The organism is Xenorhabdus griffiniae (assembly GCF_037265215.1).
In the GTDB taxonomy this organism is placed as follows: domain Bacteria; phylum Pseudomonadota; class Gammaproteobacteria; order Enterobacterales; family Enterobacteriaceae; genus Xenorhabdus; species Xenorhabdus griffiniae.
On record NZ_CP147737.1, the window covers coordinates 749,726 to 805,765 of the forward strand.

63 protein-coding genes, 1 tRNA gene and 2 pseudogenes (1 of these 66 running past the window's edge) are annotated in these 56,040 nt (G+C 47.5%); 26 read left to right on the top strand and 40 right to left on the bottom strand.

Annotated elements, in window-relative coordinates:
• Positions 1-46 precede the first annotated feature (46 nt).
• The 3 genes and pseudogenes from WDV75_RS03240 to WDV75_RS03250 form a co-directional block, all read right to left on the bottom strand.
• Positions 47-268 (bottom strand): annotated as a pseudogene (locus WDV75_RS03240) (type II toxin-antitoxin system RelE/ParE family toxin); the annotation flags it as partial.
• A gap of 79 nt (positions 269-347) precedes the next feature.
• A complete protein-coding gene (locus WDV75_RS03245; RefSeq protein ID WP_273571308.1) occupies positions 348-692 on the bottom strand; it encodes a SymE family type I addiction module toxin in 345 nt (114 codons plus the stop codon).
• A gap of 139 nt (positions 693-831) precedes the next feature.
• Positions 832-1,161, bottom strand: a complete 330-nt coding sequence (locus WDV75_RS03250; RefSeq protein ID WP_273571310.1) for a SymE family type I addiction module toxin — start codon at positions 1,159-1,161, stop codon at positions 832-834.
• 271 nt (positions 1,162-1,432) lie between these two features.
• On the opposite strand from WDV75_RS03250, the gene WDV75_RS03255 reads away from it, so the two are divergent.
• Positions 1,433-1,687, top strand: coding sequence for a type II toxin-antitoxin system Phd/YefM family antitoxin (locus WDV75_RS03255; protein ID WP_273571311.1), 255 nt, complete (start codon positions 1,433-1,435; stop codon positions 1,685-1,687).
• Complete coding sequence (locus tag WDV75_RS03260; RefSeq protein WP_273571324.1) at positions 1,687-2,112, top strand: type II toxin-antitoxin system VapC family toxin; 426 nt, start codon at positions 1,687-1,689, stop codon at positions 2,110-2,112. Before WDV75_RS03255 ends, WDV75_RS03260 begins: the two co-directional genes overlap by 1 nt.
• Before the next feature lie 28 nt (positions 2,113-2,140).
• Here the strand turns inward: WDV75_RS03260 and WDV75_RS03265 are convergent, their stop codons facing one another.
• Genes WDV75_RS03265 through WDV75_RS03290 form a run of 6 tightly spaced genes read right to left on the bottom strand, consistent with a single transcriptional unit; the run spans position 2,141 to position 8,610 of the window.
• Positions 2,141-4,774 (bottom strand): host specificity protein J, encoded by a 2,634-nt coding sequence (locus tag WDV75_RS03265; RefSeq protein ID WP_273571313.1) that lies wholly within the window; start codon positions 4,772-4,774, stop codon positions 2,141-2,143.
• A gap of 16 nt (positions 4,775-4,790) precedes the next feature.
• The gene (locus tag WDV75_RS03270) at positions 4,791-5,366 is read right to left on the bottom strand and encodes a tail assembly protein (protein ID WP_273571315.1); all 576 of its coding nucleotides are present in this window, start codon (positions 5,364-5,366) and stop codon (positions 4,791-4,793) included.
• Positions 5,367-5,370: 4 nt separating this feature from the next.
• Positions 5,371-6,105: a C40 family peptidase gene (locus WDV75_RS03275; protein WP_273571317.1), complete on the bottom strand. Its 735-nt coding sequence runs from the start codon at positions 6,103-6,105 to the stop codon at positions 5,371-5,373.
• Positions 6,106-6,113: 8 nt separating this feature from the next.
• Positions 6,114-6,851: a phage minor tail protein L gene (locus tag WDV75_RS03280; RefSeq protein WP_273571318.1), complete on the bottom strand. Its 738-nt coding sequence runs from the start codon at positions 6,849-6,851 to the stop codon at positions 6,114-6,116.
• The gene (locus tag WDV75_RS03285; RefSeq protein ID WP_273571319.1) at positions 6,848-7,219 is read right to left on the bottom strand and encodes a phage tail protein; all 372 of its coding nucleotides are present in this window, start codon (positions 7,217-7,219) and stop codon (positions 6,848-6,850) included. Before WDV75_RS03285 ends, WDV75_RS03280 begins: the two co-directional genes overlap by 4 nt.
• Positions 7,219-8,610, bottom strand: coding sequence for a hypothetical protein (locus tag WDV75_RS03290; protein WP_338860676.1), 1,392 nt, complete (start codon positions 8,608-8,610; stop codon positions 7,219-7,221). The genes WDV75_RS03285 and WDV75_RS03290 overlap by 1 nt, the downstream gene beginning before the upstream one ends.
• Positions 8,611-9,218: 608 nt before the next feature.
• On the opposite strand from WDV75_RS03290, the gene ltrA reads away from it, so the two are divergent.
• Positions 9,219-10,556: a group II intron reverse transcriptase/maturase gene (gene ltrA, locus WDV75_RS03295; protein WP_338803455.1), complete on the top strand. Its 1,338-nt coding sequence runs from the start codon at positions 9,219-9,221 to the stop codon at positions 10,554-10,556.
• 96 nt (positions 10,557-10,652) lie between these two features.
• On the opposite strand, the gene WDV75_RS03300 is transcribed toward ltrA, so the two are convergent.
• The 25 genes and pseudogenes from WDV75_RS03300 to WDV75_RS03420 all read right to left on the bottom strand — a co-directional run bounded on the left by WDV75_RS03300 (position 10,653) and on the right by WDV75_RS03420 (position 29,748).
• Positions 10,653-12,542 (bottom strand): phage tail tape measure protein, encoded by a 1,890-nt coding sequence (locus tag WDV75_RS03300; RefSeq protein ID WP_338860677.1) that lies wholly within the window; start codon positions 12,540-12,542, stop codon positions 10,653-10,655.
• Positions 12,543-12,769: 227 nt separating this feature from the next.
• Positions 12,770-13,117, bottom strand: coding sequence for a phage tail protein (locus WDV75_RS03305; RefSeq protein WP_273558842.1), 348 nt, complete (start codon positions 13,115-13,117; stop codon positions 12,770-12,772).
• Positions 13,114-13,575, bottom strand: a complete 462-nt coding sequence (locus WDV75_RS03310) for a phage tail protein (protein ID WP_273558840.1) — start codon at positions 13,573-13,575, stop codon at positions 13,114-13,116. The genes WDV75_RS03305 and WDV75_RS03310 overlap by 4 nt, the downstream gene beginning before the upstream one ends.
• Positions 13,576-13,591: 16 nt before the next feature.
• A complete protein-coding gene (locus WDV75_RS03315; protein ID WP_273558838.1) occupies positions 13,592-13,996 on the bottom strand; it encodes an HK97-gp10 family putative phage morphogenesis protein in 405 nt (134 codons plus the stop codon).
• Positions 13,993-14,382, bottom strand: a complete 390-nt coding sequence (locus WDV75_RS03320; RefSeq protein ID WP_273558836.1) for a hypothetical protein — start codon at positions 14,380-14,382, stop codon at positions 13,993-13,995. The genes WDV75_RS03315 and WDV75_RS03320 overlap by 4 nt, the downstream gene beginning before the upstream one ends.
• Complete coding sequence (locus WDV75_RS03325) at positions 14,369-14,695, bottom strand: phage head closure protein (protein WP_273558834.1); 327 nt, start codon at positions 14,693-14,695, stop codon at positions 14,369-14,371. Before WDV75_RS03325 ends, WDV75_RS03320 begins: the two co-directional genes overlap by 14 nt.
• 10 nt (positions 14,696-14,705) lie before the next feature.
• Entirely contained in the window at positions 14,706-15,008 is a 303-nt protein-coding gene (locus WDV75_RS03330) for a head-tail connector protein (protein WP_273558832.1), read from the bottom strand.
• A gap of 400 nt (positions 15,009-15,408) precedes the next feature.
• A pseudogene (locus tag WDV75_RS03335) lies at positions 15,409-16,086 on the bottom strand (IS110 family transposase); the annotation flags it as partial.
• Between the two features lie 108 nt (positions 16,087-16,194).
• A complete protein-coding gene (locus tag WDV75_RS03340) occupies positions 16,195-17,418 on the bottom strand; it encodes a phage major capsid protein (protein ID WP_273558827.1) in 1,224 nt (407 codons plus the stop codon).
• A 9-nt stretch (positions 17,419-17,427) separates the two neighbouring features.
• Positions 17,428-18,027 carry an HK97 family phage prohead protease gene (locus WDV75_RS03345; protein WP_273558825.1) on the bottom strand — a complete coding sequence of 200 codons (600 nt, stop codon included), beginning with the start codon at positions 18,025-18,027 and terminating at the stop codon, positions 17,428-17,430.
• Entirely contained in the window at positions 18,020-19,252 is a 1,233-nt protein-coding gene (locus WDV75_RS03350) for a phage portal protein (RefSeq protein WP_273558823.1), read from the bottom strand. The genes WDV75_RS03345 and WDV75_RS03350 overlap by 8 nt, the downstream gene beginning before the upstream one ends.
• On the bottom strand, positions 19,242-19,403 hold the full coding sequence (locus WDV75_RS03355; RefSeq protein WP_273558821.1) for a hypothetical protein: 162 nt from the start codon (positions 19,401-19,403) through the stop codon (positions 19,242-19,244). The genes WDV75_RS03350 and WDV75_RS03355 overlap by 11 nt, the downstream gene beginning before the upstream one ends.
• Positions 19,400-21,148 carry a terminase large subunit gene (locus tag WDV75_RS03360; protein ID WP_273558819.1) on the bottom strand — a complete coding sequence of 583 codons (1,749 nt, stop codon included), beginning with the start codon at positions 21,146-21,148 and terminating at the stop codon, positions 19,400-19,402. Before WDV75_RS03360 ends, WDV75_RS03355 begins: the two co-directional genes overlap by 4 nt.
• 3 nt (positions 21,149-21,151) lie before the next feature.
• Positions 21,152-21,649, bottom strand: coding sequence for a phage terminase small subunit P27 family (locus WDV75_RS03365; protein WP_273558817.1), 498 nt, complete (start codon positions 21,647-21,649; stop codon positions 21,152-21,154).
• A gap of 186 nt (positions 21,650-21,835) precedes the next feature.
• The gene (locus WDV75_RS03370; RefSeq protein ID WP_273558815.1) at positions 21,836-22,186 is read right to left on the bottom strand and encodes an HNH endonuclease; all 351 of its coding nucleotides are present in this window, start codon (positions 22,184-22,186) and stop codon (positions 21,836-21,838) included.
• A 287-nt stretch (positions 22,187-22,473) separates the two neighbouring features.
• Complete coding sequence (lysC, locus tag WDV75_RS03375) at positions 22,474-22,650, bottom strand: Rz1-like lysis system protein LysC (protein WP_273558812.1); 177 nt, start codon at positions 22,648-22,650, stop codon at positions 22,474-22,476.
• A complete protein-coding gene (locus tag WDV75_RS03380) occupies positions 22,622-23,002 on the bottom strand; it encodes a hypothetical protein (RefSeq protein ID WP_273558810.1) in 381 nt (126 codons plus the stop codon). Before WDV75_RS03380 ends, lysC begins: the two co-directional genes overlap by 29 nt.
• Entirely contained in the window at positions 22,999-24,261 is a 1,263-nt protein-coding gene (locus WDV75_RS03385) for a DNA cytosine methyltransferase (protein WP_273558808.1), read from the bottom strand. Before WDV75_RS03385 ends, WDV75_RS03380 begins: the two co-directional genes overlap by 4 nt.
• Positions 24,258-24,593 (bottom strand): phage holin, lambda family, encoded by a 336-nt coding sequence (locus WDV75_RS03390; RefSeq protein WP_273558806.1) that lies wholly within the window; start codon positions 24,591-24,593, stop codon positions 24,258-24,260. The genes WDV75_RS03385 and WDV75_RS03390 overlap by 4 nt, the downstream gene beginning before the upstream one ends.
• A 240-nt stretch (positions 24,594-24,833) precedes the next feature.
• Positions 24,834-25,871, bottom strand: a complete 1,038-nt coding sequence (locus WDV75_RS03395) for a DNA-methyltransferase (protein ID WP_273558804.1) — start codon at positions 25,869-25,871, stop codon at positions 24,834-24,836.
• Between the two features lie 88 nt (positions 25,872-25,959).
• Positions 25,960-26,160: a hypothetical protein gene (locus WDV75_RS03400; protein WP_273558802.1), complete on the bottom strand. Its 201-nt coding sequence runs from the start codon at positions 26,158-26,160 to the stop codon at positions 25,960-25,962.
• Positions 26,161-26,376: 216 nt separating this feature from the next.
• On the bottom strand, positions 26,377-26,739 hold the full coding sequence (locus WDV75_RS03405; RefSeq protein ID WP_273558800.1) for an antiterminator Q family protein: 363 nt from the start codon (positions 26,737-26,739) through the stop codon (positions 26,377-26,379).
• A 21-nt stretch (positions 26,740-26,760) separates the two neighbouring features.
• Positions 26,761-28,647: a toprim domain-containing protein gene (locus WDV75_RS03410; protein WP_273558798.1), complete on the bottom strand. Its 1,887-nt coding sequence runs from the start codon at positions 28,645-28,647 to the stop codon at positions 26,761-26,763.
• Positions 28,648-28,707: 60 nt separating this feature from the next.
• Complete coding sequence (locus WDV75_RS03415) at positions 28,708-29,415, bottom strand: helix-turn-helix domain-containing protein (RefSeq protein ID WP_273558796.1); 708 nt, start codon at positions 29,413-29,415, stop codon at positions 28,708-28,710.
• Between the two features lie 96 nt (positions 29,416-29,511).
• Positions 29,512-29,748 carry a YdaS family helix-turn-helix protein gene (locus tag WDV75_RS03420; RefSeq protein WP_273558794.1) on the bottom strand — a complete coding sequence of 79 codons (237 nt, stop codon included), beginning with the start codon at positions 29,746-29,748 and terminating at the stop codon, positions 29,512-29,514.
• Between the two features lie 193 nt (positions 29,749-29,941).
• Between WDV75_RS03420 and WDV75_RS03425 the strand changes: the two genes are divergently transcribed.
• From WDV75_RS03425 to WDV75_RS03435, 3 genes are all read left to right on the top strand, one after another.
• Positions 29,942-30,553: a helix-turn-helix domain-containing protein gene (locus WDV75_RS03425; RefSeq protein WP_273558792.1), complete on the top strand. Its 612-nt coding sequence runs from the start codon at positions 29,942-29,944 to the stop codon at positions 30,551-30,553.
• Between the two features lie 277 nt (positions 30,554-30,830).
• Complete coding sequence (locus tag WDV75_RS03430) at positions 30,831-31,235, top strand: hypothetical protein (protein WP_273558789.1); 405 nt, start codon at positions 30,831-30,833, stop codon at positions 31,233-31,235.
• Between the two features lie 578 nt (positions 31,236-31,813).
• A complete protein-coding gene (locus WDV75_RS03435) occupies positions 31,814-31,996 on the top strand; it encodes a helix-turn-helix transcriptional regulator (RefSeq protein ID WP_273558787.1) in 183 nt (60 codons plus the stop codon).
• A 68-nt stretch (positions 31,997-32,064) separates the two neighbouring features.
• Here the strand turns inward: WDV75_RS03435 and WDV75_RS03440 are convergent.
• Positions 32,065-32,141 (bottom strand) — tRNA-Arg (locus WDV75_RS03440).
• 190 nt (positions 32,142-32,331) lie between these two features.
• Here WDV75_RS03440 and folD point away from each other — a divergent pair.
• From folD to sra, 3 genes are all read left to right on the top strand, one after another.
• Positions 32,332-33,207 carry a bifunctional methylenetetrahydrofolate dehydrogenase/methenyltetrahydrofolate cyclohydrolase FolD gene (folD, locus tag WDV75_RS03445; protein WP_189759615.1) on the top strand — a complete coding sequence of 292 codons (876 nt, stop codon included), beginning with the start codon at positions 32,332-32,334 and terminating at the stop codon, positions 33,205-33,207.
• Complete coding sequence (ybcJ, locus tag WDV75_RS03450; protein WP_273558785.1) at positions 33,207-33,419, top strand: ribosome-associated protein YbcJ; 213 nt, start codon at positions 33,207-33,209, stop codon at positions 33,417-33,419. Before folD ends, ybcJ begins: the two co-directional genes overlap by 1 nt.
• A 454-nt stretch (positions 33,420-33,873) precedes the next feature.
• On the top strand, positions 33,874-34,110 hold the full coding sequence (gene sra / locus WDV75_RS03455) for a stationary-phase-induced ribosome-associated protein (protein WP_273558783.1): 237 nt from the start codon (positions 33,874-33,876) through the stop codon (positions 34,108-34,110).
• Between the two features lie 135 nt (positions 34,111-34,245).
• On the opposite strand, the gene cysS is transcribed toward sra, so the two are convergent.
• Positions 34,246-35,628 (bottom strand): cysteine--tRNA ligase, encoded by a 1,383-nt coding sequence (gene cysS, locus WDV75_RS03460; RefSeq protein ID WP_273558780.1) that lies wholly within the window; start codon positions 35,626-35,628, stop codon positions 34,246-34,248.
• A gap of 271 nt (positions 35,629-35,899) precedes the next feature.
• Here cysS and ppiB point away from each other — a divergent pair, with 271 nt between their 5' ends.
• The 4 genes from ppiB to purK all read left to right on the top strand — a co-directional run bounded on the left by ppiB (position 35,900) and on the right by purK (position 38,906).
• On the top strand, positions 35,900-36,394 hold the full coding sequence (gene ppiB / locus WDV75_RS03465) for a peptidylprolyl isomerase B (RefSeq protein ID WP_074019340.1): 495 nt from the start codon (positions 35,900-35,902) through the stop codon (positions 36,392-36,394).
• A 17-nt stretch (positions 36,395-36,411) separates the two neighbouring features.
• Complete coding sequence (gene lpxH, locus WDV75_RS03470; protein ID WP_273558778.1) at positions 36,412-37,134, top strand: UDP-2,3-diacylglucosamine diphosphatase; 723 nt, start codon at positions 36,412-36,414, stop codon at positions 37,132-37,134.
• A gap of 177 nt (positions 37,135-37,311) precedes the next feature.
• Positions 37,312-37,836, top strand: a complete 525-nt coding sequence (purE, locus tag WDV75_RS03475) for a 5-(carboxyamino)imidazole ribonucleotide mutase (RefSeq protein ID WP_223281696.1) — start codon at positions 37,312-37,314, stop codon at positions 37,834-37,836.
• Positions 37,833-38,906, top strand: a complete 1,074-nt coding sequence (gene purK, locus WDV75_RS03480; RefSeq protein ID WP_273558776.1) for a 5-(carboxyamino)imidazole ribonucleotide synthase — start codon at positions 37,833-37,835, stop codon at positions 38,904-38,906. The genes purE and purK overlap by 4 nt, the downstream gene beginning before the upstream one ends.
• A gap of 62 nt (positions 38,907-38,968) precedes the next feature.
• Here the strand turns inward: purK and WDV75_RS03485 are convergent, their stop codons facing one another.
• Positions 38,969-39,079: a hypothetical protein gene (locus WDV75_RS03485; protein ID WP_338860691.1), complete on the bottom strand. Its 111-nt coding sequence runs from the start codon at positions 39,077-39,079 to the stop codon at positions 38,969-38,971.
• A gap of 682 nt (positions 39,080-39,761) precedes the next feature.
• Between WDV75_RS03485 and WDV75_RS03490 the strand changes: the two genes are divergently transcribed.
• The 4 genes from WDV75_RS03490 (at position 39,762) to WDV75_RS03505 (ending at position 43,880) form a co-directional block, all read left to right on the top strand.
• Positions 39,762-40,250, top strand: a complete 489-nt coding sequence (locus WDV75_RS03490) for a hypothetical protein (RefSeq protein ID WP_273558774.1) — start codon at positions 39,762-39,764, stop codon at positions 40,248-40,250.
• Positions 40,251-40,669: 419 nt separating this feature from the next.
• Positions 40,670-41,458, top strand: coding sequence for an outer membrane protein OmpK (locus WDV75_RS03495; RefSeq protein ID WP_273558772.1), 789 nt, complete (start codon positions 40,670-40,672; stop codon positions 41,456-41,458).
• A 54-nt stretch (positions 41,459-41,512) separates the two neighbouring features.
• A complete protein-coding gene (locus tag WDV75_RS03500) occupies positions 41,513-42,781 on the top strand; it encodes a CynX/NimT family MFS transporter (protein WP_273558770.1) in 1,269 nt (422 codons plus the stop codon).
• A gap of 37 nt (positions 42,782-42,818) precedes the next feature.
• Entirely contained in the window at positions 42,819-43,880 is a 1,062-nt protein-coding gene (locus WDV75_RS03505; protein ID WP_273558768.1) for an LLM class flavin-dependent oxidoreductase, read from the top strand.
• A 173-nt stretch (positions 43,881-44,053) separates the two neighbouring features.
• Here the strand turns inward: WDV75_RS03505 and ybbP are convergent, their stop codons facing one another.
• On the bottom strand, positions 44,054-46,486 hold the full coding sequence (ybbP, locus tag WDV75_RS03510; protein ID WP_273558766.1) for a putative ABC transporter permease subunit YbbP: 2,433 nt from the start codon (positions 46,484-46,486) through the stop codon (positions 44,054-44,056).
• A complete protein-coding gene (ybbA, locus tag WDV75_RS03515) occupies positions 46,483-47,169 on the bottom strand; it encodes a putative ABC transporter ATP-binding protein YbbA (RefSeq protein WP_189759625.1) in 687 nt (228 codons plus the stop codon). The genes ybbP and ybbA overlap by 4 nt, the downstream gene beginning before the upstream one ends.
• Here ybbA and tesA point away from each other — a divergent pair.
• The 5 genes from tesA (at position 47,140) to WDV75_RS03540 (ending at position 51,031) form a co-directional block, all read left to right on the top strand.
• Entirely contained in the window at positions 47,140-47,772 is a 633-nt protein-coding gene (gene tesA, locus WDV75_RS03520; RefSeq protein ID WP_273558852.1) for a multifunctional acyl-CoA thioesterase I/protease I/lysophospholipase L1, read from the top strand. The genes ybbA and tesA overlap by 30 nt on opposite strands.
• Before the next feature lie 67 nt (positions 47,773-47,839).
• Entirely contained in the window at positions 47,840-48,619 is a 780-nt protein-coding gene (locus WDV75_RS03525; RefSeq protein WP_189759626.1) for an SDR family oxidoreductase, read from the top strand.
• 71 nt (positions 48,620-48,690) lie between these two features.
• Entirely contained in the window at positions 48,691-49,569 is an 879-nt protein-coding gene (locus WDV75_RS03530; protein ID WP_273558763.1) for a thioredoxin family protein, read from the top strand.
• 48 nt (positions 49,570-49,617) lie between these two features.
• Positions 49,618-50,550, top strand: coding sequence for an SPFH domain-containing protein (locus WDV75_RS03535; RefSeq protein WP_189759628.1), 933 nt, complete (start codon positions 49,618-49,620; stop codon positions 50,548-50,550).
• 19 nt (positions 50,551-50,569) lie between these two features.
• Positions 50,570-51,031: an NfeD family protein gene (locus tag WDV75_RS03540; RefSeq protein ID WP_273558760.1), complete on the top strand. Its 462-nt coding sequence runs from the start codon at positions 50,570-50,572 to the stop codon at positions 51,029-51,031.
• Here the strand turns inward: WDV75_RS03540 and cueR are convergent.
• Positions 51,022-51,426 carry a Cu(I)-responsive transcriptional regulator gene (cueR, locus tag WDV75_RS03545; protein WP_273558758.1) on the bottom strand — a complete coding sequence of 135 codons (405 nt, stop codon included), beginning with the start codon at positions 51,424-51,426 and terminating at the stop codon, positions 51,022-51,024. The genes WDV75_RS03540 and cueR overlap by 10 nt on opposite strands.
• 79 nt (positions 51,427-51,505) lie before the next feature.
• On the opposite strand from cueR, the gene copA reads away from it, so the two are divergent.
• The 4 genes from copA to WDV75_RS03565 form a co-directional block, all read left to right on the top strand.
• The gene (gene copA, locus WDV75_RS03550; protein WP_273558756.1) at positions 51,506-54,253 is read left to right on the top strand and encodes a copper-exporting P-type ATPase CopA; all 2,748 of its coding nucleotides are present in this window, start codon (positions 51,506-51,508) and stop codon (positions 54,251-54,253) included.
• A 130-nt stretch (positions 54,254-54,383) separates the two neighbouring features.
• Positions 54,384-55,196: a TraB/GumN family protein gene (locus tag WDV75_RS03555; protein WP_273558754.1), complete on the top strand. Its 813-nt coding sequence runs from the start codon at positions 54,384-54,386 to the stop codon at positions 55,194-55,196.
• Between the two features lie 76 nt (positions 55,197-55,272).
• The gene (gene ybaK / locus WDV75_RS03560) at positions 55,273-55,749 is read left to right on the top strand and encodes a Cys-tRNA(Pro)/Cys-tRNA(Cys) deacylase YbaK (RefSeq protein WP_189759633.1); all 477 of its coding nucleotides are present in this window, start codon (positions 55,273-55,275) and stop codon (positions 55,747-55,749) included.
• Positions 55,750-55,910: 161 nt separating this feature from the next.
• Positions 55,911-56,040, top strand: the 5' portion of a protein-coding gene (locus WDV75_RS03565) for a hypothetical protein (protein WP_189760477.1). It continues 38 nt past the right edge of the window; 130 of the gene's 168 nt are visible here — the first part of the coding sequence; its start codon is at positions 55,911-55,913; its stop codon lies beyond the right edge, outside the window.

Here is a 56,040-nt window from a genome sequence, read left to right on the forward strand (position 1 = left end):
TATCGGCCTGCTGGCTGTTTTTATCTCCGCCACAGAGTAATAGTATTATTTCGTTATTTTTATGAGCAAAGTAGACACGATAGTCCTGCCCGTAATGTATTCTGAGTTCCGAAACACCGTTTCCCACCGGTTCAACATCACCAAAATTTCCCTCTTCCATTCTTTCAACCCTGATTAAGATCTTGGTTTTTGCTATCCTGTCTTTTAAGGATTTTAACCATTTTTCAAAATGTTGAGTCCTTTCAATGGTTATCATGCTCACCCTCATTATTGTATATAAATAACATGGCTCGCCAACTATGGTTAACACACTAACGCCATCAGCAATAAGAAAAGTACGCCACGATTCAGGCAGGTATCCGGTCAGAACCTATTATCAGCATAATTTTGCCGTAGCCGAGGGCAATTTGAACGGGATGATCCAGCAAACCAGTTTCTGTTAGCCAGTTGCCCGCCAGATAGAGTTCGCCATTGTCACGTACCCAATCGATACCTTGCTTCGGGTTATCTTCCACCGCGTGGAACAAAGCAACCGGGTCATCGCCAGGCTCCACCAATGTCAATATCAGTCCGTTGTTATATTGCGTGATATGAAACACGGCATTGGCTGTAAATCCCATCTGTTGCATGTCTTCACCCCTTAACACACATTCCGCCCGTTCAGCATTGACAGTAGAAAAATTAAGCTCCATAGGTTCCTTCTTTGTTTAATGGGTAAAATAAAATGCGAGCTGCTTTGCAAAAGAGAAATTTTGCCATTTAAGCGCAAGCGCAGCTCACACAGTTGTGATCAACATTATGTTTTAACTGATAAAATATGAAATTATGCGTTTAACCCAGCAGCTTTCTGCTTAATTTGCCGGGAAATTGCTGTAACCAGTGTGCCACAGCGATATCATCCCATTCGCCTTCATTCAGGCTTTTTAAGCAGTGCCACAATTCATGAAAATTTTGGGCGGTGATGATCAGACAACCGGGCATCACCCTGATTTTTAACGGATCGTGAATGGAAAATCCGGCTTCCAGCAGCCATTTTCCACTTAAGTTGATAGCCGGAATAGTGCGGTTAATCCCCTTGGGGCGGTAAACCACTTTTTGATAACGTTCCGGTTGGGAAATTTTGTAAATCCGGGTACTTGCTGTAGAATTCGCGTTAGCCATAATAACTACCTCACTTAGTTGTTGCGGTTAGCGGTTTTATCGTGTTCCTAGCACGGTAAAGCCGCGTCGAAATTTCACCACCCACTCTATCGCTCGCCCAAATAACATACCACTGACAAAATTAACCTTTGCAAAGCGGCTCGCAAAATAACGACAGGGAATGTATCCCATTGCTATTGACCATTGAATATGGAATGACGCACAAAATTTGCACTATTCTTTATTTAGTAGTAACATAACTACATCACTAATTTAAGTAGGCGGTGCTGCCATGACTATCACGACCCTATCCAGCCGAGAACTGAACCAGGACGTTACCCGCGCAAAAAAAGCGACCAAGAATGGCCCCGTATTCATCACCGATCGCGGCAAGCCCGCTCATGTACTGTTGAGCATTGAGGACTACCGCCTGCTGACAAAGCAGCATCGTAACATTGCCGATTCGCTGGCCATGCCGGGCGTGGCGGATATTGAGTTTGAGCCGCAGCGTGTGATGCTCGAAACCCGTCCGGCCGATTTCTCATGATGTACGTACTCGATACCAACGTAGTGTCCGAGCTACGAAAAATTCGGGCTGGGAAGGCCGATCCGAACGTGGCGGCATGGGCTGAAAGTGTCGATGCCTCTGACCTCTATGTGTCCGCCATCACCATCATGGAGTTAGAGCTGGGCGTTTTGTTGATTGAACGTAAGGACACCACGCAAGGAGCTATGCTGCGTGCGTGGCTGGAGCAACACGTCTTGCCGGAATTCTCCGGGCGAACCTTGCCCATCGATACCGCTGTGGCGCAACGCTGTGCCCGGTTACACGTCCCTGACAAGTGCAGCGAGCGTGATGCGCTGATTGCGGCGACGGCGCTTGTGCACGGTATGACGGTCGTCACGCGTAACGTCGCTGATTTTCAGTCCACAGGGGTGACGATCCTCAATCCGTGGAAGTCGACCCAATAAAGATGATCGGAAAATAGCCGCTATCGGGTTACGATATGCGCCGTTTAAGCTCCTTCAGGAGGTTATTCAGTTTCTCAATGGCCTGCGCATTTTCCACAATGGATTGCTTGTGACGCACATTGGCTCTGGCCTGCTCATCCAATTGCTCCTGCAAGCGCCGCCCGGTTTCAGCATCCAGAAAATGATCCCGGCTAGCCTCCACTATCCAGCCAGTATCATTGGATGCGGCACCGCTGACCAGCGCCGTCCACGCCGAGGTATTACCTGATTTGTCCACCAGCCGTGCCCGGAAGTAGAGCCGCTCCCCAGCCGTCATTCCCTGTAAGGTGTGGGTGTGTTGTGGATAGGGAATATCAGCGAACTGCATGTCAGCGCCCTCTTCCCCGGTTCTGCTGTAGCCGATCTCCGTTTTCAGGGGGAACTCTATCGGGTCAGCAAAGTCCCAGTCCAGCTGGATGCCGAAGAGTAGCGGAGTGGTTCTGAGTTCGAGGGGAACCGAGGGGCGGTTCTTGTCGTTTTTCAGCTGGATAGTCTCCGTATTCACCCAGATACTGGATATCTCCGCCGCATTAACCGCCCTGATCCGCGCCTGATAGAGTCCATCATCGCTGACTGGGATATCAATGCCCCGCACAGCGGTGCGGGGAGCGGTTATCCAATTATCGTTGTCCTTTCGCCATTCGACTTCATAGGCCACAGCACCCTCCGCGCCATGCCATGCGATATCCAGAATGGTGATGATAATGCCTTGTCTGAATGTATAGTATTTGCCTATTTGGACGTTCTTCGGTGCTGGCTGGGTGCTGTAAGGGAGCACGGAAACAGGGCGTTCATCAATACGGGGTTTAGCATCAATAAGGGCGTATTTGTTGGGGTTGTGTTCAACCGCCGTGATGTCAAACGACACGCCGTCCTCCCCCGCTTTGATACCAATAACCCGGAAGGGTTGCTCCGCGACATAGCTGGAGTCAATGGCCCAAACTGCGCCTACCTCAGGTGATTCTGAATAGGCATAGCCACGGTCACTCACGGAGACATTCTGTCCGTTGATCGCTGTAATAAGGTCTCTTTCTGCCTTACCGGAAGGCAAGTTGATGACAAGCCAGTCCCCCACTTTTGCCGACGGCACCCGATCCAAGATAAAGTATCGCCACCGCACGGCCTGGATACGCCCGCTCATCCCCGCCCCTGACAGCAGGTTATCCGACACGCCGATAAGGTAACCCGGCAGGGGAATGTAGCCCTCCAGTCCCACGGTGAAAGTGACGGTCTGGTCATGTTCGTTGCTGTGCAGCACCCATTTACCACGCCGGTGAGCCTCACTCTGGCTGGTGCAACCGATGGCGGTGATATCAGCCTGCCGGATACCGTAGCGACGTATCAGGCTGTGTTCAAACACCGGTTCGATAGCATCTTGATAGCCGTTTTGCGGATCGGACCAACTCACCATGGCCGTAGAGTAATGCGTTTTCTCGCTGGCACTGGAATAGGTAAATTTGCCGTCACGCACATTGGCACAGGTAAAGAGATAATCCATGTCACGGGGTATGTCCGCCAGCACATTCATGTTGTTATTGGCCCAGAAAGTCATACCCCGGAAGATCCCCGCAATATCTCGCAATACAGCCCAGGCGTCTTCCTGTGACTGAATATAGACGTTACAGGTGAAACGCGGCTCTTCGCCGCCTACGCCATCCAACACAGTCTGATCACAATATTGCGCGATGCGGTACAGACCCCATTTTGTCAGATTCAGGTTTTCCGCTCTCACTCGGGTGCCGATGCTGAATCGGTCATTGAGCATCAGGTCGTACAGCACCCAAGCCGGGTTATCGGTCCATGCCCATTTGAAGGTGCCATCCCAGTCGCCATAATAACGGCGGCTGCGCTCCGGGTAATAATTTGTGGGTACACGGATGATGCGCATCTTCGGTTCACACGAGATTTGCGGGATATTGCGGAACTGTTTAGCATCAAACTGAACGAATAACAGCGCGGTTTCGGGGTAGCTTAATTTGGCGTCGATGACGTCGGTGATGGCTTCCACCATCATGGTATCGGCGATCCGGTTGCTGTTCTGTTTTGGCGTCAGCCGCCGAAGGCGCACCTGCCAGCCGGAATGGGCTTTGGGTAAATCCACCCGGTGGGAGCGTTCGTATTTGGTGGTGGTTTTGCCATCAACAGCAGTTTTCATGATTTCCTGATAGGCTCCCCCGTCTGTGGCGAGGTCAATGGCATATTCAATGCGATACCCCACCGTGTCCCCGTTATCTTTTTGCCGCTGCAACTGGGGCCACGATAATCGCAGGCGGATCGCCGACAGTTGGGTATTGGTGACCGCCGTCACCCATGAATTGACCAGCTCGGTGCCGACGGTCCGGGCATTTTCGACCGCCGGCATACCGGGGATATATTCCTGATGAGGAGTGCCGGGACGGAATTCCCATTTGACTCCTTCAAAATTGGGCATGCCGTCGGAACCGATAAGCGGCGTGTTATCCAGAAAAATACGACGGCCATCCAGCTCTCCCGCGAATTCTCCCTCACCGAGAGCAAGGATAATTTTGGTATAGGAGGTGGACTGCAGGGAGTCCGGTGCTTCCACTGGGATGTGTGGATTCCGGTTGCCGCCCTTGTTGCCCTGAATAGGGTGTTTTTCCATCTTCATCCTCAACGTGTTATTGCTGATCTTCAGCGTAGATTCCAGCAGAGATAACAGCTCCCCCGATACGGCGTCTGCCGTAACCGATGGGGACAGGATTACCCTGAGCAACGGTGTTCACCGGGCCACCGAAGGCATAGGACGGTTTGTTGTCGGGATCTTCACGCCGGGCCAGTCCTCCCGGGGTCGGAGAGAGCATCTGTACCACGCCTCCCAGCATCATGCCCACCCCCGACATGATCATGGGTGCTCCCCATGGAGTCGCCCACATCACTGCGCCAGCAACCACCATAACTGCGCCCAAGATAGTTTGGAAAATGCCCCCTTTTTTGCTGCCGATAATTATCGGGGCAATACGGATAGTGGCCTCGCCGGGAAAGGCCAGTTCGTCACGCGTAAGATTGCGTTTACCATTGAACACGGCAAAAGTGATTCCGCGTGCTTTTGCCGTCAACAGAAAGTGTTCAAAGCCCTCAATCAGGACAGACAGCGCCCGGATCGCTTCCTGTGGGGTGGCAACGGCCAGTTTGTGTACCCGCCCGAAGCGGGCACCGAGTACACCGTATAACCGGATGGTTCTGAGTGTGTTCATGAAGTTACTCCGATAAAAAAAACGCAGGTGCGGGAAGGTGGTGATGGCGCAGGGTAACCATGGTGCGCTCCTGCCAGTAGCCGTGATAAGGTTCCCGTTTGCTGAGCTGGCCGTACAGGTGGTGCAGCATCAGGCCGTCACCCAGATAGAGACCTGCATGGTTGGGTTCGTCGGCCTGCACCTGCATAATGATCACATCTCCTGCCTGCAATTCACCGTGGCAGAGGACAAAACCTGCTGCCGCATAGTGTTTCATATACAAATTTTCGCCCCGCTCCCACCAGCCATCAGTGCGGGCAAAATCAGGTATCGAGATCCCGCGTTCTGATCGATACCAGTCCCGCACGATGGCGTAACAATCCCAAATACCGTGTACAAACGGGCGACCAATCAAGGGTTTTATTCCCTCAGTCGGCATCACGGTACGAATATCTCCCTCTGGCCAAGAAGCTATCACCCACGGCACTTGTGACAGGTCACACTGGGCGATATCCAACTGACTTGGTTGCGTCGTCGCGTCGGGGTGGCTATGGACAATAGCCACCAGCGTACCTTGATCTTCGGCTGCCGCGTAATCGTCAGGATGAATGCTGAACTGCTCAGTCGGTGCTGCAGCAGTATTGCGGCACGGGAGATAGCGTTGCCGACGATGGTGTTGGATGACCAATCCGCAGCATTCGGCCGGATAGGTGTTCTGGGCGTGTGCCATGATGGCGCGGATAATATGTTTTCGCAGCATCACCCTAGTCACCGCCTCAGCATCGCAGAACCGGGGAAGCCGCCAAAAGGTAACTGTGCTGTGTCACCAAAACGCTTTTTGCAATCGCTCATCAATCCCCCGCAGCTGTCTTTCGCCGGATCATCAGTCGGATGCCCCTTCCCATCAAAATAGCGGGTGTCGGTATAACCACACGGCGACTTTCGGTACTGTCCGCGAATGCACCAGGTACACAGGCTATGAATTTGACGCGTCGGAATTTTAATGCCCTGTAAATCAGCCGGGGAAGAGAGGGAAAACTGGATATTTTCGTTATCTTCCCGCGTCTTACTGTCGATGTAGAAAACATCGATTTTTTCCTGTGTCGGATCAGCTTGCGGATTCCCGTCAGGGAAATTACGGGCATCCAGATAATGCGCAAAGGTCATGCGGATCGTGACCTTTGCCTGCACCATATTCTGATAGGCCAGACACAATGCGCTAATCGAGCCATCCAAGTTGGCGACATTCAAGGTGGGCGTTACCGCCCGACCATCGCCGGTGATTTCCAGCCCCTCGATACTGACAGGCCAAGGTTTGTATTCCACGCCTTGCCACCAGAGCGATTTCACCGGCAGCGTCTCGCCGCTTGCCAGTTCGACGTCGGTCAGAGGGATGGGGTGGCTGTGAAAAAAGAGTTCCGGTCCGCCAAAGGCAGCGCCGTCAACAGAAAATAAGTGGATTTTGCTCCCCGGCTCAAGTTGTTGGAGATCAGTATTCAAACTCATCGGCTAATCCTCTTTTCGGTGTGTAAATAATAGGGGTGGTAAATCCGATTCAGGGTGACAGACAGGGTGAAGTAAGTATTGTTGGCCTGCAGGCTGAATTTACCGGCCTGATACAGCCCCAGTTCAGACAGGGGATTGCGCCATTTGAAGGCACGCCAGCCTTGATGTTCGCGCAAAAAATCCACGATAGGTTCGATGTCAGACCAAACACCCACAAAAGAGAGTGGCCACTGTTCCCGCAAGGCGTTCAGCCCCTCCCCGATGCTCTGCCGGTAACCGTCACCGAACTGCACGGAACGCACTACCGGCTCGAATTCCCCTACCGCGCCAACGCGGGCAGGAAAATCAAATGTTTTTATTTTTACCATTAACGTCCTCCTCGAATAGCGGCACTCAGTTCACCGCCCTGGCTTAAACTTTTATTCAGTAACAACCTGAAACGCTGATCGACGAATTTAGCGATATCCTGCCCGGCCATTTCCATGCCACGGGCGGTTTTTACATCACGGTCTCCATTGGCATGGATCACGATATGCACCTGATTGATAGTCTGGTTGCCGGCGCTGCCACTAGTCTGCACGCCCAATGTGCCATTTGGATCGCGTTTTAACGGCAGGATAGCTTCTGGCCCGGCTTCGCCCATGACGCCACCGCCTTGAGCAAACGCAAACAGGGTCGGTTGACTAACAATCTGCCCGCTGTATTGGCTCAAATCCGCTGATTGATAAATGCCCCCTTTGGCATTCGAAATGGGGCTTTTCCAGACCGCAGGGGTGACAGTCGAGCCAGATCCAAGTGAAGACAAACCGCCTCCGGATGAGGCTAGTGAACCCATTCCGGCACCCGCCATGCCGCCAAATAACCCCGACAAGGCATTGGTGATCATGGCTTGCAGGGCAATCCGCACCAGATCCTGAATAAGAGATTGCGCCAGTGAGGCAGACAATTCTTTCAATGAGTCAGAAAATGATTTTGTGCCCATTAACATGCCGGTGAGGGCGCTGCCGGTCCGTTGCTCCACCGCATCAAGCAGGTTGATTTGCATCTGCTGAAAATAGCCCTGTGAGGCATACAAGTCTTTGGCGGCGGCAAACTGCGCATCTTTAGAACGATGGTTTGCGGCCGTCATTAATTGTTCATAGCGTTCTTTGCTGATAAGGCCACTGCGGTAGTAGCTGTCGTAGAGGGCGGTTTGCTCGGCAAGCTGGTTTTGCAGTTGGATAACCGGATCGACCTCACCTGCCATATCCAGACGAGGTGTGGCAGTCTGTCTGGCTTGCTCGGCCAGTTGGTCTTTCACTGACGTTTGAGACAAGATTTGGCGGGCGGATAAATATTCCTGCTCTGTCAGTAACCGTTCTCTGAACAAGGCGTTCAGTTCTTCGCTGGCTTTTCTTTCCTGCCGAATCAGAGCGGCTGCCGGGGAATATTTTTCTGCCAGTTCCAGTCGCTGTCTTTGGTGGTTTTCGGCATTGAGGGCGGTTAGATGTTGAATTTCCTGTTGAGAAACTAAACCGGATTTCCTGACTGCATCCAGTTTTCGCTGTATTGCCTGTTCACTCAGGATGATGCGCCCCAAACTTGTCGTGTGCGCCGTTTCAATATCAAGGCGCAACTGACGATATTGGTTCAGGATCTGGGCGCTTTTCCCTTTCTTGTTATCAGCACCATCGTCACCGGTCCACGGATTACTCGTACCACCGCCATCTTTGTTATTAGATAGTGGCTTGGGTTTTTCGCCAGCTTCCAGCGCTTTCAATGCCGCCTGAGATGCTTCAAGCTGTTTCTGATGAAATTCCGTTTTGAGCGGTTCGCTAAGCTGCTCAGTGTCTTGCAGGTGAAAGTCCTGCCGCAGTAGTTGGTTGATTTGACTGCGTAGCTATGGCGTACGTGTGGATGGTGACTGAAACACGGGAGCAACGCCGGATAAACGTGACCCCTGACCCAGACTGTGGGTGCGCGCAAGTATGCAGCCCGTAACGCAAGTGAACCTGAACAAGCCTCGTAAATTTCAGCCATACCGTTATGCTGGGAGAGTGTGGTGTAGGGTGATCCTGCCGAGCCTTTAGAATGGGGGCGAAGGCCAGTGAATCATGATGGATTAACAACCATATGAAGTCATGACAGGGATCCGGGGTATTGAGGATGGGATGCATGTATAGCACTGAGTGGAACGAACGAGACCTCTCCCTGTCGTAGTCTAACCCACTGCGTAATCAAAGATATAAGGTAACCGCTGAAATTCTGAGAGATGCAGGATAGAGGAGTCGGAGGAGGTCATAGTACTGTTGATGGTAGGGACAACATAACCTGACCGTAGGGAAGGACCTCTACTTCTGTCATGCCTGTTGTTACAGGAGGTACTACGTGATTGCGAAAGCTCTAAACACGGCATTTGAAAAGGTACGAGTACTGCAACGCAAGCTATACCTGGCAGCCAAGGCGGATCCAAAACGTAAATTTGGTGTTCTGTATGACAAGGTATGTAGTGGTCGTGTGCTTGTTATGGCATGGACGCAGGTTAAAGCCAATAAAGGTTCTTCAGGAATTGACAGGTTAACAATCGATAAGATTGAAACTGAAATTGGTGTAGGTAACTTTCTGCAAGACATCCAGAAGAAGCTAGTTCAAAAGAAGTACTCTCCTCAACCGGTGCGTAGGGTTTACATTCCTAAACCGGATGGAAAGGAAAGACCACTGGGCATACCTGTTATTGAAGATCGTGTAGTTCAGGCAGCAGTAAAGATAGTCATAGAACCGCTTTTCGAAGCGAGTTTTAAAGATTTTTCATATGGCTTTCGGCCTCGCAGAAATGCGCAGCAGGCGCTGAGAGAAATCTATAAGTGGCTAAATTTTAAATGTTACTGGGTGGTAGATGCTGATTTGAAGTCTTATTTTGACACTATCCCCCATGATAAATTGTTGTTATCGGTGAGAACCAGAGTCATAGATCGCTCAGTTGTGAAACTGATTGAAATGTGGCTGAAAGCTGGAGTAATGGAAGAGGGAAACCTGAAAGCGGGGATAGCAGGAACTCCACAAGGAGGCGTGATATCTCCACTACTGGCTAATCTTTACCTGCACTGGCTGGATCATATCTGGGAAAAAGAGGGATTCAATCAGCGTGAGCATGACGCTCATCTTGTTCGTTATGCCGATGACTTTGTCATTTTGTGTAAGAAAGCACCGAGGTTTTATCTGGCTCAAGCCTGTAAGGTACTTGATCGGCTTGGATTGACGCTAAATACCGAAAAGACGAAAGTCGTTCATGCAATAAAGTCACCGTTTGACTTTCTGGGGCACAGGTTTGCAGTGCAGCCGTCCAAAAGGGATGGAAAATTGAGAACCTATTACTACCCCTCACCAGAAGCGATGAAAAGAGTAAAGCGAAAGATTCGTGAAGTGACACGAAAAGGTCAGCATCGGGATCTTCCGGAGCTAATCAGAACAGAAATAAACCCAATCCTTAGAGGGTGGGGTAATTATTTCAAGACGTGCAACTCCCGGATGCATTTCAAAAGCATCGCAAATTACACGATATGGACACTCTGTATTATGTTGAGGAAGAAGCACAAGAAGCGAACTAAAGGATGGAGGGACCATCCGCCGAGCTGGTTCTACAAGTATCACGGGTTATTTAAGTTGTATAGTCTGTCGATAAACGGAAACGAAGTCAGTCGGTATGCTCGCCTTGTAACGTCGTAATGCAGCAGGAAGAAGACAGTCGGAAAGCCGTGTGCGGGAAAACCGCACGCACGGTTTGACGAGGGGCCGCTGGGGAGATGACATCAAACTTGAGGCCTACTCTACTTTAAGCGCTTTTTCGTATTCCGCCTCTGCGTGTATAACGGCTTCTTGTGCTTTCTTTTTGTTCGCCCACAGGCCGCCAATCCCAACACCGGAAACAATATTTTTCTTACCCTGCAAATCAAGCCATATTTTGGCGGTTTCCTCTTTTTGCTTATCCAGTGCATCCCGGTGTTTTAGAACCTTAGATGACAGTTCGATTTTGGAAAGCTGCATCAACGCCTCTTTTGTTTCGAGCACGGCATCCTTTAAATTGGTTGCACTTTCGCGAGCCTCTTGCGCCCGTTGATGGAAGTAATAGATAGCAGAACCTGCCAGCATCGCCGCCCCGAACGGCCCACCGATCAGAGCAAGCGCACCACGGGCAAATCCCCCGGCAACAGATAATGCTCGGTAGGAAAAAGATAAGCGGCGATTAGCGGCCTCAAGCAACTTTGTTGCTCTTTCCTTTTGTCTGAAAGCCTCGGTTTCCTGCCGATATAACGCTTTTGATTCTTTAGCGTAACTAACGAAAAGACCATGCTGCCCATTGAGCTGTCGCAACCTTTCGATATGTTCGCCCTGACGCTGAGTGAGCTGAATGGTGGCATTGGCCTGCTCAATCGTGCGTCTGGCCGTTTCCGCTTTCTGTTTGGCAGCACGGCGAGTGGCTTTTTCCGTTGCCTTCCATGCGCTGATATTTTCACGTAACCCCGCTGTCATTTTTATCGCCATAACGGGCAATAAGGTATGTAAAGCAAGATGAATTAGGGTGTTAAAGTTCTCAGAAAGGCTATTAATCGCCGTGGTGACTCCCTGTACACCTGTACGCAACGGACCATCTGCACTTTGCCCGATGTTAATCGCCATTCCTTCAAACGCACTGGTCAGCACATCCAGATCCGCTCCAAGGTTATTAGCGCGAGCGCCCGCCTGCTCATAGGCAACTTGCGTATCCGTCAGGGCTTGGGTCAGTTCTTGCAGCTTTTCTCGCCCAGTCACTAAGTTAGACGCCGCACTGACATTCGCCCGACCAAATAACTTTACCGCTTGCGCTGTAGAGAAGTTTTTGCCAGTTAAATATTCCAGTGCCGACGACAACCCCACCACGGAAGGTTTCAGCTTCTTGTCAGTGGAACGTTCCAGCGCCAGTATCACATTACGGATCGCCGTGCCTGCCTCGCCGCCTTTGATGCCCCGCTCTGCCAGTATCTGAATAGCAGCGCCCAGTTCCTCAAAGCTGATCCCCGCCAGCGCGGCGGCTGTACCGCCGTTTTTAATCGCCTGAGCGGTCTCATTGATTTCAGAAGAACCATATTTCGCGCCCGCCGCCAGCACGTTGATAAAGCGGTCGGCTTGCTCGGCACTCGCCCCGAACTGGTTGAGTGATAACGCCAGTGCGCGGGTGGCATCGGGCAGATCAATGCCGGATGCCTGCGCCAGTATCACCGCTTTTTCGGTTGCTAATGTCAGCGCCTCTGTGCTGTTCAGCAATTCCGGTTTGGCTGAGGCCATCAGCTTGAAGGCGTCCGCAATCCGGGTAGCGCCAAACTCTGTGGTACGCCCGATACGTTGGGCATTTTCATCCAGTTTCTTTAATTGCTCGCCGGTTGCACCGGTAATGGCGGACAGGTCAGACAGCGCCTGCCCGTATTTGCGGGTATGGGAGATAATCGTATTCAGTGAAAAGCCTGTGCCTGCCAGTAACGCCAGTTGCCCGAAGACCGATTTGATCTGTGATGCCAGTGAGCTGTAGGTTTTTTGCAGCTTTTTAGCCTCCGCCACCGATTTATCGGTAAAGCGTTGTGATTCCTGCCCGGCATAGCGATAGGCATCCATGATCTGGGATTTAAACGAGGTCGCGTTAACCAGCAAGCCGACCGTCAACGTGGATAAATTAGCCATAAATTAACCTAATAATTTCATCACGGCATTACACTGCGCTTTCACCGTATCACGGGGAGCTGATGCAGGTACGACAGGCGCACTGTCAGGGGATTTGCGATTTTTTAGCCGATAATACGCCTGCCACTCATTGAGTGTGGACGCAGGCAGGGACAGGATGCGATAGGGGTCGATTTCGCCAAGGTGTTCTGCCAGAGTAAAAGCAAAGTGCAGCCACGGCGAACCGATTAGTTTTTTTCGGCGTCCTCCAGCGTACCAATGGAATGGCGTTTTACGGTCTGAATAGCGTCAATCAAGGTGGCATTATCGTGAAGGGTCATCAACTCTTCTGCCGTGGGCAGATCACCGGCAGGAATGGGCTTCCCCTTGTCATCCACCAGACAATCCAGCACCATCTGGATATTCAGACGGGAGGCTTCACGCCCGTTCCCCGCGTCACTCAGCTTTTCGGCGAGCTCTTCCAGATCCAACAACTCGGCGGCAGTCAGGCGACGCAGGTTAACGCGGGTGCCAAACAGTTCAACAGCTTTAATCTGTGGGCGCGGGGTTAATAAGGCGGCTTTCAATGCTTTCATTGGGTGACTCCTGTTTTCGTTTCAGTGATACCCCAGACGAGGTTGTTTTGTTTACCCTTGACGGTAATTTGGATTACTTCACTCGCCGGGGCGTTAATGTCGTTCATTTCCCAGCCGGACAAGGCCAGTACCAGGGTGGCGGTACGTTTGTTCGGCAGGGCAATGTAGAACTGGACGGTTTCACGCTTTTCAGCCGCATTCAGGAAAGCGACGAAGTCTTCATTTTCCGGGTCGTCAATAAAACCGAGGGATTTTTCCGGGCCTTCCGGCATATCGGAAATAAACTGCTTGTTGGTATCAATCAGAGTGGTGCAGTCAACAAAACTGCCCGTCAGTCCCGTTGCCCCTAGTGCCTTACAGTTAATTAAGGGTTTCATCTGCGCCACGCTGTCACCAGACTGACCAAACTTGACGACTGTTCCCGCGGGTAATACCGCGTATTCAGGGGAGGTTGCCATAAGTGTTAACTCCAGTTTACTTAATGTAAGCCGACAAGGCGGCGCGGATTTCCTGCGCCAGTACCTTTAAAACGGCCTGTTTGTTGTAATCCAGCGCCGGGCGGATAAAGGGTTGCGCGACCTGTTTGATCGTGCCCATTTCCTGCGCCAGTGCTTTCAGTCGGTGTGCTTTCGCCGGGCCAACGGTGATCATCACGCCGCCCTCGAATACCCTGGATTTTGCGGTGCGAATGTGGATATTGTCCCGCAAGTGTGGTTGTCTGCTTTTCGGGTCATAACCCGCATGCGCCTGCATATCTTCCTGCACAATCTGCATCGCCGCTTTACCCGCTTTTCGCATAATGTCGGTTTGGAGAGCTGCATCCAACGCTTGCAATTTGCGACCCAGTTCAGTCCACCCTGTCGTTTGCGCCGTGATCATGCTGAGTGCTCCGTATAAGTGATGATAAAGTCCCGTGTTACCCGGTAGCGCTTGCGGTTTTCGGTCAGCTCTTCCGCGTCCTGATGCAACGTTCCGCGTGAAATGGTTTGTACTGGGTAACATCCAAGCCTGCCATGCTGCACTGCTTCCCATGCAGTACGGACTTTTTCCTCCAGTTTCAGCGCCTTGAGGTAATCATTCAGCACAATGATGCTGATTTGAAAACGGGCTTCAATGAGTGCAGAGGTTGCCAGCCCGGTATTGAACCGGGGATCGCTGATGCGCTGGTAGGTCACCCCCTCCAGTACGGTGGAAGGCAATACCAGCGGATAGGCAGGCAGTTGAGTTAACCGTGCTAAATCGGCCTGAATGTCAGACTCTATCATGGCGTACATCCGCTTCCGTGGTGATAATGGCACGGTCAGGGCAGTTGCGGTCTATAGCACGAACAGTAAACAATCGCCCCTGGTGCTCAACCAGCCAATGGGGTTCAACATCCTTTCTTGGCCTGACAGTAAACTGTTGCACTTCGACCACGTGTTGCTGGTCAGCGGTGCGGATTTTGCGGTTAGACATTGCCTTTACTTTCGCCCAGACGGTGGTGATATATTCGGATTTAATGATCTCGGCACCCAGTTCACCCTGTGTGATAACGGGGCGAAACAGTTTGATGCGATGGCGCAGCGTTCCGGCTCTCATCGGCTTTCTCCTATAGCGGGATATAACGATACGGCTCTAATAGCGCCTTAAATCCGGCGGGCATGGACTGAGCCTCACGGTTTTCATACCAGTACCCCACGGTCAGCATAATCGCCAGCTCGACATCCTCTGAGGCCAGTAATCCGTCGAGATCATCCTCCGGTACGGTGTCTTCATACAAACGGCGGTTCAGGTAATTTTCTGCTCGTTTTATGGCGGCGCCGGCATAGGTTTTCAGCAAGGTATCCTCGGTATCATTATCACTGTCAATACGGCATTGTTGCCGGAGTTTTTCAAGGGAAGGGAAAGGCATTTAATCTCCTGAATACCTGCGACTCTTGCAGATCGCAGGTACAAAATCTATGGTCACCCCCGTTTTTGCAACACTGATTTTCGATTAATGTTGGCTTGCTTAAATCTATCCGGCGTCTTTGTGGGCAAGGATGCCCGCGCCACGATGAGTTCCGCGCCTGATGAACCTGAAAAAAACCACGGCTTCATTGAGCCATTTTTGTGCTGAGATTCTTCATCAGGCCGTTGAGCCATTCATGTCATCAATAATCAGTCTTCGCAAAACCAGATGGGTAACTTCTTAATTAACTGTAAGTTCCCGCTACAGCGGGAGTGTTACTGTGCGAACACGGTCTGTCGTGTCGTTATCGCCCAGGCTATCCGGGCTAATTTGTTTGCCAGCGCACAAGCCACCACGCACGCAAGACACTGGCGGTTATCGGCCCTATGCAAGGGATCGTCACCAGATGTTGCCCCGTTTCATCACGGGATAGCGACTGCGCGAGCTCGACTTCTATCTCGGTAATCTGTTCAACCAGATACTGATAATGCGCATGCAGGCGGAGTAGCAACTGCGACAGATAAGGTGGGAGCTTATTATCTGCCAGTACCGCTGAAAGCCGTTTTATCACCGCCATTCCTGTCGGCATACTGATACCAAATTCCAGCAAAAACGCATGCATCTGGTTTGTCGTCTTAACCTTATCCCTGATAAGAGACTCCCTAACCCGATGTAATGCTCTCATCGCTTGCTGCGCTTCAGTTCTGGGTTGAACAAACCGTATAGAGGGACGCGATGCGGCCTCGCATATGGCTTCAGCATCGACAAAATCGTTCTTGTTACTCTTAACAAAAGGGCGGACAAACTGCGGAGAAATCAGTTTTGCTTCGTGGCCTAAATCAGCAACCCGGTGAGCCATAAAGTGTGCCCCAGCGCAGGCCTCCATTACCACTGTAGCTGAAGAACACTGACCAAGAAATTCAAGAAGTTTGGCTCTGGTGAATTTTTTACGAAGAAGAGCTTTACCGGATTTATCCTGGCAATGAACGTGGAAAGAGTGCTTACCGAGATCGATCCCAATGAGTGTGACGTTTTGCATGATGGCCTCTCCAGAATGGAAAACACCCTGCCAGCCTACGCTCACAGGGTGGGGGTGACCATCTCATTAAAACCGTAATAAAGCGGCGGAATTTCCAGCAGGGATGGGTTAACCTGCGGAAGCACTGCCCTTGCCGACCAATGCCTTGATGGCGGCGGTGTCTTCCAGAATGCAGTCGAAGCGGTGGAAGGCCAGAAATGCTGTCTGGTCATAATCCGCATAGCGCTCAACCAGCCGTCTCAGTGTCATGTAGGCCACGCGGCGAATAATGAAACGGTTGAAGTCCCCGCAGTAGATAAACTTGTTCCCTGCACCCATGTCAGCAATGGCCTGATCAATGACATACGGCACCCCCAGCACGGTAGACGGCACCACGCCCGCAATCTCAGGCAACCACAACGGGCGACGCTGTGCATCCTCCATCTCGGTGATGAGTTTCAGCGTGCTGTCATTGAACGCCCAGCGGAAGGTGCCGGTATTGCGGTATGCTGGATCAAGGGCGTGTTTCAGGGCGTTTATGTCTTTCCAGCCAAACTTGGCGGCGGCATCCACTGTGCCGGTCACGGACGTTTCCAGTCCCTTGGGTTGTTGCGGGCTGCCCTTGCCGGTGCCTTTGACCAGATACCGGGCTTCACCGCGCCCGATGCGCTCGGCAATGCGTTTAGCCAGATAGGCTTCCATATCAATACCAGAATCCAACAACAGCTCATTGGAAACCCGAATAATTTTGGAAGAAAGTTTTTTTGCCCCCAGGGATTCCGTGCCGAACGTGGTGTCTTCTTCACTGGCTGCGGTGTTTTCACCCAGCAGCTCGCCTTCTTCTTTCGTGCCATCGGCGGTGGACCACTCGATAGTTTGCCCGGTGGAGGTACTGAGAATTTGTGCAACACTAGCGATCCCCCCGTAGGCTTTCATGGCTTCCACCATCTTATTCAACATCTGGGTGGGGACGGTGTAACCGCCTTTTTCATCGGGGGAAACACCCTGTGTGCGCAACTCCCGCAACGCCTGACGTTCCTCGGTGGTCATTTCCCCCAAACCGTGACGCAGGAACTTATCAAACGCGGCTGCGCGGCGCTCCTGCTGTTCGGTTTCGGGGTTAGCCGGCTGATTGCGCTGTTCCGGTTCGGTGTTGTCCACCAGTTGCTGATCCAGACTGCGCAACGATTCCTCGCGCTGGATTTGCTCGTTGATGCTGTCCAGTTCCGTTTTGGCTCTGTTCCATTCGGTGCGCTGCTCTTCCGTCCAGGCGTTATCCCCGATTTTATCATGCAGGGTGCGCATTTCGGCCGCGATGGTGTTACAGCGTTGTTTCAGTTCATGCAATTTCATGATCCCATCCTAAATATTCAGTAAAGTCAGAATGCGCTCACGCGCCATTTTTTGGTTAATTGCTCGCTGGAATGCCCCGCTGCTGCGGGCTTCCTGCCAGGCTTGCAGAGAGCGAACCGCAGAGTCCGCTTCCTGATACGCCGGATAGGTCACCGGACTTACGTCATACAGGCGGGAAAATTGCATGATTTCCCGGATAACGATCCCTTCCTCATCCTCGTACCAATGTTCGCCATCACGGGCGATCCGAAAAGCAAAGGAAGACTGGTTAATATCGCCCCGTTGCATGGGTGCCAGCACCAAATCACGTATCGTCTGGGTATCCGGTACCTGAAGGGTATATTGTAGCCCGCGCTCATCCACGGAGAGCGACAAGGTACCGGAGGTACTACGCCCTAGAATAAAATTAGGGTCATGGTTAAACAGCCCGCGTACATCATCATTCAAAACATCATCAAACGCGCCCGGCTTGATAATTTCACGAAAGCCCCAGAGCGGTTCTGAGCGGCTGTTAAACACCGATCCATAGCCGACAATGCGCGTCGGCTGGTTCTCCAGTGTTTCCGTTCGCACTTCACCGCTGTAACAGCGCATTTCTCTGTCACTCATCGGTTGGTTTATCCTCTTGGTTGGGTTCAGGGGGAATTTTCGGGTTCAGCAAGTTGGCGGCATTGACGCTGACCAGCATGGTATCCAGCCCCGCTATCGGGTTCATGTCTTCAAAGGCACGGGCTTCATTACGACTCATCCAGCCATCAGTAATGGCGAAATGGTAGAAATCCGCCCGCTCTTTCGGTGTCCCGCGCAGCAGCCCCGCCAGATTAAACCGCACATAAAACCCGGCCATGCGTTCCTGACGGGTAAACAGGCGGCGGTTCAGTTCCTGCTCCCAGTTCGCAACCCATGGCATGATGGTATGCCGGGTAAACTGGATGACCTGTTCGGAAATATTGGAGTAAGTGGCTTTCTCCAAATCGTTGATCATATGAGCGGGCACATTGAAGATCCCGGCTATCATGGAGCGGTTGAGTTTCAGCATATCAATCAACTGCGCATCCACCGGGGAAACCGTCAGGGCTTTGTAGTCCAGCTCGGCGGGCAGCAGCAGGGTTTTATTTTCCTCACTGCGTAACGCCGCTGAGGCTTTTCGCCACATCGCTTTCAGACGCTCCCAGCCCTTGTCATTCATCTCACCTTTCACCGACACAATTCCGGCCGGGCGGGCATTGCCGCCAAAAAAAGCGCTGGTGTATTTCTGCCCGCTCATGCCTATGCCGATGGTTTCTGCGTGTTGCAGAATGGGACTTAACCCTATTTTTTGGTTATTGCCCAGCGCCCGGATATGGATCATATCATCTGGGCTGACAGCAAAGTTCCCCTCACTGTTATACACGCCGTAGGTGTAGCGCCCGCCCGAATTGAGCAGTGTGGTTTCCCACGGCATACAGGCGTCAATGCCGGTGACTTCCCCTTTTCGGTTGCGTTTTACCCAGGTATAACCATTGCCCCAGCCGAGAATATGACGCTGTTTTAACTCTCGCCATTTATAGCTGGTCTGCCAGTTGTTGGGTTCATCGTGGACCAGATAGAACACCGGATGGTCACGGGCCATTTCCACCGATTGCCCCGTCTTGCGCATCACATGCAGGGGCATCTGTGCCACAGAAGAAGACAGCACGTAGATACAGGCATAAACCGCCGCCAGTTTCATGGATGTTTCCGGGCTGACATACACATCCGTGCTGAACAGTCCCTCATACTCAGCAGCTTCCGCGGTCAGAGGCATTGCCGGGTTCTCCAGCGGTTCGCTGCGAAACAACGCATCAAGCAGCATGTTGCCTCCTTCTGGCGACCGCCAGCGCATAGGCCATAAGCAGTACACCGCCGATCATCAGGGTATTTGCTAAGCCGTATTTCAGGTAGCAGCCCGCCAGCACCGCCCCGACGCCCACCAGGGCCGTGATATCAATCAGTAAATTTTTCATAACATTAACAACTCATCCGGATCGAGGTTGGAAAGAAAATCGGGATCTTCACCCCCGTTCACCAGTAATCGGCTCATCGCAATAAACAGGGCGACAGGTCCGTCAATTTTGTTTTCCGGTGTGGATTTATTGGGGAAAATGTTCTCGTTCTTATCCGGCTTGACGGTGACGTTGGACATCATCCACGTCATCACCGGGTTACCGTCGTGATGCAGGCGGCCGGCGTAAATTTTCGCCTCGGCCTCTTTCATGGCTTCGGACAAATTTTTCACCGTCTGAGCAACCTCAACAACCGGGGCACCTTCCGCCGCCACAGCTAAACCGAATTGCGTTGCGCTCCACGGATCATACGCCAGCTCGTTCATCGAATCGCCACCAGCCCAGGCCAGTGTTTCCTCTTTGATTAACGCATGATCGACAACATCACCATCGGTGAACTCCAGATAACCAGCCTCGTGCCATTTTTTGTACAATTCAGCCTGTTGTCTGGAACAGGCCTCCAACCGGCCTTCCGGTATCCAGAAGCGTGACTTGATGTAAATATCGCCATTCGACGCCAACCAGACTTTGACCGCGGCTGAAATATCGATCTTGTTGGCAAGGTCAACGCCAAGCCACATCGGCCAGTTCGCCGACTCCGAGCTATCCCAAGAGTCGCGGCATTTTTCCCAGCGCGCCATATCCATCCACGTCTGCTCGCCTTGCACCCAGACATTTAGGTGCTTGGTGAAAAAGTTAACGCGGGCGGCCACCTGTTCTTTCGCCTTTTTCGCCAAACGGCGCATGTCGTCCCAGCGTTTACAAATCCCCAGGCCGGGGTTTGCTTTTGGCCAGTTGGCCTCATCAAAGGGATCGTCATCCGGGTCCAGCGTGTAAATTAGGGCAAAGTAACTGTCATCCTTGATAGATAGCGGGTCTGGGTTGGCGAAATTCTGCAATACCTTGATCGCGTAATCCCGCTGCTCGTAGCAGATGCCTTCCTTGTTAAAGCCGGCGGTAGTGATGGCGAAGATCAACGATTGCAGACGAGCGCCCGTCGCTGTCTCCAACACATCCCAAACGTCGCGGTTTTTATGCGCGTGAAGTTCATCAACAATCCCACAGTGGATGTTCAGGCCGTCAAGGTTGTTAGCATCACTGGCCACCGGTTCAAATTTAGAGCCGGTCCGTTCCTGGTGAATGTTCAGCTTGTTGCTACCGAACAACCGCCCCAGCGTTTTAGCAGCCAGCTTGACCATCCGCTTGGCGTCATCAAATACAATGCGTGCCTGATCGCGGGTTGTCGCCGCCGAATAAACCTCGGCACCGCCTTCACCGTCAGCACCGGTCATATAGAGGCCGATGCCAGAGGACAGTGTTGACTTGGCGTTCTTACGCGCAACTTCGTTATACGCGGTGCGGAAGCGACGAACATAAACCGGCTCACCGTCATCATCCAAAACGACCTCAGAAGCCATCTCGTCAATCAGCGGAATAACGAACCCGAACAGGTTTATCAGAATAAAAACATGCCAATCCATCAACTCGATCGGCTTGCCTGCCAAATGCCCCTTCACATGAGGGACGAAATTATAGAAATCGAGAATGTGCTGCGCTCGGCCTTCATCGAAATAAACACCGCGCTCGGAGCCGTGTTCTATATCATGAAAAAACCGCCGGCACGCCAGGCGCACCAGTTCGCCAGCAACAATCTCGCCGGATACCACGCGCTCGGCGTAGAGGAATCCATCTGTAACAGTTGCCATTCATCATTTGCGCTTTTTAAGGAATTCTTCCAGTGGGTCAACCTCAGCCGGACCCTTGGCACCGACCTTGGAGCGGCTTGCGGGTGTCATACCAAACTCTGACAGCATGGCGCGAATTCTTTTCCATACATCGGCCTTCATCATTGCGGCCGGGTGCGGCTTAATCATTCTGATCTCTCGCTCTTTCCCCTCGTCTGGCTCGTCCTCGCTATACACCACGTAAGTGTATCCCTCTCGATCGAGCGTATCGCAGTGATGCCGGTACTCGACATACGCCTCGATCAGCAACTCGAGCGCCTTCGCATCCAGCGTGGTCATCACGCCGATGGCATCAAGTTCCTCACCGATCCGCTTAAACCAATACTTGCCCTGCTTATCAAAATGCTTTGGCGTTAGGGGAACCCCAGACGGCGGTTTTGGCTCGTTTTTGTTGATCGCCCGTTTTGATGGGTTTCCTTTCACTAAAGTCAGGTGTGTCGGGGTTTTCGGCGGTCCTGGCATAATCGAAAACTCCTATTAATTGCCACATAGGGATACCCAAAAAAAGTTTTCTAACCTGCGGCGGCGTGAAAAGAGGTAAGGCGGCGGTCCTTAAGGGTGAGAGTGGTAGGGATTTGACCCGCCACTTCCCCTATAACGATGACATATGCAATAATTGCAAATGGAAATTAATATTCACTCAACCTTTTATCGTAATCGCTCTTTCGCGGTCTTCTGTCTATGGCAGGCTTCACACAACAATTGCAGGTTGTTCAACGCATCGGTGCCACCGTGGGCTTTGGGTTGGATATGGTCAACAGTGGTACCCGTAATGGCTCGCCTCTGTCGTAAGCAATGCTGGCACAGGTAGTTATCCCGTTGTTTGACTTTGGTCTTTAACTTATCCCATTGACTACCATAACCGCGTGTATCTCGGCTCTTGCCTTGCTGGTGATTCTGCCAGCCTGTGTGCAGATGGTCAGGACAGTAGCCGCTGCGGTCGGTGGTGGTCTTAGGGCAACCTTGCTTGCGACAAGCGCGGGGGATGCGGGGTGGCATTGATATCTCCATTCATGCTAATAATGTGATGTTTTTTAACCGAAATTTTGTTCTAACTATTACTTATTTAATAGTAAGTAGAGTTTGAGATAAGTATATTTCTTTAATCACATCAATCAAAATTGAGCCTTATCAATGAGTTTGATAAGTAATTACAGAAAGACATTCTTCCATTCGCTATTTCTTACTACCCTCACTCAACAAGCAGTGCAAATATCCCAGAATCATTAGTCATTCTGATGAAGATTGTTACACTGAGTACATAATTAATTCACCACGCACACAAGCTACTTAATTACTTTAACGCTTTCCGCTTCAATGACCCGTATCGCCCGCTTATCCAAATTGCACTGCTCAATGACCGTGAGTAGCTGCTCATTCATAACAAGGCTGTCACTCCAAGTCATGCGGTCAGGTATAGCAGGCGGTACATAGTCAGCGAGCAAGTGCGCTGGGATCGGCACTGGCAGCATCTGAACGTATTCGGTTTGTATGTTGCTGCAACCGGGTAACAGCCCCATCAGGAACAGTACGATTGGCGCAATCATGATTGACAACAACCGTTTTGATGGCAGCCTGCATTTTCTCAGAATCCACGGTTGCCCGGTTCCGGTCTTCGCTATTAATACGTGAGAGTTCATTGATTACCCTGATAGCATTGAAGGTGTTATCTGTGATGGCAATCTGATTGTCATACTGTCGCTTTAAGCTATCGTATTTTTCGGCCTTATCCTGATATTCACTGTAATAGAACCAGAGCAGGCCAGAGACAAACACCAGAGCTCCGAGGGTGAAATATTGGCTATTGAATTTCATTGTTGTATTCTCTTGCCTATCCACGCCATCACCGGCACCGCCATTGAATTACCGATTGCCCGATAGCGATGTCCATCAGGACAATTTGCAGCGGGTTTACCATTCCACGGAATTTGGGTGTGATTATCGGGAAGTCCCTGTAAACGCTCGCATTCGACAGGAGTTAAACGGCGCACAGCATAACCATAATTCACGCCATGAACATCTGATGCCGTCAATGTATAGGAAATCTCTGGGTGATAACCAATACCATTACCGCCATTTTTGGCGTTTCGATTGATTATATTTCCGGCTAATGCAATTGCCACTAAATCCGCCGCGCTCTTAGCATCCCTGGCTTTCAAGGTTGATGAGATATCATCCGTCTTATATTCCCCGAACGATAACTGCCGATAGGTGGATACCAACCCGCTGCCTCTTTGCGAACACAGCACCTGATGACTCATGCCGATACCACCGACATTGTGACTCTGGTTTAAGGTCGGATGCGGGTTTAGCACTGAGTCCCAGTGACTGCCGATAACAGCGCGGCTTCCAGTGTGAGCGGTAACTGCTTTCCCCGCCGTTGAGCGCGCTTCAGTATCCCGGCACACGCTCTCGGACTCAAAAAGTATTTGGGTGGGACAGATGTCTGCTCGAGCACTTGCGACAACAAACACCCGGCGGCGGTGTTGGGCCACGCCGAAATATTGAGCATCCAAGACTCGCCATGCCACGGTGCGTTGTGGTCCAAACACCAAACCTGCGTTTGTCCATTTTTTCCCTGCCGGCTGCAAAGGTTCATCTTCTCCGGCAAGGACAGCAAGAAAGCAGCCAAAGGCGTTATCTTTGCTGGTGAGGACACCGGGGACATTTTCCCAGACAATGATTGACGGCGGTTCGCCGTTTGTTGCCCTGACTGAATCAATGACATTAGCCAACTCCACGAATGATAATGTTAATTGCCCCCGCTCATCACCCAGCCCATGACGTAACCCCGCAATGCTGAACGCCTGACAAGGGGTACCACCAACCAAAATATCTGGCGCAATGATTTGGTGGCGGGCAATCATGGCAGGAATTAGAGTCATATCCCCCAAATTCTGCACATAAGGCCAGTGATAGGCCAGTACCTCACTGGGGAATTCTTCAATTTCACTGAACCACACTGGTGACAGCCCGAGTGGTTCCCAGGCCACGCTGGTGGCTTCAATGCCGGAACATACCGAGCCGTATGTCAGTCTATTGTCGGAGTTGTTATTGCGAAAGCCTCTGATCATCTGTTTACTCCGAATTTGTTTTTGAAAAAGACAAAAACCGTCTCCGCAACAGCCCCGATCTTCTTCGTACCCAAAAAACCTATCAGTACCCCGAAGAACTGGGCCAGGCTCAGCGGCAAATTTGCCCATTCCAACGCATTGATAATTCCGACGCTCATCGCTGCGCAAATGAAGGCTTCGGCCAGTGAAACTCGCCAACCGGAACCGTCCCGTTTTTCCCGGGTAAATGCGGTTAATGCGGCCAGAAAAACGCCACTGAGAAAAGGTGAATTGCTCAGTATCCAGTTCCATAGCTGTGTCCAGAATTCCGTATTTTTTTCAGTCAATTTCATACTCCACCCCATTAGGACAATGGGTATCAGTGGGGGGAAATAGGTTCGCCCCTGTAAGTTGTAGTCAATGGGATGCCAGCTACAATAGGCAGTATTGAGGCTCTGAAAGGGGTTTCGGGGGCAGATTTTGGATAGCAACGGCTTGTTTTACCCCCTCAAATAAAGGAGAAAAAACGGAAAATGGTTATCAATAAGACCCAGTGAAACGGCGTCTTAAATTTGTTAGTTCAGTTGTAAACGCTAAGTTGACAACTGCTCATTAATCTCTTGTTCGGTCTGTTTAAACCTCGCTCCTTCCAGCTCCACACCTAGTACACGACGATTGAGTTTCAAAGCCGCTTTCAGTGTCGCTCCGGAACCCATAAAAAAATCCGCCACCAGATCCCCTTCGCGGCTGCTGGACTGGATAATATGCGCCATCAGGTCAGCCGGTTTTTCGCATGGATGCTTGCCCTGATAATACTGAACAGGGGCAAAATTCCAGACATCGGTATAAGGCACGGCGACCGTGACGGTGAACGAACGACGCAATAAGCCATGTTCCTGCCGCAATTCATCATATTGACGCGACAGGGTTAAATGAGAGTCCACCAGCTCAGAATACGGGGTTTTCAGTTCGCCACGCTGATGCTTTTCGTTAGCAATACACTCAAACAATACCTGTAATTTTTGGTAGTCGGTTTCATTGGGTAACTGCCACTGGCTATCGCTGAACCAGTGACTGGCCATCTGCTTGCCGGTGGCAGCGTGAATGTCTTTTGCCGTGACACCTAACGCTTTCCGTGCATCACGAAAATAATCGATCAGCGGTTTAAATACCGACTGCTTGAGTTCCCGGCATTGTTTGAAATAGCCATCTCCTTTCGGGTGATAGGGGCCCTGATAATGTTCGGCAAAAATAATGCGTTCAGTGGCCGGAAAATACATCCGCAGGCTTTCTTTATTCTGCCTGCGCCACGGGCCGGACGGTTTCGCCCAAATGATATGGTTCAATACGTTAAATCGTTCCCGCACCAACAATTCCGTATCAGAGGCCAGACGCGAACTACAAAACATATATAGGCTGCCGTTGGGTTTCAGTACCCGCCAAAATTCGGCAAGTAATTCATCCAGCCACGCAAGGTAGGCCGTGACATCGTGCCACTGGTTATCCCAGTGACAGTCTTTTACGCGAAAGTATGGCGGGTCAGTGGCAATTAGGTCGATGCAGTTATCCGGCAGAGTTTTGATAAATTTCAGCGAGTTGTCGTTAATTAATGTGATACGGTTTAAATTCACAAGCGTTTTCCATAAATCGACGCTGACGAGTTCTCAGAAAAACCACGGTGAAAAGTGCCAACCTTTCACCGTTTAAGACATAACCCGGTCAAGGGCAACGTTTGAAAAACGTGTCATCATTCCGGCTTTCCATCAAACCCGCCAGACGAAATTGTGTTAACAGTAATTGGCAACGGGGTTCAGGTAGCCCCGTTAATTTGTAAACATCAGAAACGCTAACCCAAATATCCTGGGGAATGGTTTCTAAAACGCAGGCGGCTGTTGTTGTCATATCTTCATGTTTTAGCATGATAATCTTAACATTTTGGTGAGTTTTTGTACGTAAACACACATGTAACTCTGACCAAGAACAACAGCAAGTCTTATGTTTATTTCAGGCAATAAAAAACCCCGCATTTGCGAGGCCTGATAAATCGGTATATTCGGTGACATTGCAATCACGTTTACCACAATATACCGACTTTTGTAATTACACAACCGCTTTAACCATTTATTTTCGCACACATTAATTCATTTCCAACGTTACCCTGGAGACCGCCAGAACGCCTTCGATAAACCCTTCCGCCACTTGCACCCGTTTGGTCACTTCGTTATGGGAAATCCCTAAGTGGTCACTCATTGGCCTCAATGCAACCCCCTTAATATAGTGCAACACAAGGAGTTGGAATAAATAAGGATCATGTTGCTTCAACCGCAGCACAGCGGCATCCAGCGCCATGCCGTCATCATCACAACACGGGGAACGCGTTCTCCGGTTACTGGGCAACAGCCCCTTAAATCCGGCGGCTACAGAGGACCAGTCCACAGGGCTTTTGCCCTCATAAACCCATTCCCCCCATTGGTTGAGGATCATTCGCATATCACGCATTTGTGCACTCTCTCACCCGCGTTAATTTTCCGTGACATTCTGCATCTTCCACACCTCGTCATACTCAGAAGCCGGCATATTGGCGATATAATGATAAGGATCAGCCTGTTCCCGGTGCAAAAACTGATGGGAATTTTTGTCCAGATAAAGCCCAATACCGCCCTCCCAGCCATTACCGTTCCGTTGTTTCTCAATCAGTATCATAGCAGCCGGACCTGCCAGCTTTTCCCGTTCCTTATCCATTAATATCGCCCCGGTTTCCTGCTTTTGCAGTACACGCTCACGGGCTTTATTACGCCAGATAATCATCAGGTTGTCGGTCAGGTCGGTAATAGCGCCGCTTCCTTTGACATCCATCTTCCCCGTCGGCCTCTCTTCACTGTCACCTTTTCGGCTATGTGTCACCAAAATAACATGGCTATTGGTGCTGTTTTTGAAGTCACACAAGGCCTCCACAAAGGCTTTCTGCCCGTTGTAATCATCCTCCCCGATACCACATTTCATCAGGCTATCGATAACAAACAACTGAATGCCATAACGACGCCGGGCATAGTTAAAGATCTCAATCACTCTCGCGGCCTTTGCTGTCCCCGTCAGGCCAAATACCCACAGCCGGTCATCATAAAATTTGAATGCCGAGTCGATTTCTATCACGGGCGGTCTTTCCGAGCAGGCAGCTTGCTGGGTCAGGCGCTTAAGCAACTGCCCCGGTTTCAGTTCGAAGGAGGCCACACAAGCCCGTATTCCCTGACTCATCGCTTCACACAACAGATGCCCTAAAATCTCACTTTTCCCATGCCCGTTAACACCATTGAGCACCGTGAGTTCTGACTCGCGGAAACTGAAATTATGATTCAACATTTCCCACGGCGTTTTGAACAGGTATTGTTCCTGACCATAGAAAGCGTCAAGGGTGTCCTGATAGAACTCTCTGGCACTGCACAGCTCTTCCGGGTCAAAAAAGGCCGCCGTTTCAAGGCAACGAACCACGTCATCCTGTGTCATACCCGCCTGTAAGCACGCATTGATATCCTTGTACGGCAACTTGACTAACCGACAGCGGTACTCCCCCAACCGATTGGCAATTTCTTTTGCGGCTTCCCGTCCCACGTCGTCGTTGTCCATTGAGATCCAAATTTGCTCGAAGCGATCAAGGTTATGGTATTCAAACTCAATCCACTGCTGCTTGGCTCCCTTACCACCCCCGAACGGCACAGAAAGGGCAGGCAGACCGTACTGGTGATAACTCATGCAGTCGATCTCTCCTTCACATAAAATTAACAACCGGACGTGATGAGGTATGGCCTGCCAGCCAAACAGACAGGGTTCGCACCGGGATTCAACCATAATCACTTTCTTGCCCTGGGGACGCTCAGTACTGATGCGTTTTACCTGTAACAAATCCCCGTTTCGTTTGTAGGGAAACGCAATGGCAGGCAATGCCCTGTTTTCAGCATGAAACCAGACGCTGGCATCACCGATCTCAAAAGCCTCCGCCGTCTGATGGGTGATCCCCCTGCTTTCCAGATAGGCATAACACAGGTTGGGTTTGAAGACGTGTTTCGTTAACATTTTGCGATCTGGCCGGACAAAGTTTTTTTTCTGCCTGGCAGCAAAGTGATGATCGTCATCCACAATCCCCAAGAACTGTTTTGCCTCAGTCATGGCCTGGTGCAGACCACAGTCACGCACCCGCACCCATAAATCCAGCAGATCACCGCCGGTTCCTTCTGCAAAGTCGGACCAGACTTTCTTGCCTGACAGGTTAACCTTAAGGCTTTTCCCCTCTTCGCCATTGACCGATCCTACTACCCACTCATGCCCCTCTCTGCGCCCGTTAGGAAGCAGGTATTTTGTGACACGCGTTACACTGCCCCAGAGTTTTTCCGATAGTTCTTTTGGTGTCATGATGCCGTCCTTCCATTTAACTGGCTAAATCCATACCACATTGCCAGCCTGTTATCGAAATCATCGTTCGATGTAGTAATAGTCCCCGTACTTCTGAATGGGGGAATGATCCGGTGTCGGATTTTTTTGTGGCTCCCTTTGATACGTTTTTGCGTTACGCAGCCAAGTGTTCAATGCCCGCCCCCAATCCACAAACCTGGTGCCCTTGCTGGCATGATGGTCAGTAAATTTTAAAAATTCTTCCTGCAAATTCACTCCCAGCTCACTGGCCAGCGCTTGATGCTGCTCTGTCGGGAAAAAACTGTCTGGCAATGAGTGTTTGTTTTCCGTTTTTCGTGACGATTTCTCGCTGATGTCTATAGCAGGTTCCTTGACTGGTTCAAAAGAGTGACTGGTTCTGGTGCCATCTGGCGGCATAGGGGGTATATCATCTGACGACACAGGTCTGTTTTCTGGCGGCACAGGGGGTATGCTTTTTGGTGGCATAGGGGCAGCCGATAAATTCAGGTAATATACATTCGAGGCATTTCCCTTACCGTTATGGTTACCCAGTCGGTTTTCCTTGATAAGCAGCCCCATCTCAATCAGGACATCAATGTGACTTCGCACAGCACTTTTGCTACATTCGCAATGATCCGCAATGTGCTGATACGAAGGCCAGCACTCCCCTTTGTCGTTTGCATTGTCCGCTAATTTAATAAGCACCAGTTTTCTCAGGGGGTTCCCAACCTTGATGCTCATGGCCTTAGCCATCAGACTCATACTCATGCCGTTTCCCCCCCTGTTACCGTACGCTAAACAACATCCACATGTTCATATCGAGTTCATCCAAAACGCCATGCATAATCAGCCACCGACTGGAATTTACTCATGGATCTTAGTTTCAGGCGGCGGGAAAACTTTAGGTAGGTCAGGACGCAGTTCATGGGCCTGGACTGCACCGTTTGAAAAAATCACGATATCGGGTACCAACGACACCGAAACCCGTTTTTTTCCATATAACCATGCGCTGATGAGAGATTGCGCACACCCCAGAACCTGAGCCAGCTTGGCTTGGCTGCCTGCGATCTCTATCACTTTTATTATCACACTGTTTTTCATTAGTTCCTTTCTCCAACACCTCGGCAATAAAAATATCACCAACAGCCAATATAAATCACTATTGGAGTATTTGTAAAGGTATCACTTTAGAGATAGAATAAGAAAAAAATGTTCCAAGACAGCAGTTCTTGGGCTTATCCCCTGTATTTCACGTAAATGCGGGAACCACTTATGAGGCACTTATGAGGCATTTATGACGCTTGCTGATAGATTAAAAGAAGCCATGGCAGATAAGGGGCTGACCCAATCTGCTCTGGCAAAAAAAGCCGGCATGGCACAATCCATGATATGGAAATTACTTTCCGGGAACGCCGTCAAAACAGGCAGACTCGTTGATTTGGCCAAGGCGCTTGACGTACGTCCGGAATGGCTCAGTGATGGCAGTGGTCCTAAATCGCAGTCTGGTGATACTGATTTTGCTGTCAGGCATGACAACCGTTATGTACCGGTAAAAATTTATGAAGCAGAACAAGAAATCCCGGAATCCTTCATGGTACCGGCCTTTTCTGAACAGCAGCTCCCTATTGAATCCTGCCGGGCTTATCGTATCCCTCAAAATACCGGCTGCGCTGAAGCGCCGGAAGGGACTGTGATCGTGGTGGATACACAGGAAGATATCGCCAATGATGATTTAGTCTATGCTCGCATCGGAGAACATTATTCGGTTTATCGTTATAAACAAGGGGGTGCTGTCAGCTTTTTATCTGTTGATGACTCGCGTATCCCCTTGATAACCCTCTCTCCTGACATGGAAATCGTCGGTGTGATTGTTTATTTATTTCGTAACATGAAGCGAAAACGATAACATTCTCATCCCTACTCGAAACACCGCCAAATCCTGCCTATCTTTATGACAAGATACTGTTTTTTAGTGCAGTATCTTTGATAGTGTTGAAATTGTTATCACCCTCAAGATCCAAAATCATTCAGATAGTATCAAATTAAAATTACTTTATATCAATAAGATAATTAAAAAAATTGCTTTATATCACTATAGGTATGGATTTAATGAGATTTAAGTGATAACGTTAGCGACATCAAAGTGATAGGAATAATCACTAAAATAGTCAGCGAGAGGATTTATGAGTACCTTTACTTCTGCCACCATCAAGGAACCGGCAACAAAACAAAAAAAGGCTATCAACATTAAAGGCATTGTTGCCAATATCGCACAAGCGAACAGCCAGCATATAGGCACAACACCGATTACCTTTTTGGCAGGCCAGTACCCAAAATACAATAATCGAAATAACAGCATGGGCACAAAAAATAAAGATGAATTTAAACATCATCTATTAACGAGTTATCGGATCAGCCCAAAACATACAGAGCCTGTTCCTTGTTATAATTTAGAACCCATTGTCGATTATGGTTATGCACTCTACAAGAGGAGAGGACGGTATATGTATTTAGTTGATATCATTCCTCTCATTAAAGCAGAAACGAAAATACTGTCGGTAATCGAAAATCGATATACCACAGGCTAATAAAACAGAAAAACAAAAGCCTTACATTTTTATAAGTATAAAAACTTAATGACAGCGCCTACGCTGGGGAATATTTCACTCTAAATTTAGAATGGTTATATACAAGAAGAGAATATGAAAAATATATATTATATGATAACTGCAAAGCTGCATTGAAAATGCATTTAAATAATGCATAGATTACCTAATGAGCAAATAAAAGGGTTATGCAATATCTTATCCAGATAATGAAAACTATACCCAATGGATTTCAAATTGCATCGCGGCGGCAAGGGAACGCCCCCTGGAAGCATAGATAACTATGTGACCAGGGTGAGTGAGCGAAGCCAACAAAGAGACAACCTGAAAGACGAAGAGTATATATGAGGCACTCCTACTGACATTACCAATACTGCGGAAGAAATCGCCATATTGATATGATGAACGGGTACCTACAACGGAAGACCAAAAAATTCAAATGGTTCCCCTCACTACTGAACTAAAATACACCATTTTGAGGTGACGGGTAGGAAGACAGTCACTGAAAAAGTTGTCTGAGTGGCTTTAGCAAGCAATTATCAGAAAGGAAATAGTAAATAATGGCAACGAGATACATTAGTCTTAAAGAGATGTGCAAACTGGTAGGGAAGAGCCACCCTACTCTGTGGCGGATGTGGGCAAAGAGAAACGAATTCCCAAAACCATCAAAAACAGAAAGCGGGATTTTTTTGGGCTGGCCTGAAGAAGTCTACGAAGAGTGGGTTAAAACGAAAAAACGCTAAAGACACCCGTTAGAACACCCGCGCTTTTTACGACACCTGTCAAAACTGACGTAACTAATTGTTTTTTATGGTACGCCCTACAGGATTCGAACCTGTGACCTACGGCTTAGAAGGCCGTTGCTCTATCCAGCTGAGCTAAGGGCGCATTAGGGGATATAGAATAAGAAACATTATTAATGCCTTAACGCAGCACCGGATTATACGGGCATAATGGAATGAGTCAATGCCCTTTTCGCTCATATGTTCATTTTATGATTATTAATAAAACTGACAGGCGGTTCATGTTCTGACAAAATAGTCCCCATTCCTATATTTGATAGTGGAATCTTAAATACATGTCAGCAAAAATTATTGATGGGAAAACGATTGCGCAGACAATCAGAAACGAAGTTGCAGAAAAAGTCAGGCAGCGCGTTGCCGCCGGAAAACGAGCACCAGGTCTTGCCGTCGTTTTAGTGGGAGAAAACCCAGCTTCTCAAATTTATGTCGCCAGCAAACGCCGCGCCTGCGAAGAGGTCGGGTTTATGTCCCGCTCTTATGACTTGCCTGATACTACCAGCGAGGCTGAATTACTCTCCCTGATAGATGACCTGAATGCCGATGCGCAAATCGATGGTATTTTGGTTCAACTCCCTTTACCTGCCGGCATTGATAATGTCAAAGTACTGGAACGCATTCATCCCGATAAGGATGTGGATGGTTTCCATCCTTATAATATCGGCCGTTTGTGCCAGCGCGCCCCTAAACTGCGCCCTTGTACTCCCCGTGGAATTGTAACTCTGCTTGAACGCTGCAATATCAATACCTATGGGCTAAATGCTGTTATTATTGGCGCTTCTAATATTGTTGGGCGCCCTATGAGCCTTGAATTGCTGTTAGCAGGCTGTACAACTACTGTAACGCATCGCTTTACCAAAAACTTACGTCAGCATGTTGAACAGGCGGATTTACTCGTCGTTGCGGTTGGTAAACCCAACTTTATTCCTGGTGAGTGGATTAAGCCAGGCGCAATTGTGATTGATGTTGGTATCAATCGGCTGGAAAATGGCAAAGTCATTGGTGATGTTGATTTCGATAAGGCGTCCGAACGCGCAAGTTGGATCTCCCCCGTACCTGGCGGTGTCGGACCAATGACCGTTGCAACATTGATTCAAAATACCTTGCAAGCTTGCGAGGAATATCATGATGTGGATACAACTGAAGGTTATTGATGGAAATTTTTTATTTAGATGGTCACCCTTATGTCGAGTTATGTGATTTGCTGAAATTTCAAGGCTGGTGTGAAAGTGGTGCTGCGGCGAAAGCCGTGATTGCAGAAGGTTTGGTACAGGTTGATAGCCAACTCGAAACGCGTAAACGCTGTAAAATTACTGCCGGTAAAGTTGTTGCCTTTAATGGCGAATCTGTTCGCGTTGAAGCATAACTCAGTAGGTAAACATTACCACTAATACTTTTCAGAAAAACAGTACCTTAATATACAAGGTACTGTTTTTTTTTATTTTATATATACCAATCGTCTTTCAAGATCCGTCTTATTATTATCTCCCCGTGTAGCGGGGAGATATAAACAATCACATTGAGTTGCAATTTACAACACTATATGAAACTTGATGTTTCCCCCGCTTCGTAGGGACAATCATACGCATCTTGAAGTTAGATTGGTATAAACCAGTACAAGGTGATATGTGAATATTAAATAATATGATGCCAATAATAACATCAATATTATTGGCAGATATCGTTCTTTCTGGCTACAAATTTATCTGTTTTTATTCGCAAAATATGTGACATTGACGATATATTGATAAACAATCATATCAATTTTCTAATAAGTCGCTATACTGGGAAGCTTATGTACAACTGAAACGGAGTTAATTATGTTAAGTAATAGAGCTGCAAGAAGGTTGTTAGGTTTGTCTTATAAATTAAGTAATTCTAAACGTAGAGTAAAAGTTTCTCTTCTTAATCCTGCTTCCAGTGATAACACTCATCAAATACCAGAACATCTGAGTCATTCTTCTTTCGTTGCCATGAAACGAGATGCGGTTTCTGGAAAAGTCACGTATCACGCTGGAAATGCTTTCTATCCTAAGCACTTAAACAGTCATCAATAAATTTGTCGGTTTTATTCCGCTCATTTATACAACCAGAACTACAACTAAAAAATCTCGCTAAAAAAGCGTAAAGACATTAAAAACTGAACCGCCCATCTAAGGGGCGGTTCTGGTGATCAAAAAAGCAAAAATCGATTATTTACGACGCCATGTTGTTCCTTGTGGGCCATCTTCCAGCTCAATTCCCATTTCATTTAACTGATCGCGCGCCGCATCAGCCAATGACCATTCTTTGTTTTTACGGGCATCGTTACGCTGTTTGATTAATGCTTCAATTCGGGCAACATCGTCGTCCGCCTGTGCTCCGCCTTGCAAAAAGTGTTCTGGATCTTGTTCCAAAAGACCAAGAATCCCTGCTAATTTACGTAACCTTGCCGCCAGACCATTAGCCGCAACCATGTCTTCGGTCTTCAAACGATTAAGCTCACGCGCCATATCAAACAAGACTGAATACGCTTCTGGTGTATTGAAATCATCGTTCATTGCTTCAACGAAACGAGCTTCAAATGCTTCCCCACCAGCAAGTTGGGCGAATTTATCCGTGCCACGCAGAGAAGTATACAAACGTTCAAGGGACGTGCGCGCCTGTTTCAGGTTCTCTTCCGTATAATTCAACTGGCTGCGATAGTGGCCGGACAGCAAGAAATAACGCACGGTCTCAGCATCGTAATATTCCAGCACATCACGGATAGTAAAGAAGTTGTTCAATGACTTGGACATCTTCTCTTTATCCACCATGACCATGCCGGAGTGCATCCAATAATTGACGTAAGGACCATCATGGGCACAAGTGGATTGGGCAATTTCATTTTCATGATGCGGGAACATTAAATCAGAACCGCCACCGTGGATATCAAAGTGGTGACCCAGCGTCTTGCCGTTCATGGCGGAACATTCGATATGCCAACCCGGACGTCCTGCTCCCCACGGAGATTCCCAGCTCGGCTCGCCTGGTTTGGACATTTTCCATAACACAAAATCCATCGGATTACGTTTTACATCTGCCACTTCAACACGGGCACCCGCTTGTAATTGTTCCAAATCCTGGCGGGAGAGCAGGCCATAATGAGGATTGGTGTCGATGGAGAACATGACGTCACCATTAGCGGCAACATAAGCGTGCCCGCGCTTAATCAGCTCTTCTGTGATGGCAATGATCTCTGGGATATGCTGCGTTGCACGAGGCTCTAAATCCGGGCGCAAGATATTCAATGCATCAAAATCGCTGTGCATTTCTGCCAACATGCGTGCGGTCAAATCGTCACAACTTTCATGATTTTCGATGGCGCGTTTAATAATTTTATCATCCACGTCAGTGACGTTACGGACATACGTCAGATTATATCCCAGATAACGCAGGTAACGAGCAATCACATCAAATGCCATAAATGTTCGGCCATGACCAATATGACACAAGTCATAAATGGTGATACCACACACGTACATGCCCACTTTTCCTTCGTGAATCGGCTTAAATTCTTCTTTTTGACGGCTGAGAGTGTTGAAAATTTTTAGCATCAGTGGGTTTCCGTAAAAATTAATGTACGTGTAATAAAATCAAATGAATTGGGTGATTATAGGCTTCTTTATCAGCAAGATAAATAAATGAGAATATAGAAAAGCCAGACGAGTATTTCACCTTGATATGCAATGCTTTGCAAGTGCCATAAACCGCCTTGTTCTGATATGTTTCAGAATACTGACTCAAAATCTGAGATATGATATAACAACGGTTGTTCCGAATCCCCTAAATACAGGGTCAATCAAAACTATTACTAGGATTTCTATTATGGTGACTTTCCACACCAACTTTGGCGATATCGTAATCAAAACCTTCGCTGATAAAGCACCTGTAACTGTTGAAAATTTCCTGAGTTACTGCTCGGAAGGTTTTTATGACAACACTATTTTTCACCGTGTTATCAATGGCTTCATGATTCAAGGCGGTGGCTTTGAACCAGGTATGAAGCAGAAAACAACTAAGGCTCCTGTCAAAAACGAAGCCAACAATGGCCTGAAAAACAGCCGTGGCACTATCGCTATGGCACGCACCAATGATCCGCACTCTGCAACTGCCCAGTTCTTCATTAACGTTGTCGATAACGATTTCCTGAACTTCCGTTCAGAGCGTCCGGATGGATGGGGTTACTGTGTATTTGCCGAAGTTGTTGAAGGCATGGACGTGGTTGATAAAATTAAAGGTGTTTCCACCGGTCGCAGCGGTATGCACCAAGATGTTCCACATGAAGATGTGATCATTGAACGTGTCACTGTTGGCGAATAATTACTGTTAGACGCTACATGAGTACACTGTTTATTGCAGATTTGCATCTCAGTGAACAAGAGCCGGCAATTACTGCCGGTTTTCTGCGTTTTTTACGTGAAGATGCAATCCACGCTGAAAGTCTTTATATTCTCGGTGATTTTTTTGATTACTGGATTGGTGATGATGATCCCAACCCATTGCATACCAAAATCGCCCAGGCCCTTAATGAACTGAAACAACAAGGTATTCCCTGTTATTTCATGCATGGCAATCGTGATTTCTTGCTCGGCTCCCGTTTTGCCAGAGAGAGCGGCTTGATTCTGCTTCCACAGGAAGAAGTGCTGGAGTTGCATGGTAAACGTATTCTGATTTTGCATGGCGATACGCTATGCACCGATGATATCAACTATCAGCAATATCGTAAGCGGGTACATACTCCGTGGATACAACGGCTATTCCTGTTTCTCCCTTTATTTATCCGTTTGAAAATTGCAGCCAAAATGCGAGCAGGTAGCCAATATACCAACAGCCAAAAATCCGCGTCTATTATGGATGTCAACCAAGAGGCTGTTATTGAGCATTTTAATAAATATCAAACAGATTGGATCATTCACGGGCATACTCATCGTCCAGCAATACACGATATTCAGATTGGCGATAAAACCGTGCATCGCGGTGTATTAGGGGCCTGGCATGAGCAAGGTTCGATGTTCAAAGTTACAGAAACGGCTATTGAATTGATATCCTTCTCTTTCTAAGCAACTTGTTTATTTTGTAAAAATCGATAAATCAAACGACGCAAACGTTTTCCTCATGCTATTAGCATGATATGATCCGCCATCTGAAATTTCATCTTTGTTCTGGTAGACACCCAATACAGGAGCATCCGATTTATGACGTCCAGCTCTGATCCCACACTAGCTATTACTCCTACAATGACTTTTCCAACAGAAATAGAATCCCAAAACCACGCCAAAGTCGCCATTGTCATGGGTTCTAAAAGTGACTGGGCAACCATGCAACATGCAGCCGATATCCTGACCGATCTCGCCATTCCTTTTCATGTTGAAATTGTTTCGGCACACCGAACGCCAGATAAACTTTTTCGTTTTGCAGAACAAGCGAAAGAAAACGGTTTTGATGTCATTATCGCGGGCGCAGGTGGGGCAGCACATCTACCAGGAATGTTGGCAGCCAAAACTTTAGTGCCTGTGTTTGGGGTTCCTGTACAAAGCGCTGCGCTTAGCGGTGTTGATAGCCTATATTCTATCGTCCAAATGCCAAAGGGCATTCCTGTTGGTACACTGGCTATCGGCAAGGCTGGAGCCGCAAATGCCGCATTACTGGCTGCGCAAGTGCTGGCGTTGCATGACAGTGCACTGTTTCAACGTTTATCAGATTGGCGTAGTGAGCAAACCCAGGCTGTTCTGGATAATCCAGATCCACGGGAGGATGCATGAAGCCCGTTTGTGTATTGGGAAATGGTCAGTTAGGCAGAATGCTGCGTCAAGCCGGTGAACCGTTGGGGATCGCTGTTTATCCTGTTGGGTTAGATGCAGAACCAGAGGCAGTGCCTTACCAAAGCAGTGTGATCACCGCAGAAATTGAACGTTGGCCCGAAACCGCATTAACTCGCGAACTGGCTCATCATCAGGCTTTTATCAATCGTGAGATTTTTCCACAACTGGCGGATCGTTTGCCACAAAAACAGCTCATGGATACGTTGGGTCTGGCAACCGCACCGTGGCAACTGCTTTCTTCTCCCGAACAATGGCCACAACTATTTGCAGAATTAGGCGATTTTATTATTGTCAAGCGACGGACTGGGGGCTATGACGGGCGTGGTCAGTGGCGTATCCGGCCAGGTGATGAAACAACGCTTCCACCTGAAATTTATGGTGAATGTATTGTAGAACAGGGTATTCCGTTTTCGGGAGAAGTCTCGCTGGTGGGAGCCCGTAATGCCAAAGGTGAATCAGTCTCCTATACTCTGACTCACAATTTGCATCAGGAAGGTATCTTACGTACCAGTGTTGCTTTACCTGATAATAGTGCCGATAAGCCATTTCAACAGCAAGCAGAGCAGATGCTATCCACCATCATGAATCACCTGAATTATGTTGGTGTTATGGCGATGGAGTGTTTTATTGTTGGTGATAAGTTGCTGATCAATGAACTGGCTCCACGGGTTCACAATAGCGGTCATTGGACGCAAAACGGCGCTTCTATCAGCCAGTTTGAACTTCACCTGCGGGCGATCTTGAATCTTCCTATGCCGCAACCAGAAATCTTTGCACCATCCGTCATGATCAATCTGATCGGCACAGAGGTGAATCCCGCATGGCTGAATTTGCCGCTGGTTCGTTTACACTGGTATGAAAAAGATGTTCGTCCTGCACGTAAGGTAGGTCATTTAAATGTTATCCATGCAGATAAAGGGATATTGGAAACAACGTTGCAAACATTAGCCTCGCTATTGCCAACAGAATATCAAAGTAGCCTTAAATGGGCACAAGATAAATTAAGTTAATCGGTTATTTTAGGAAGTGGTAACGATTAAAATAAACTACCACTTCCCATTCCGGTCAGCGATTATCGCATTCTTGATAGCGTTCGAGATAGTGTATCCACGATAGTTCTTGTCGTTTGATCTATTTCATAATTAAGGAAATCACCGACCTTAATCTTACTGAGATTGGTCATTCTTAATGTTTCCGGGATCAGGTTTAAAGTAATTGTCTTATTTTCTTCATCAATGCTATTGCAGATATTTTCCGGTTTTTTCAGTCACAAAATCCAATTCAATCCATCTCGATATCACCAGTTTTCACGTGGATGACACGAAGAACCAATAGACTCAATCACCTACCGTAGGTTCAGTATTTTTACCCTTTAAAGGAATTAATACCTTCGAATGTCAAGAACACCGGATGGTGGCAGGAATGCTCCTACCAAAATAATTTGCTGAAAATATTGGTGCAAGACTATGAGTCTTTTTATTCCTGAATCAGATACGGAATGTCATTTTAATTTCAATATAATAGTTTTATTTTTATATTAAATCACTTCATAATATATTGTTTATAATATGTTTCTAATAACGCTTTGCTTTAAATAAGAAATACACATAAAAAACAATAAATAAAAAATTATAAATTAAATAAAACATTATATTTATCCGATTAAAAAATCAAACTTAAATGCTTTACTTTCATTGATTCCTGCTATACTTAAAAATATCGGATATAAATATCCCTGCCGGCTTTCAAGTTGCATCGAAATGGGCTGCGATTTATTTTGAAATCCATAGGGTATATGGCCATTTTTAAACACTCAGCGTTTCCACCCATGTTATTAACATATTATTAATATGGAGAAAAATAAAATGAAATTAATTAAAAAACACACAGAATATAGTTTATATTTGATCATGATGTTTTTTACAAACAACGCTTTTTCTTCTGCATATTATAATATGCATTTCATAAACAATAGTAACACAGCCAAAGTCACTTTCAAACGTATAGCTCAAGGATGTATGTATAGTTCTGGGCCGTCTCCCATTAAATTAGAACCCCAAAAAGATATCTCCTTTGATGTAGAAGATAATAATAATATATTTAGTGGTTGCCATAATGAGACAAAATTTATTCATTGGTCTGTTGAATATTCTCAAGGTTATAATACAAACAACAGTTGCATTATAATGATGGACCATAATAATGATGATATAGATAGCGTCTGGAGAACCTATTTTTTAAAACAAAAATGCAACATCCCAATTAAATTGATTTGTGACGGCAGTGAACAGGCTTGCGAGCAAAATGGGCTAACCAGTCATCACAAACAACAGTTAACTGTGGAAATTAACTGAATAAAGAAATTATATACGCATTAAACTTCAAGATGCACATTGTTTCTCCCCGCGAAGCGGGGAGAAACAATGTGTTATGTTGTCTTATAATGAGCAACTTGAAGTTAGATTGGTATAAATAAAATTATGTTACTTAAAATCCTCCAATATATAAAAGAATATAATCAACGCATTTCAACCAGTTAGCCATAGAAGGTGTGTTGGAATGGATAGATGAAGCGTGGAGCCGCTCAGACGAAATTCTTCTATTATAACTATGGGAAGGAAAATAATCCGACACTCCACATCTCATTCATAAATGGATGAAAAATATCTTCAATTTGTTTTCGTTTTCCAGGGAAAATTTTTTTGACAAAATTACCCTGTTAAGAGGATGCTATTATCCATCGCCAAGTCATAAACGTGAAAGGAAAAATCACTTGCACTTTACCAACAATCTGAAAGGCCATGTAATTAAAATGGTTTTATCTCCTGCCTTATTGTTACTCATCACCAATTACGCTCAGGCAAGTGACTTCGTCAATTTTCAATCAATTGATACCAGCCTTTACTTCCAATTTGGGAATAAGGTTGCCCCTCAAAAAACCCTTTCCCCAATTGTGGAAGCGTTTGGTGATTACAAAATTGGCGATATGTATGTTTACAGTATTTGGCAAAATTCGCTACAACACGACTACCAAGGTGACAAAAGCACCTATTACTATAAGTTTGTACCAAGGCTCAGTGCCAGCAAAATCACAGGGTATGACCTCTCCTGTGGCCCATTAAAAGATGTCCTGTTTGCCCAATGGATAGCCAAAACCAAAAACGTAAGATACGACTATTTCCCTGGTATCAGCTTTGATTGGCAAATCAGCGGGTTCAGTTGGTTGCGCACTATCTTTTATTTTGAAAATAATGCTAAGGGAAGCTGGAACGATCAGCGTATTCATATTGATTACGGTATTCCTTTCAGGAATCGATTGGGCGATTTCCGCATTGTAGGCACTTTCGATTATACACTGGGATTAGGTGATAACCCTGAAATGATCGATTTCAAACCCGAATTGCATTATGACTTAGGCAAAAAATTAGGCTATCAAACCGGTCATCTGTGGACTGGGATTGTCGTGAATCCCGTCAAAAATAAGTACAAAATAAAAGATACGCCTGACTTTCGCACGAATCAATTTAGCTATGGTGTATTTATTCGATACAGCTTTTTCTAATAAACACATAAAATAGTGCCGCTTTTAATCGTTTATATCCTTGATGGAGTCACAATGTCCATTCAACACGACAAATTCGGGCGTACTTATCAGTGGTTTTTGCTGATACTTTTAGGCATGGTCTATTTTCTATCCACAGCAACAACCTTTACGTCATTGGGTGTTGTCCTGCCGAGTATGATTAATGAACTGGGCTGGAGTTGGACAAAAGCGGGGTTAGGGTTCACACTGCTCGGCCTGACTTGCGGGCTATCCAGTTTTCTGCCAACGATATTTATTCGTAAAATTGGCGTTCGTTTTACCCTGTTTACCGGCCTGCTGATTTTTCTGGCGGGTTTCTACAACCTTTATCACACATACGCTATTTCATCCTATTTTATCGGTACGGCTTTAATGGGTATCGGTTTTACTTTTCTGGCGACAGTGCCGGGCACTTATGTGATTTCACGGCTATATGAGAAACAATCCCTTGCGTTTGGTTTCTACTTCACAATCGGTGGGCTAGGTGGGGTAATTGGCCCGTGGATCTACTTTCTGGCAACTCGTATTTGGGGAACATGGCGAATGCATTGGATGATTTCCGCGATTATCCTCTCCATTTTCGTCATCCTGACGATTATTATTCTTCAGGAAGGTCAGCGGGAAATCGCCCACGCTAAAGCAGTAAACCAGAAACATAACAATCAGGATACGCCCAGCATTTATCGCACTAAACAACGCTGGACTGCACATCAAGCACTGCGGACATGGCAGTTCTATGTGATTGCTGCCACTTATACCGCATTTTTATGGTGTGGCATTACCGTCAACAGTTTTGCAGTTGCTCATATTATCGAAAATGGTTTTAGCGAAGCTATCGCCGCAGGATTACTGAGCACGATGGCTTTTATCAATGCCTTTTCCCGCTTAGCCGGTGGTGCTGTTGGAGAGTGGGTAGAACCGAAAAAGTTACTGATTATCAGCCTGTCTATTATTATATTTGGCTTGATTGCACTGAGTATCGCCTCGTCATGGCCATTCTTGATTGCCTTCACACTGTGTGTCGGGATGGGATATGGCATGACTTTCCTTGCATCCAGTGTATTGCTGGCTAACTATTTTGGCCGCAAGCCTTATCTGGAACTGTTTTCTATCATGAACCTGATATCCACCCTGGCTTGTCTGGCGCCTTTTTTCGCCGGTACCATCAAAGATTATTCAGGCAGTTTTACCTCTGCATTCCTGATTATTGCTATTCCCGTATTTGTTGTTCTTGTCGTAACATTAATGATGAAACCACCTGTTCATAAAATGAGAAAACACCCAATTTACTCAATAAGGTAAAAATGAACTGAAATAACGAAGAAACAAGGAAATAGCGATGTCAAAGAAAGAGTTCGGCGTATTTCTACCCATCGCCAAAGGTGGGTGGATCATATCCAAAAACACACCACTACTGGATGCGTCTTATAAACAGAACCGAGAGGCTGCTATTTTGGCCGACCAGATTGGCCTTGATTTCATTATGTCCATGGGAAAATGGCGCGGGTTTGGTGGTGAAACCGATCATTGGGGTTGCTCGCTTGAATCCGTCACCATGATGGCGGGTATTGCCGAAGTGACCCACCGCGCAAAATTAATCGCAACGGTTCATGCCGGACTGCATAATCCGGCAGTTACAGCCAAAATGATCGCCACGCTGGATCATATTAGTCAGGGGCGTGCGGGGCTGAATATTGTTTCCGGTTCATTCCGAGATGAATTTGAACAAATGGGTGCATGGGATGATAGTTTGAACCATGACCAGCGTTACGCCATGACTGAAGAGTGGACTCAGGTGATCAAACGACTTTGGCGTGAAAAACAAGTCAATCATGAAGGCACTTATTTTCATTTAAGACAGTGCGTTTCTGAACCCAAACCCCTTTCCCTTCCTTACCCTTATCTCGTTTGTGCCGGCCAATCCGAACAAGGACTGCGTTTCAGTGTACGTCACACCGATGTTTGTTTTATCGGCGGCAAGGATGAGACTGAAACGCGCAATATCAGTTTAACCGCAAAGCGTATCGCTGCTGAATACAACACAACCGCTAAGACATTCTGCATGTGTACCGTCATTTGTGCTGAAACAGATGCCTATGCTGAAACCCTCGCCCAGTTCTATCGCCAGGGCTTGGATGTGGAAGCGGTCAAAAATATGATGCATAGTTTTGGCGTCGATACGGATGGAAAATGCAATGCGAATGCGATGATAGAACGCTCCCAAAACGCCTTTATGACTCATACTGCCATCGGTACACCAGATACCTGCTACAAGCAAATAACAAATTTAATGCGTACTTGTGAGTTGGATGGCGTTATGTTGATTTTCCCCGATTACATAAAAGGATTAAAGATTTTTGGCGATCAGATCCTGCCCAAGTTAAGAGAAGAATTTGCCTGATAATATCTGCTCAAATGACCGCTGATATACACATTAAACTTCAAGTTGCAATTTACAACACGATATGAAACCTTGATGTCTCCCCCGCAAAGCGGGGAGACATCGCACGGATCTTGAAGTTAGATTGGTATAAACCTCGTTGGTTTAAGCGAGGTTTATCAAAGAGATGAAAATTATTCCGGCAAGCGCCGATATTGCCCTGGCCTCCGTAATAACCTGACACCCAACCAGCCACCACATAGTGAAAGCAGTAAGCTACTGATGATGGGAAGCAGAAACCACATCTGCCATTGTGGTTGCCACGGAAAATCAAAGACCTGAGTCTGTAACAACCACAGTGCAATTTCTGCACCCAATGCCGCGGCCAAACCAGCCATAAAACCAAGCAGGGCAAATTCACTCCACAATGTACGACGCAAAAGTTTTTTGCTTGCCCCTAATGTGCGATATACCACCAGTTCAAGTTGTCGCTGGCTCATTCCGACCTGAATTTGTGCCAATAACAGCAATCCGCCACAAATCATCACCAAAACGACCATCACTTCTAATGCCTTGCTAACTTGCTGCAAAATGTCTTGTGCTTGTTTGAGTATCGAACCAATATCCAACATGCTGATGGTTGGGAAATGGCGGTTAATTTCCGTTAGTAGCTTTCCATCACCTTCATAATGAAAGCTGGTTAACCACATTCTGGGCTGATTTTCCAACGTCTCTTTGGCGAAAATAAAAATGAAATTCGGATTTATGCTCTCCCAATCCACTTTGCGAATGCTGCTTACCGTAGTATGAAATGTTCGAGTATCTCCGGTGAATGTGAGCCTGTCTCCAAGACTGATTTTTAATTGCTCAGCGACGCTTTGTTCCATGGAAACTTCGTTCGGTTTTGGCGGCCATGTCCCCGCAATCAAGGTATTAAAAGGCGGCAGTTCCGCTTTCCATGTTAAGTTCAGTTCACGACGTACCGTAGAACTATTAGGGTGTTTTTCATTCGCCCATTCCAGCGCAGATTGTCCATTCACTTCCGTCAAACGTGCCAATACTACAGGGTAAAAATCGGTAGGCTCCACCTGGTATTTAGCCAATAAGTCATTAACCTGAGCAGTTTGTGGTTGGGTCATGTTAAGCAGGAAATAATTAGGGCTATCCGGCGGTAATTGCTGTTGCCATTGGTTCAATAAATCTCCCCTTGCCATAATCAGCAAGGCCAACAACATGAATGACAGGGAAAATGCCGCCAATTGGGTCATGGTCTGAAATGGCCGACACAGTAACCGATTGACTGCCAGACGCAGGCTTAACTGACGGAACGTCACACGGCGCAATAGCCATAATCCCCCCCATCCCAATAACGCGAGAAACAACGCGACAATCGGCACTCCCGCTAACAGCGACCATAACAATGGCTGAGTACCTGCCAGTAATACTAATCCTCCCGTTATGATGAATGCCACCGCAGGCAAATAATAACGCAAGGGCCAAATGGATGCTGTTACGTCACTTCTCAATACCCGTGAAGGCTGAGTAGCCATAAGTTGGCGATAAGGGCGAATCCCCACCAACACGGCAATACCAAACAGCGCAGCTACCGCCCATACCCACGGCCACATTCCCGCAGCCGGTAACATCTTAGGTAACATTCCTGCCAAAATCCGAATCAGTGCAGACTCAAAAACCAAACCTAGAATGGAGCCTACCACTATGGAGGCCAGTAATATCACTAGCCATTGCCCAATGATCCATTGACGCAACGCCCAACGCCCTGCCCCTAATGTCTTCAGAATGGCAATCAGGTTATGTCGGCTACGGCAATAATGCGCCATAGAAACCGCCATCGCCGCGACGGCAAGGAGTAATGTCAACAAAGCTGACAGCAGTAAAAATTGCTGGGCACGCTCAATAGATTGTGCCATGACACCATTATCCTGTTCCAAAGTCAGCCAGCGTTGATCGGCTTTTAGCTGTGGCTCCACGAATTGCTGGAATGATTGGATGGCGGCAGGAGAACCCGCAAACATATAACGGTAAGTCAAGCGGCTGCCGGGTTGAATCGCTCCGGTTGCCTGGGCATCATCAATATTGATTAAAATTCGGGGAGAAATCTGAAAAGGATTGAAACCGCTGTCAGGCTCTTGCAACAGTTCTCCACGGATCTTCAACGTGGTATCCCCCACGTCAATATTATCCCCAACCTTGACACCCAATAATGTCAACAATCGTGGTGCCACCAACACAGAACCTTTTTCCGGCTTTAACCCACGCGGATTGGTTTCCAGTTCGCCATACAGCGGATAACGCGCATCTGCCGCTTTCACCTGAGCCAGTTGCGGAATATCTCCTGCATATGTCATAGTCGAAAATGAGATCTGGCGACTTAATGTCAACCCCTGTTCTTGCGCCTTTTGCAACCAGGTTTCATCAACAGGATACGAAGCCCTTAAGACAAGATCACCCGCCAGAAAATCACGGCTTTGATAATGCACACTTTGATCAATGCGATCACTAATACGCCCTAATGCCAGTACACAGGCCACCGCTAAGGTCAGGGATAGCCAAACAATCAGGAGAGAAGGTGTACGCCATTCACGCCAAAACCAGCGCCAGATCATGCTTCCTCCCGCAATTTACCATCTACCAGACGTAAACGACGCTGGCAACGCGCCGCCAGTTGGTTATCGTGCGTGACTAAAATCAATGTGGTGGCGTAATCATGATTAAGGGAAAACAGCAAATCGGCGATGCGATCTCCTGTCTGGCGATCAAGGTTACCTGTTGGTTCATCAGCAAACAGAATTTTGGGACGGGTACAGAATGCCCGCGCCAAAGCCACCCGCTGTTGTTCTCCCCCCGAAAGCTGGGCTGGCATGTGTTTCAGGCGTTTTCCTAGCCCTAATAATTCAAGTAGTTCAATGGCTTGTTCACGGCTTTGGTTTTCCGATTCACCACGCAATAGTGCCGGAAGCTGGACATTCTCCAATGCATTCAATGTGGGGATCAACATAAACGACTGAAAAACAAAACCTACATTTTCTGCCCTTAACTGCGCACGCTGCTCTTCATTCATGCGACTGATATTTTGCCCCAGTAGATGAACTTCCCCTCCACTGCCATCATCTAATCCGGCAATAATGCCCAGAAGCGTTGATTTGCCTGATCCTGATTCACCAATTAATGCAATTGTCTGTGCTGGCTCGACAACCAACTCAATACCTTGCAATATATTGATTACCTGTTCCCCTTGACCGACATGTTTAGTGAGATGATGAACTTCAAGAATACTTTCTACAGCCATGTATTTTTCCTTTTATTGTTGGTGCTATGCAGTGCCAGAGCAGTGGCGGCAGATACCCTGCTTATATTAGGCGATAGCCTCAGTGCCGGATATCGTTTGCCAGTTGAGCAGTCATGGCCTGCACTGATGGCAAAACAGTGGCAACAAACTGGCAAAAAAACAGTCATTGTTAACGGCAGTATTAGTGGCAATACTGTAGCGCAAGGGCTTGAACGTTTGCCTGAGTTATTGAAACAGCACAATCCAAAATGGGTTTTGATCGAGCTTGGTGCTAATGATGGACTGCGTGGTTTTCCCATTCAAAACATAGAACAAGATTTGCAACAGGGCATCAATCTGATTAAACAAGCCGATGCGCAACCACTGTTAATGCAAATCCAAATTTCACCCAATTATGGAAAGCGATATACCGAATCCTTCGCCAAAATTTATCCTGTGCTTGCTAAACGTAACCAAATTCCTCTGCTGCCATTTTTCATGGAGCACGTTGCTATCAAACCAGAATGGATGCAAGATGACGGGTTGCACCCTAATCAAGCTGCACAACCCTTTATTGCTGATTGGATGTCCAACACCTTGTTGGCATATATCAACTCTCCTTAAGTAAAAAATATTTCTTAATAGTAAATCATTTATTTCCATAAATTGATGCAGATGGATAGGTAAAGTTATGCAAAAAGCCATTTTTATTACTGGGTGTTCTAGCGGGATCGGGTTAGTCGCGGCCAAAATCCTCCACCAACGTGGCTACCGTGTACTCGCAGCTTGCCGCAAACCCTCTGATTTGGCACATATGCGTGAGTTGGGGTTCGATCCCATCGAATTGGATTTAGATGATAAAGAAAGCGTAGAGCGCGCAGCCAGGAAAGTCATCGAATTAACCAACGGGCGTTTATTCGGACTATTCAATAATGGGGGGTTTGGTGTCTACGGCCCATTGGAAAGCATCTCCCGCGAACAGATGGAAAAACAGTTTTCCACCAATTTCTTTGGCACCCATCAACTGACGTGCCTGCTACTGCCAGCTATACGCGCTTATGGCGCAGGGCGGATTGTCCAAACCAGCTCTGTTATGGGATTGATCTCGACACCTGGCCGTGGGGCGTATGCTGCCAGTAAATATGCCCTTGAAGCCTGGTCGGATGCCTTACGTGGCGAACTGGCAAAAACAGATATTAAAGTTAGCCTGATAGAGCCTGGTCCAATCCATACCCGTTTTACGGAAAATGTTAATCAAACACAGCAGGATCATCCGGTTGAGAACCCAAGTCTTGCTCGTCGTTTCACGTTGATGCCTGAGGAGGTCGTTTCTAAACTCATTCATGCACTGGAAAGTCCCAACCCGAAATTACGCTATTCGGTTACGTTATTGACTCATGGAGTAAAAGTGATGCGCCGTCTACTCCCTGAGCGATGGCTTGATAGGATCTTGCGCTGGCAAAGTAAATAGACATTGAAAAACGGACAAACAAGTCTTATTTATTCATGTAATCACCTTACAACGACTCAGAGAAAAATCCCATGGAACCAACCGCGAATACAAGCAACAATACTGCCTCTATCATTCATATTGATGAATCGAATATTGCCCAGGTTGTGCAGCACTCTCTCACCCAACTTGTCGTATTCTACTTCTGGTCCCCACAGGACCTGCATTGTCATGAATTAGAAACCACGCTTGATAAAATAGCCCATGAGTACGCAGGACTCTTTACCCTGGCTAAAGTCAATTGTGACCAACTTTTTCATATCGCTGCACAATTTGGGGTGCGTAGCTTACCTACTGTACTGTTTGTAAAAGAAGCTCGCCCTGTTCAGGGTTTTGAGGGTATCCAGACAGATGAAGCCATCAAAAAACTTTTTGCCACTCTCCTGCCCCAAATGGAAAAATCGCCATTAGAGCAAATTAACGAGCTACTTGTAGAAGGTAAAAATCAGGAAGCATTGCCTTTACTAAAAGAAATCCATCAAGAAAATCCACAAGATACAGAGATTACCCTATTGCTGGCCCAAGTGAATCTTTCACTCAATCATCTTGAAGAGGCCCAAAAAATACTGGATACCGTTCCATTAGAAGCACAAGATGAACACTATAATGAATTACTTGAATACCTTAAGTCACAGCAAGAGGCGGCGGATTCACCGGAGATTCGACAACTACAACAAGCGTTGGCAACTCAACCAGAGAATGCAGAATTAGCCGTACAACTGGCTGCCAAATTACACGAAGTTGGCCGTAATGCAGAAGCCCTGGAATTGCTATTTAGTTTTCTAAAAAGGGATCTTTCCGCTGCCGAGGGTGCAGTGAAAAAGACGATGATGGATATTCTCTCTGCACTGGGTACTGGAGATGCTCTGGCATCTAAATACCGTCGTCATGTATACTCTTTACTCTATTAAGTAAAGAAAATTTATATATTCCATAATTAGCTAAGTAAGGGAATTGTTATGGATTTACTCTCTTTTGGTGCTGTACCGATTTTAATCGTTATTGCAATTGCTATCGTCTTTACCTGTGTCAAGACCGTTCCACAAGGCTATCAATGGACTGTTGAGCGCTTTGGACGTTACACCCGTACATTAACACCAGGCCTGCACATTATCATGCCATTTGTTGATCGTATCGGTCGTAAAATCAATATGATGGAACAGGTTTTGGATATTCCATCGCAGGAAGTTATTTCTCGCGATAATGCCAATGTCACCATTGATGCCGTCTGCTTCATCCAAGTTGTCGATCCCGTACGTGCTGCCTATGAAGTCAGCAATCTGGAACTGTCCATCATCAACCTGACCATGACCAACTTCCGTACCGTGCTGGGTTCAATGGAGCTGGATGAAATGCTGTCCCAACGCGATTCCATCAACAGCCGATTGCTGGCAATCGTCGATGAAGCGACTAACCCATGGGGCGTCAAGATCACCCGGATTGAGATCCGTGATGTGCGTCCACCAAAAGAGTTGATCTCCGCCATGAACGCCCAAATGAAAGCCGAACGAACCAAACGCGCAGATATTCTTGAAGCGGAAGGTATTCGTCAGGCCGCCATTTTGAAAGCGGAAGGGGAAAAACAGTCGCAAATTTTGAAAGCAGAAGGTGAGCGCCAGTCAGCCTTCCTTCAGGCTGAAGCCCGTGAACGTGCCGCCGAAGCAGAAGCGCGGGCAACCAAAATGGTTTCTGACGCTATTGCAAATGGTGATATGCAGGCAATTAACTACTTTGTTGCCCAAAAATATACCGATGCCCTCACCAATATCGGTGCCTCAAATAACAGCAAAGTGATTATGATGCCACTGGAAGCCAGCAATTTAATGGGAGCCATTGGTGGTATTGCTGAATTAATTTCCGAAAGCAAGAAAAGCAAGCAAGATAATAAATAGCCATACAGGGTAAATTGTTATGATTGAACAGATCGCCGCTCAGCCAGCCTGGTTCTGGCTCTGTTTTGGTGGCCTGCTTCTGATTGCAGAATTACTGGGAACGGGAGGATATCTGTTGTGGACAGGAACCGCAGCCATCGTTGTTGCCCTGCTCACATGGATTTTCCCTACTATGGGCTGGGAATTGCAAGGTACTCTGTTTGCTGTCTTAACCTTGCTTTCTGCTGTTGCATGGCGTAGCTGGCTACGCCATCGCCCACGTCAGACTAGTGATAAGGCGCTCAATCAGAAAAACCACCAGTTGATTGGAATGCGTACCCGTTTAATCACGGATACCGAAAACGGTTTTGGACGAGTCAAACTGGCCGATGGCAGTTGGCGCGTTCATTGTAACCAAGAGCTTCCAGCCAATACCGAAGTTGAGGTTATCGCCGTCGACGGGATCACATTAAAGGTGAAACCGGTTCTCCATCAACCATGATGCTTACAGCAGCCAGATAAATGCTCAATGATGGGACAATCAGCCCCATCATCTCCTGGGCATTCAGCCACCAATACCAGTAATTTTTCCTTTATCTTTTGCAATTCCAACATCGTTTTTTCTATTTCCGCCACTTTTTGCAGGGTTGCCATTTTTACATCAGCACTGTGACGGTGAGGATTGCGAAATAATCGCAGCAATTCGCGACACTCCTCCAACGTAAATCCGACTTCTTTTGCCTGACGCAAAAGCATCAGTTCATCAATATGCCTTTTTTGGTAATGACGATAGCCATTATCTCCCCGCCCTGGTGCGGTAATGAGATCTTTTTCTTCATAAAACCGAATCGCTTTGCTGGTTAAACCGGTCTTACGGGCAATTTCACTGATATTCATTATTTCCCCTTGACCTTCCCCTTGCAGGAAGGTTTAGCCTTAATGATAAGTATATCACTCTGTATCAGGAGATATTGTTATGTCCACAACCACCATTCTCGCACTTCAAGGCCTGACTTGTATGCATTGTGTCGGCAGGGTTAAAAAAGCGCTGGAAAGAATACCCGACGTTGAGCTGACGGATGTGAACCTCAATTATGCCAAAGTTATCAGTAATGTTTCACCTGATGAATTGATTGCGGCCATTGTTGCCGAAGATTATCAAGCCGCTGTTGCCACCCAACCCGATGTTGTATTACGCCTGTCAGGTTTAAGCTGCATGAAATGTGCAAATAAAACACAAAAGGCATTGGACGCGGTAGAAGGTGTTATCGCCACAGAAGTTAATACCCAAGCTGCAAAAATCTATGGTAAAGCAGAGAACAGTGCCTTAATCCATGCAGTCGAACAAGCCGGATATCACGCTGAATTAGCAACGGAAGCCGAGTACCCAAAAACTGAGCCGCTGGCAATACATGTTCCACAGACTCCGGAGTCTTTGGCAGCGGCAATATCTTCGACTCCGGTAAAAACCGTTTCTGTTGAGCACAGCAACAAAAATGATGTGAGTGGTAATGACAGTATTCAGCTCCTGCTGGATGGCATGAGCTGTGCAAGCTGTGTCAGTAAGGTACAAAAAGCCCTGCAATCCGTTGATGGCGTGGAACATGCCAGAGTCAATCTCGCGGAAAGAAGCGCATTGGTCACAGGCCACGCCTCACCAAATGCCTTAGTGGAAGCCGTCATCAAGGCCGGTTATGGTGCGGAAATCATTCAGGATGAAACAGAACGCCGTGAGCGTCAGCAACAAGTGGCACAGGCCAATATGCGCCGCTTTCGCTGGCAATCGGCCCTTGCGTTAGCGGTTGGGTTGCCTGTCATGGTGTGGGGTATGATAGGCGACAATATGATACTCACACCAGCAAACCACACCATTTGGCTGACTATTGGTTTGGTGACGCTGGCTGTAATGCTATTTGCAGGCGGGCATTTTTATCGTAATGCGTGGCAAAGTCTAAAAAATGGCAGTGCGACAATGGATACCCTCGTAGCTCTGGGTACTGGTGTCGCATGGCTCTATTCAATAAGCGTCAATTTATGGCCAGAAATTTTTCCCCCCCAAGCCCGCCATCTTTATTATGAAGCCAGTGCCATGATTATTGGTTTGGTCAATCTCGGCCATGCCTTAGAACAACGTGCCCGCCAACGCTCTTCCAAGGCCCTTGAGCGATTATTGGATCTCACGCCACCAACCGCGCGGCTAGTTACCTCTGAAGGTGAAAAAACAGTGCCTCTGGCCGATGTCATGCCCAATATGATACTGCGCCTGACAACAGGAGATCGTGTTCCGGTTGATGGTGAAATTACTCAGGGTACAGTTTGGCTGGATGAAGCCATGCTGACAGGTGAACCTATTCCCCAGCAGAAAACAACTGGCGATACCGTCCATGCTGGCACTGTAGTCCAGGATGGTACGGTATTGTTTAAAGCCAATGCCGTTGGCAGCCAAACAACCTTGGCACGCATTATTAAACTTGTTCGTCAGGCACAAAGCAGCAAACCCGAAATTGGCCAATTGGCCGATAAAATATCTTCAATATTCGTGCCTGTTGTCGTTGCTATCGCCCTGATTGCGGGCGCAATTTGGTATTTTGTCGGCCCTGCCCCACAAATCATGTACGCACTGGTCATCATGACAACCGTCTTGATTATCGCCTGTCCTTGCGCACTTGGGCTGGCAACCCCCATGTCCATCATCTCAGGGGTGGGACGGGCAGCCGAATTAGGTGTATTGGTGCGTGATGCTGATGCCCTGCAACATGCCAGTCAACTGGATACGATTGTCTTTGACAAAACAGGAACCTTAACTGAAGGTATGCCACAAGTCACAGAGATCCACACCTTTAATGGTTTCACCGAAGAGCAAGTATTACTGTGGGCTGGTGCATTAGAAAATGGCTCTAATCACCCCTTGGCAAAAGCTATTTTATTGCAGGTTGAAGGGCAAAAATTACCCGAAGTGCAAACATTCCGAACCCTCGCAGGACTGGGTGTTAAGGGAGAAATTGGAGAGGCTACGCTGTTATTGGGTAACCAAAAATTACTTGAGCAGCATCAGATTGAAACAGCAGAATTAAAACCATTTATTGCGGCACAGGCAAAAAGAGGCATTACTCCCGTTATTCTGTCGGCCAATGGGAAAATCGCTGCCCTGTTTTCTATCCGTGATCCCTTGCGCCAGGATACCGTTTCTGCCCTGCAACGCTTACATCACCAAGGCTATCGTTTGGTTATGTTAACCGGAGATAATCCCATCACAGCGAATGCTATCGCCCAAGAAGCAGGTATTGACCAGGTGATTGCCGGTGTTTTGCCTGATGGCAAAGCCGCAGCCATTCAGTCACTTCAATCAGAAGGCAGAAAAGTGGCGATGGTCGGCGATGGCATAAACGACGCCCCTGCATTGGCGCAAGCAGATGTCGGCATCGCAATGGGAGGCGGTAGCGATATCGCCATAGAAACCGCAACAATTACCCTGATGCGCCATAGCCTGCACGGGGTTGCTGATGCAGTTGAATTATCCCGCGGTACATTGCGTAATATGAAACAAAACCTATTTGGTGCATTTGTCTATAATACTTTAGGCATTCCAATTGCGGCCGGCATTTTATACCCGTTCACGGGCACTTTATTAAATCCTGTCGTTGCAGGTGCGGCCATGGCACTGTCTTCTATTACTGTTGTCAGTAACGCCAATCGCTTATTACGTTTCAAACCTAAGTCCTGACCTAATTTATTTTTTCCATAAAAAAGCTAAACCTATTCCGTTTAGCTTTTTATCTCGCATTTTTCCCTCTTTCTTGTTGGCGATTAACAGGTTAGCATACCGACCAATGCCAGCTATTGGAGGATGTAATATGGGAAAATTACTGTCATATTTCAGTAAAATATTGGGACTCAATTCCCAACGACATTACCCTTATCCTGCTTTTGACATCGATTTAAATAACAACAAACAGTTACATATTGTTGGCAGCATTCATATGGGTACTAAGAACATGTACCCACTTTCTGAAGTATTGTTGGAACAGCTAGAGCAAGCGGATGCTCTGATTGTCGAGGCAGATATCACACAGGCCAATTCCCCTTTCAAAGAAATATTTCCTGAACAGACCGAGTTATCACAACGTTTATCTCCCGAACATTTTGCCTGTCTGCAACACTATTGCCGAGAAATTCAACATCCTGTCACGTTGCTGGATCCATTGCCATCATGGCAAGTCGCATTGATATTACAAGCCGCCCAAGCCCAATATTTGGGGTTACAACCCCAATATGGTATCGATTACCAATTACTAAACAGTGCACAAGCACTCAATAAACCCATTATCGAGTTGGAAGGCACTGATGCACAAGTTAGCCTTCTCACCAACTTGCCAAACGGTGGGATCTCACTATTGGAAGATACCATCACCCATTGGCATACTAATGCCCGTGCTTTACAGACCATGATTAGCTGGTGGATGAATTACAAACCGGAGAAACAAAATCAGGTAATACCCATGACATTCTGCGAAGAGATTTATCAAACCTTAATGGCTGAACGTAACCGTCAATGGAGTGAACAGTTACATAGCTTACCAGCAGGAAAATATTTGGTTACCGTGGGCGCTTTGCACCTTCACGGTGAGAACAACTTACGCCAGATGCTGGCAAAACCGCAAATATAGCAACTTCATCTGCTTCATTCTGAAAGTCAACCATTACGGATAAGCAGTGATAAATTGATCTTTATAGGAAAAAAATATGACTCCCGCTGTTGTCTTGTTGGAAAAACAAAAAATTAATTTCAAACTTCATCCTTATGACCACGATGTCAATGAACATAATTTTGGTGATGAAGTGGTGAAAAAACTCGGTTTAGATGCCAATCAGGTTTTTAAGACATTGTTGGTTTCATTAAATGGTGATCCTAAACATCTTGCTGTCGCCGTTACGCCTGTCTCTGGGCAACTCGATTTGAAAAAAGTGGCTAAAGTTTTCAAGGCCAAGAAAGCAGATATGGCCGATCCTCAACTGGCACAAAAGGTAACGGGTTATTTAGTGGGTGGCATTAGCCCGTTGGGACAGAAAAAGCGTCTACCTACCGTGATTGACAGTCAGGCGCAAACCTTACCAACCCTATTTATTTCGGGTGGTAAACGTGGTTTAGATATTGAGTTGTCCCCCATAGATTTATGTCAATTACTTCATTGTTCATTTGCTGATATTGCTAAAATTTGAAAATCAATTGCAATTCTCGCTGAATTTTTTCGAGCTGGCTCTGTTTTCTTTAAAACAGAGCCTTGTGATAAACAATAATGTCGATATACTTTCCTCACAACGAAGAAATCCCTAATTACTATTTCAATTAACTTAGTTTATTTAAATAAAAGAGGAATAAGATGGCAACTTCATCATTTTTCCGCCCCATCGTTATCACTGATCCAAAAGCAATTAAAATGCTTAGAAAGGCTAATAGGAAGCCAAGGGAAAATAATTTTGAGACAATCGATTTTGAAGCACAGCAAAAAG

Coding starts and splice junctions, on each gene's coding strand:
- WDV75_RS03245 (WP_273571308.1), bottom strand. CDS start 692: ATGGAGCTTAATTTTTCTACTGTCAATGCTGAACGGGCGGAATGTGTG.
- WDV75_RS03250 (WP_273571310.1), bottom strand. CDS start 1,161: ATGGCTAACGCGAATTCTACAGCAAGTACCCGGATTTACAAAATTTCC.
- WDV75_RS03255 (WP_273571311.1), top strand. CDS start 1,433: ATGACTATCACGACCCTATCCAGCCGAGAACTGAACCAGGACGTTACC.
- WDV75_RS03260 (WP_273571324.1), top strand. CDS start 1,687: ATGTACGTACTCGATACCAACGTAGTGTCCGAGCTACGAAAAATTCGG.
- WDV75_RS03265 (WP_273571313.1), bottom strand. CDS start 4,774: ATGGAAAAACACCCTATTCAGGGCAACAAGGGCGGCAACCGGAATCCA.
- WDV75_RS03270 (WP_273571315.1), bottom strand. CDS start 5,366: ATGAACACACTCAGAACCATCCGGTTATACGGTGTACTCGGTGCCCGC.
- WDV75_RS03275 (WP_273571317.1), bottom strand. CDS start 6,105: ATGCTGCGAAAACATATTATCCGCGCCATCATGGCACACGCCCAGAAC.
- WDV75_RS03280 (WP_273571318.1), bottom strand. CDS start 6,851: ATGAGTTTGAATACTGATCTCCAACAACTTGAGCCGGGGAGCAAAATC.
- WDV75_RS03285 (WP_273571319.1), bottom strand. CDS start 7,219: ATGGTAAAAATAAAAACATTTGATTTTCCTGCCCGCGTTGGCGCGGTA.
- WDV75_RS03300 (WP_338860677.1), bottom strand. CDS start 12,542: ATGGCTAATTTATCCACGTTGACGGTCGGCTTGCTGGTTAACGCGACC.
- WDV75_RS03305 (WP_273558842.1), bottom strand. CDS start 13,117: ATGAAAGCATTGAAAGCCGCCTTATTAACCCCGCGCCCACAGATTAAA.
- WDV75_RS03310 (WP_273558840.1), bottom strand. CDS start 13,575: ATGGCAACCTCCCCTGAATACGCGGTATTACCCGCGGGAACAGTCGTC.
- WDV75_RS03315 (WP_273558838.1), bottom strand. CDS start 13,996: ATGATCACGGCGCAAACGACAGGGTGGACTGAACTGGGTCGCAAATTG.
- WDV75_RS03320 (WP_273558836.1), bottom strand. CDS start 14,382: ATGATAGAGTCTGACATTCAGGCCGATTTAGCACGGTTAACTCAACTG.
- WDV75_RS03325 (WP_273558834.1), bottom strand. CDS start 14,695: ATGAGAGCCGGAACGCTGCGCCATCGCATCAAACTGTTTCGCCCCGTT.
- WDV75_RS03330 (WP_273558832.1), bottom strand. CDS start 15,008: ATGCCTTTCCCTTCCCTTGAAAAACTCCGGCAACAATGCCGTATTGAC.
- WDV75_RS03340 (WP_273558827.1), bottom strand. CDS start 17,418: ATGAAATTGCATGAACTGAAACAACGCTGTAACACCATCGCGGCCGAA.
- WDV75_RS03345 (WP_273558825.1), bottom strand. CDS start 18,027: ATGAGTGACAGAGAAATGCGCTGTTACAGCGGTGAAGTGCGAACGGAA.
- WDV75_RS03350 (WP_273558823.1), bottom strand. CDS start 19,252: ATGCTGCTTGATGCGTTGTTTCGCAGCGAACCGCTGGAGAACCCGGCA.
- WDV75_RS03355 (WP_273558821.1), bottom strand. CDS start 19,403: ATGAAAAATTTACTGATTGATATCACGGCCCTGGTGGGCGTCGGGGCG.
- WDV75_RS03360 (WP_273558819.1), bottom strand. CDS start 21,148: ATGGCAACTGTTACAGATGGATTCCTCTACGCCGAGCGCGTGGTATCC.
- WDV75_RS03365 (WP_273558817.1), bottom strand. CDS start 21,649: ATGCCAGGACCGCCGAAAACCCCGACACACCTGACTTTAGTGAAAGGA.
- WDV75_RS03370 (WP_273558815.1), bottom strand. CDS start 22,186: ATGCCACCCCGCATCCCCCGCGCTTGTCGCAAGCAAGGTTGCCCTAAG.
- WDV75_RS03380 (WP_273558810.1), bottom strand. CDS start 23,002: ATGAAATTCAATAGCCAATATTTCACCCTCGGAGCTCTGGTGTTTGTC.
- WDV75_RS03385 (WP_273558808.1), bottom strand. CDS start 24,261: ATGATCAGAGGCTTTCGCAATAACAACTCCGACAATAGACTGACATAC.
- WDV75_RS03390 (WP_273558806.1), bottom strand. CDS start 24,593: ATGAAATTGACTGAAAAAAATACGGAATTCTGGACACAGCTATGGAAC.
- WDV75_RS03400 (WP_273558802.1), bottom strand. CDS start 26,160: ATGCTAAAACATGAAGATATGACAACAACAGCCGCCTGCGTTTTAGAA.
- WDV75_RS03405 (WP_273558800.1), bottom strand. CDS start 26,739: ATGCGTGATATGCGAATGATCCTCAACCAATGGGGGGAATGGGTTTAT.
- WDV75_RS03410 (WP_273558798.1), bottom strand. CDS start 28,647: ATGACACCAAAAGAACTATCGGAAAAACTCTGGGGCAGTGTAACGCGT.
- WDV75_RS03415 (WP_273558796.1), bottom strand. CDS start 29,415: ATGAGTATGAGTCTGATGGCTAAGGCCATGAGCATCAAGGTTGGGAAC.
- WDV75_RS03420 (WP_273558794.1), bottom strand. CDS start 29,748: ATGAAAAACAGTGTGATAATAAAAGTGATAGAGATCGCAGGCAGCCAA.
- WDV75_RS03425 (WP_273558792.1), top strand. CDS start 29,942: ATGACGCTTGCTGATAGATTAAAAGAAGCCATGGCAGATAAGGGGCTG.
- WDV75_RS03430 (WP_273558789.1), top strand. CDS start 30,831: ATGAGTACCTTTACTTCTGCCACCATCAAGGAACCGGCAACAAAACAA.
- WDV75_RS03435 (WP_273558787.1), top strand. CDS start 31,814: ATGGCAACGAGATACATTAGTCTTAAAGAGATGTGCAAACTGGTAGGG.
- folD (WP_189759615.1), top strand. CDS start 32,332: ATGTCAGCAAAAATTATTGATGGGAAAACGATTGCGCAGACAATCAGA.
- ybcJ (WP_273558785.1), top strand. CDS start 33,207: ATGGAAATTTTTTATTTAGATGGTCACCCTTATGTCGAGTTATGTGAT.
- sra (WP_273558783.1), top strand. CDS start 33,874: ATGTTAAGTAATAGAGCTGCAAGAAGGTTGTTAGGTTTGTCTTATAAA.
- cysS (WP_273558780.1), bottom strand. CDS start 35,628: ATGCTAAAAATTTTCAACACTCTCAGCCGTCAAAAAGAAGAATTTAAG.
- ppiB (WP_074019340.1), top strand. CDS start 35,900: ATGGTGACTTTCCACACCAACTTTGGCGATATCGTAATCAAAACCTTC.
- lpxH (WP_273558778.1), top strand. CDS start 36,412: ATGAGTACACTGTTTATTGCAGATTTGCATCTCAGTGAACAAGAGCCG.
- purE (WP_223281696.1), top strand. CDS start 37,312: ATGACTTTTCCAACAGAAATAGAATCCCAAAACCACGCCAAAGTCGCC.
- purK (WP_273558776.1), top strand. CDS start 37,833: ATGAAGCCCGTTTGTGTATTGGGAAATGGTCAGTTAGGCAGAATGCTG.
- WDV75_RS03485 (WP_338860691.1), bottom strand. CDS start 39,079: ATGACCAATCTCAGTAAGATTAAGGTCGGTGATTTCCTTAATTATGAA.
- WDV75_RS03490 (WP_273558774.1), top strand. CDS start 39,762: ATGAAATTAATTAAAAAACACACAGAATATAGTTTATATTTGATCATG.
- WDV75_RS03500 (WP_273558770.1), top strand. CDS start 41,513: ATGTCCATTCAACACGACAAATTCGGGCGTACTTATCAGTGGTTTTTG.
- WDV75_RS03505 (WP_273558768.1), top strand. CDS start 42,819: ATGTCAAAGAAAGAGTTCGGCGTATTTCTACCCATCGCCAAAGGTGGG.
- ybbP (WP_273558766.1), bottom strand. CDS start 46,486: ATGATCTGGCGCTGGTTTTGGCGTGAATGGCGTACACCTTCTCTCCTG.
- tesA (WP_273558852.1), top strand. CDS start 47,140: ATGAACTTCAAGAATACTTTCTACAGCCATGTATTTTTCCTTTTATTG.
- ybbA (WP_189759625.1), bottom strand. CDS start 47,169: ATGGCTGTAGAAAGTATTCTTGAAGTTCATCATCTCACTAAACATGTC.
- WDV75_RS03525 (WP_189759626.1), top strand. CDS start 47,840: ATGCAAAAAGCCATTTTTATTACTGGGTGTTCTAGCGGGATCGGGTTA.
- WDV75_RS03530 (WP_273558763.1), top strand. CDS start 48,691: ATGGAACCAACCGCGAATACAAGCAACAATACTGCCTCTATCATTCAT.
- WDV75_RS03535 (WP_189759628.1), top strand. CDS start 49,618: ATGGATTTACTCTCTTTTGGTGCTGTACCGATTTTAATCGTTATTGCA.
- WDV75_RS03540 (WP_273558760.1), top strand. CDS start 50,570: ATGATTGAACAGATCGCCGCTCAGCCAGCCTGGTTCTGGCTCTGTTTT.
- cueR (WP_273558758.1), bottom strand. CDS start 51,426: ATGAATATCAGTGAAATTGCCCGTAAGACCGGTTTAACCAGCAAAGCG.
- copA (WP_273558756.1), top strand. CDS start 51,506: ATGTCCACAACCACCATTCTCGCACTTCAAGGCCTGACTTGTATGCAT.
- WDV75_RS03555 (WP_273558754.1), top strand. CDS start 54,384: ATGGGAAAATTACTGTCATATTTCAGTAAAATATTGGGACTCAATTCC.
- ybaK (WP_189759633.1), top strand. CDS start 55,273: ATGACTCCCGCTGTTGTCTTGTTGGAAAAACAAAAAATTAATTTCAAA.